This is a genomic window from Streptomyces sp. AC555_RSS877, assembly GCF_019049245.1.
GTDB lineage: Bacteria > Actinomycetota > Actinomycetes > Streptomycetales > Streptomycetaceae > Streptomyces.
This window is the reverse complement of record NZ_JAGMUK010000053.1, coordinates 57,088-113,877: the sequence shown is the minus strand read 5'-3', so window position 1 is coordinate 113,877 and position 56,790 is coordinate 57,088. Positions and strand designations below refer to the sequence as shown.

The 56,790-nt window shown below is 71.8% G+C and carries 52 protein-coding genes and 2 pseudogenes (2 of these 54 cut by a window edge); 27 read left to right on the top strand and 27 right to left on the bottom strand.

Going from position 1 to position 56,790, the window contains the following annotated elements; translation table 11 throughout:
* On the bottom strand, positions 1–42 hold the start of the coding sequence (locus KUM49_RS23335; RefSeq protein WP_217238859.1) for an acyl-CoA dehydrogenase family protein. 1,110 nt of this gene lie to the left of the window's left edge; only the first 42 of its 1,152 coding nucleotides appear in the window; it begins with the start codon at positions 40–42; its stop codon lies beyond the left edge, outside the window.
* A gap of 98 nt (positions 43–140) precedes the next feature.
* On the opposite strand from KUM49_RS23335, the gene KUM49_RS23330 reads away from it, so the two are divergent.
* The 3 genes from KUM49_RS23330 (at position 141) to KUM49_RS23320 (ending at position 2,582) form a co-directional block, all read left to right on the top strand.
* A complete protein-coding gene (locus KUM49_RS23330) occupies positions 141–782 on the top strand; it encodes a TetR/AcrR family transcriptional regulator (RefSeq protein ID WP_217238858.1) in 642 nt (213 codons plus the stop codon).
* Positions 783–816: 34 nt separating this feature from the next.
* A complete protein-coding gene (locus tag KUM49_RS23325) occupies positions 817–1,542 on the top strand; it encodes a helix-turn-helix transcriptional regulator (protein ID WP_217238857.1) in 726 nt (241 codons plus the stop codon).
* Between the two features lie 80 nt (positions 1,543–1,622).
* Positions 1,623–2,582 (top strand): DMT family transporter, encoded by a 960-nt coding sequence (locus tag KUM49_RS23320; RefSeq protein WP_374200194.1) that lies wholly within the window; start codon positions 1,623–1,625, stop codon positions 2,580–2,582.
* On the opposite strand, the pseudogene KUM49_RS23315 reads toward KUM49_RS23320, so the two are convergent.
* The 13 genes and pseudogenes from KUM49_RS23315 to KUM49_RS23260 all read right to left on the bottom strand — a co-directional run.
* Positions 2,574–3,227, bottom strand: a pseudogene (locus tag KUM49_RS23315) (MFS transporter); the annotation flags it as partial. The gene KUM49_RS23320 and the pseudogene KUM49_RS23315 overlap by 9 nt on opposite strands.
* Positions 3,228–3,590: 363 nt before the next feature.
* Positions 3,591–3,725: pseudogene (locus KUM49_RS50760) on the bottom strand (MFS transporter); the annotation flags it as partial.
* Positions 3,726–3,730: 5 nt separating this feature from the next.
* Entirely contained in the window at positions 3,731–4,087 is a 357-nt protein-coding gene (locus KUM49_RS50755) for an MFS transporter (protein WP_374200193.1), read from the bottom strand.
* Entirely contained in the window at positions 4,077–5,159 is a 1,083-nt protein-coding gene (locus KUM49_RS23305) for a Zn-dependent alcohol dehydrogenase (RefSeq protein WP_217238856.1), read from the bottom strand. Before KUM49_RS23305 ends, KUM49_RS50755 begins: the two co-directional genes overlap by 11 nt.
* 11 nt (positions 5,160–5,170) lie before the next feature.
* Positions 5,171–6,559 carry an aldehyde dehydrogenase family protein gene (locus KUM49_RS23300; RefSeq protein WP_217238855.1) on the bottom strand — a complete coding sequence of 463 codons (1,389 nt, stop codon included), beginning with the start codon at positions 6,557–6,559 and terminating at the stop codon, positions 5,171–5,173.
* 296 nt (positions 6,560–6,855) lie between these two features.
* Positions 6,856–8,193, bottom strand: a complete 1,338-nt coding sequence (locus KUM49_RS23295; protein WP_217238854.1) for an ABC transporter ATP-binding protein — start codon at positions 8,191–8,193, stop codon at positions 6,856–6,858.
* A 175-nt stretch (positions 8,194–8,368) separates the two neighbouring features.
* Positions 8,369–8,728 (bottom strand): sortase domain-bontaining protein, encoded by a 360-nt coding sequence (locus tag KUM49_RS23290; RefSeq protein WP_374200192.1) that lies wholly within the window; start codon positions 8,726–8,728, stop codon positions 8,369–8,371.
* A gap of 714 nt (positions 8,729–9,442) precedes the next feature.
* Positions 9,443–9,895: a hypothetical protein gene (locus KUM49_RS23285; RefSeq protein ID WP_254401660.1), complete on the bottom strand. Its 453-nt coding sequence runs from the start codon at positions 9,893–9,895 to the stop codon at positions 9,443–9,445.
* Between the two features lie 209 nt (positions 9,896–10,104).
* The gene (locus KUM49_RS23280; RefSeq protein WP_217238853.1) at positions 10,105–11,343 is read right to left on the bottom strand and encodes an MFS transporter; all 1,239 of its coding nucleotides are present in this window, start codon (positions 11,341–11,343) and stop codon (positions 10,105–10,107) included.
* Positions 11,344–11,380: 37 nt separating this feature from the next.
* Positions 11,381–12,793 carry a CitMHS family transporter gene (locus KUM49_RS23275; RefSeq protein WP_217238852.1) on the bottom strand — a complete coding sequence of 471 codons (1,413 nt, stop codon included), beginning with the start codon at positions 12,791–12,793 and terminating at the stop codon, positions 11,381–11,383.
* A gap of 134 nt (positions 12,794–12,927) precedes the next feature.
* On the bottom strand, positions 12,928–15,180 hold the full coding sequence (locus KUM49_RS23270) for a molybdopterin oxidoreductase family protein (protein ID WP_217238851.1): 2,253 nt from the start codon (positions 15,178–15,180) through the stop codon (positions 12,928–12,930).
* 130 nt (positions 15,181–15,310) lie between these two features.
* Positions 15,311–15,931: a TetR/AcrR family transcriptional regulator gene (locus KUM49_RS23265; RefSeq protein WP_217238850.1), complete on the bottom strand. Its 621-nt coding sequence runs from the start codon at positions 15,929–15,931 to the stop codon at positions 15,311–15,313.
* Positions 15,928–16,569 carry a hypothetical protein gene (locus KUM49_RS23260; RefSeq protein WP_217238849.1) on the bottom strand — a complete coding sequence of 214 codons (642 nt, stop codon included), beginning with the start codon at positions 16,567–16,569 and terminating at the stop codon, positions 15,928–15,930. The genes KUM49_RS23265 and KUM49_RS23260 overlap by 4 nt, the downstream gene beginning before the upstream one ends.
* Before the next feature lie 157 nt (positions 16,570–16,726).
* Here KUM49_RS23260 and hmgA point away from each other — a divergent pair, with 157 nt between their 5' ends.
* From hmgA to KUM49_RS23245, 3 genes are read left to right on the top strand one after another with little or no spacing between them, the layout of a single operon-like run.
* The gene (gene hmgA / locus KUM49_RS23255) at positions 16,727–18,052 is read left to right on the top strand and encodes a homogentisate 1,2-dioxygenase (RefSeq protein ID WP_217238848.1); all 1,326 of its coding nucleotides are present in this window, start codon (positions 16,727–16,729) and stop codon (positions 18,050–18,052) included.
* Between the two features lie 27 nt (positions 18,053–18,079).
* Positions 18,080–18,829 carry a GntR family transcriptional regulator gene (locus KUM49_RS23250; RefSeq protein WP_217238847.1) on the top strand — a complete coding sequence of 250 codons (750 nt, stop codon included), beginning with the start codon at positions 18,080–18,082 and terminating at the stop codon, positions 18,827–18,829.
* A 26-nt stretch (positions 18,830–18,855) separates the two neighbouring features.
* Positions 18,856–20,013: a type ISP restriction/modification enzyme gene (locus KUM49_RS23245; protein WP_217238846.1), complete on the top strand. Its 1,158-nt coding sequence runs from the start codon at positions 18,856–18,858 to the stop codon at positions 20,011–20,013.
* A gap of 38 nt (positions 20,014–20,051) precedes the next feature.
* On the opposite strand, the gene KUM49_RS23240 is transcribed toward KUM49_RS23245, so the two are convergent.
* Entirely contained in the window at positions 20,052–20,774 is a 723-nt protein-coding gene (locus tag KUM49_RS23240; RefSeq protein WP_217238845.1) for a TetR/AcrR family transcriptional regulator, read from the bottom strand.
* 63 nt (positions 20,775–20,837) lie between these two features.
* Between KUM49_RS23240 and KUM49_RS23235 the strand changes: the two genes are divergently transcribed.
* Positions 20,838–21,785 (top strand): ATP-binding cassette domain-containing protein, encoded by a 948-nt coding sequence (locus KUM49_RS23235; RefSeq protein ID WP_217238844.1) that lies wholly within the window; start codon positions 20,838–20,840, stop codon positions 21,783–21,785.
* Positions 21,782–22,564 carry an ABC transporter permease gene (locus tag KUM49_RS23230; protein ID WP_217238843.1) on the top strand — a complete coding sequence of 261 codons (783 nt, stop codon included), beginning with the start codon at positions 21,782–21,784 and terminating at the stop codon, positions 22,562–22,564. The genes KUM49_RS23235 and KUM49_RS23230 overlap by 4 nt, the downstream gene beginning before the upstream one ends.
* A 179-nt stretch (positions 22,565–22,743) precedes the next feature.
* On the opposite strand, the gene KUM49_RS23225 is transcribed toward KUM49_RS23230, so the two are convergent.
* The 3 genes from KUM49_RS23225 to KUM49_RS23215 form a co-directional block, all read right to left on the bottom strand.
* A complete protein-coding gene (locus tag KUM49_RS23225; RefSeq protein WP_217238842.1) occupies positions 22,744–23,013 on the bottom strand; it encodes a hypothetical protein in 270 nt (89 codons plus the stop codon).
* A 126-nt stretch (positions 23,014–23,139) separates the two neighbouring features.
* Positions 23,140–23,946 (bottom strand): anti-sigma factor domain-containing protein, encoded by an 807-nt coding sequence (locus tag KUM49_RS23220; protein ID WP_217238841.1) that lies wholly within the window; start codon positions 23,944–23,946, stop codon positions 23,140–23,142.
* A complete protein-coding gene (locus tag KUM49_RS23215) occupies positions 23,943–24,485 on the bottom strand; it encodes a sigma-70 family RNA polymerase sigma factor (protein ID WP_217238840.1) in 543 nt (180 codons plus the stop codon). The genes KUM49_RS23220 and KUM49_RS23215 overlap by 4 nt, the downstream gene beginning before the upstream one ends.
* Positions 24,486–24,691: 206 nt before the next feature.
* Between KUM49_RS23215 and KUM49_RS23210 the strand changes: the two genes are divergently transcribed.
* The 4 genes from KUM49_RS23210 to KUM49_RS23195 all read left to right on the top strand — a co-directional run bounded on the left by KUM49_RS23210 (position 24,692) and on the right by KUM49_RS23195 (position 31,844).
* Positions 24,692–26,224: a DUF4331 domain-containing protein gene (locus KUM49_RS23210; RefSeq protein ID WP_217238839.1), complete on the top strand. Its 1,533-nt coding sequence runs from the start codon at positions 24,692–24,694 to the stop codon at positions 26,222–26,224.
* A gap of 794 nt (positions 26,225–27,018) precedes the next feature.
* The gene (locus KUM49_RS23205) at positions 27,019–28,434 is read left to right on the top strand and encodes a tetratricopeptide repeat protein (RefSeq protein WP_308406706.1); all 1,416 of its coding nucleotides are present in this window, start codon (positions 27,019–27,021) and stop codon (positions 28,432–28,434) included.
* Positions 28,431–30,155 carry a sulfite exporter TauE/SafE family protein gene (locus KUM49_RS23200; protein ID WP_217238838.1) on the top strand — a complete coding sequence of 575 codons (1,725 nt, stop codon included), beginning with the start codon at positions 28,431–28,433 and terminating at the stop codon, positions 30,153–30,155. The genes KUM49_RS23205 and KUM49_RS23200 overlap by 4 nt, the downstream gene beginning before the upstream one ends.
* A gap of 45 nt (positions 30,156–30,200) precedes the next feature.
* A complete protein-coding gene (locus tag KUM49_RS23195) occupies positions 30,201–31,844 on the top strand; it encodes a serine/threonine-protein kinase (RefSeq protein WP_217238837.1) in 1,644 nt (547 codons plus the stop codon).
* Positions 31,845–31,848: 4 nt separating this feature from the next.
* On the opposite strand, the gene KUM49_RS23190 is transcribed toward KUM49_RS23195, so the two are convergent.
* Positions 31,849–32,655 (bottom strand): SGNH/GDSL hydrolase family protein, encoded by an 807-nt coding sequence (locus KUM49_RS23190; RefSeq protein ID WP_217238836.1) that lies wholly within the window; start codon positions 32,653–32,655, stop codon positions 31,849–31,851.
* Between the two features lie 295 nt (positions 32,656–32,950).
* On the opposite strand from KUM49_RS23190, the gene KUM49_RS23185 reads away from it, so the two are divergent.
* The 7 genes from KUM49_RS23185 to KUM49_RS23155 all read left to right on the top strand — a co-directional run bounded on the left by KUM49_RS23185 (position 32,951) and on the right by KUM49_RS23155 (position 42,614).
* On the top strand, positions 32,951–34,159 hold the full coding sequence (locus KUM49_RS23185; protein ID WP_217238835.1) for a S8 family peptidase: 1,209 nt from the start codon (positions 32,951–32,953) through the stop codon (positions 34,157–34,159).
* Between the two features lie 273 nt (positions 34,160–34,432).
* Positions 34,433–34,732 carry a hypothetical protein gene (locus tag KUM49_RS23180; RefSeq protein WP_254401659.1) on the top strand — a complete coding sequence of 100 codons (300 nt, stop codon included), beginning with the start codon at positions 34,433–34,435 and terminating at the stop codon, positions 34,730–34,732.
* A gap of 1 nt (position 34,733) precedes the next feature.
* Positions 34,734–35,831: a GNAT family N-acetyltransferase gene (locus KUM49_RS23175; protein ID WP_217238834.1), complete on the top strand. Its 1,098-nt coding sequence runs from the start codon at positions 34,734–34,736 to the stop codon at positions 35,829–35,831.
* Between the two features lie 365 nt (positions 35,832–36,196).
* A complete protein-coding gene (locus tag KUM49_RS23170; protein ID WP_217238833.1) occupies positions 36,197–37,018 on the top strand; it encodes a glycosyltransferase family 2 protein in 822 nt (273 codons plus the stop codon).
* Complete coding sequence (locus KUM49_RS23165) at positions 37,015–38,022, top strand: glycosyltransferase family 2 protein (RefSeq protein WP_217238832.1); 1,008 nt, start codon at positions 37,015–37,017, stop codon at positions 38,020–38,022. Before KUM49_RS23170 ends, KUM49_RS23165 begins: the two co-directional genes overlap by 4 nt.
* The gene (locus tag KUM49_RS23160; RefSeq protein WP_217238831.1) at positions 38,015–38,815 is read left to right on the top strand and encodes a polysaccharide deacetylase family protein; all 801 of its coding nucleotides are present in this window, start codon (positions 38,015–38,017) and stop codon (positions 38,813–38,815) included. Before KUM49_RS23165 ends, KUM49_RS23160 begins: the two co-directional genes overlap by 8 nt.
* Positions 38,808–42,614 (top strand): lipopolysaccharide biosynthesis protein, encoded by a 3,807-nt coding sequence (locus KUM49_RS23155; protein WP_217238830.1) that lies wholly within the window; start codon positions 38,808–38,810, stop codon positions 42,612–42,614. The genes KUM49_RS23160 and KUM49_RS23155 overlap by 8 nt, the downstream gene beginning before the upstream one ends.
* A 3-nt stretch (positions 42,615–42,617) precedes the next feature.
* Here the strand turns inward: KUM49_RS23155 and KUM49_RS23150 are convergent, their stop codons facing one another.
* Positions 42,618–44,048, bottom strand: coding sequence for a xylan 1,4-beta-xylosidase (locus KUM49_RS23150; protein ID WP_217238829.1), 1,431 nt, complete (start codon positions 44,046–44,048; stop codon positions 42,618–42,620).
* Positions 44,049–44,251: 203 nt separating this feature from the next.
* Between KUM49_RS23150 and KUM49_RS23145 the strand changes: the two genes are divergently transcribed.
* The gene (locus tag KUM49_RS23145) at positions 44,252–45,346 is read left to right on the top strand and encodes a DUF5925 domain-containing protein (protein WP_217238828.1); all 1,095 of its coding nucleotides are present in this window, start codon (positions 44,252–44,254) and stop codon (positions 45,344–45,346) included.
* A 21-nt stretch (positions 45,347–45,367) separates the two neighbouring features.
* Entirely contained in the window at positions 45,368–46,138 is a 771-nt protein-coding gene (locus KUM49_RS23140; protein ID WP_217238827.1) for a DUF72 domain-containing protein, read from the top strand.
* Between the two features lie 445 nt (positions 46,139–46,583).
* Here the strand turns inward: KUM49_RS23140 and KUM49_RS23135 are convergent, their stop codons facing one another.
* Positions 46,584–46,955 carry a GntR family transcriptional regulator gene (locus KUM49_RS23135; protein ID WP_217238826.1) on the bottom strand — a complete coding sequence of 124 codons (372 nt, stop codon included), beginning with the start codon at positions 46,953–46,955 and terminating at the stop codon, positions 46,584–46,586.
* A 71-nt stretch (positions 46,956–47,026) separates the two neighbouring features.
* Between KUM49_RS23135 and KUM49_RS23130 the strand changes: the two genes are divergently transcribed.
* Both KUM49_RS23130 and KUM49_RS23125 read left to right on the top strand, forming a co-directional pair.
* Entirely contained in the window at positions 47,027–47,956 is a 930-nt protein-coding gene (locus KUM49_RS23130) for a GNAT family N-acetyltransferase (protein ID WP_217238825.1), read from the top strand.
* On the top strand, positions 47,937–48,437 hold the full coding sequence (locus KUM49_RS23125; RefSeq protein WP_217238824.1) for a DUF402 domain-containing protein: 501 nt from the start codon (positions 47,937–47,939) through the stop codon (positions 48,435–48,437). Before KUM49_RS23130 ends, KUM49_RS23125 begins: the two co-directional genes overlap by 20 nt.
* Before the next feature lie 42 nt (positions 48,438–48,479).
* On the opposite strand, the gene KUM49_RS23120 is transcribed toward KUM49_RS23125, so the two are convergent.
* A complete protein-coding gene (locus KUM49_RS23120) occupies positions 48,480–49,097 on the bottom strand; it encodes a class I SAM-dependent methyltransferase (RefSeq protein WP_217238823.1) in 618 nt (205 codons plus the stop codon).
* A 140-nt stretch (positions 49,098–49,237) separates the two neighbouring features.
* Between KUM49_RS23120 and KUM49_RS49860 the strand changes: the two genes are divergently transcribed.
* Positions 49,238–49,372 (top strand): hypothetical protein, encoded by a 135-nt coding sequence (locus tag KUM49_RS49860; protein ID WP_095749573.1) that lies wholly within the window; start codon positions 49,238–49,240, stop codon positions 49,370–49,372.
* 30 nt (positions 49,373–49,402) lie between these two features.
* Here the strand turns inward: KUM49_RS49860 and KUM49_RS23115 are convergent, their stop codons facing one another.
* Positions 49,403–49,852 carry a GNAT family N-acetyltransferase gene (locus tag KUM49_RS23115; protein WP_217238822.1) on the bottom strand — a complete coding sequence of 150 codons (450 nt, stop codon included), beginning with the start codon at positions 49,850–49,852 and terminating at the stop codon, positions 49,403–49,405.
* 138 nt (positions 49,853–49,990) lie between these two features.
* Here KUM49_RS23115 and KUM49_RS23110 point away from each other — a divergent pair, with 138 nt between their 5' ends.
* Both KUM49_RS23110 and KUM49_RS23105 read left to right on the top strand, forming a co-directional pair.
* Complete coding sequence (locus KUM49_RS23110; protein ID WP_217238821.1) at positions 49,991–50,569, top strand: dihydrofolate reductase family protein; 579 nt, start codon at positions 49,991–49,993, stop codon at positions 50,567–50,569.
* 160 nt (positions 50,570–50,729) lie between these two features.
* Positions 50,730–51,770 carry a lytic polysaccharide monooxygenase gene (locus KUM49_RS23105; RefSeq protein WP_217238820.1) on the top strand — a complete coding sequence of 347 codons (1,041 nt, stop codon included), beginning with the start codon at positions 50,730–50,732 and terminating at the stop codon, positions 51,768–51,770.
* A 54-nt stretch (positions 51,771–51,824) separates the two neighbouring features.
* Here KUM49_RS23105 and KUM49_RS23100 read toward each other — a convergent pair whose 3' ends face one another.
* Positions 51,825–52,688 (bottom strand): triacylglycerol lipase, encoded by an 864-nt coding sequence (locus tag KUM49_RS23100; RefSeq protein ID WP_217238819.1) that lies wholly within the window; start codon positions 52,686–52,688, stop codon positions 51,825–51,827.
* A 184-nt stretch (positions 52,689–52,872) separates the two neighbouring features.
* Complete coding sequence (locus KUM49_RS23095; protein WP_217238818.1) at positions 52,873–53,319, bottom strand: MarR family winged helix-turn-helix transcriptional regulator; 447 nt, start codon at positions 53,317–53,319, stop codon at positions 52,873–52,875.
* 93 nt (positions 53,320–53,412) lie between these two features.
* Between KUM49_RS23095 and KUM49_RS23090 the strand changes: the two genes are divergently transcribed.
* Positions 53,413–53,787 carry a cupin domain-containing protein gene (locus tag KUM49_RS23090; RefSeq protein WP_217238817.1) on the top strand — a complete coding sequence of 125 codons (375 nt, stop codon included), beginning with the start codon at positions 53,413–53,415 and terminating at the stop codon, positions 53,785–53,787.
* A gap of 3 nt (positions 53,788–53,790) precedes the next feature.
* On the opposite strand, the gene KUM49_RS23085 is transcribed toward KUM49_RS23090, so the two are convergent.
* Together KUM49_RS23085 and KUM49_RS23080 are read right to left on the bottom strand one after the other, a co-directional pair.
* Complete coding sequence (locus tag KUM49_RS23085; RefSeq protein ID WP_217238816.1) at positions 53,791–54,795, bottom strand: hypothetical protein; 1,005 nt, start codon at positions 54,793–54,795, stop codon at positions 53,791–53,793.
* Positions 54,792–56,790 carry the 3' portion of a DNA polymerase III subunit alpha gene (locus tag KUM49_RS23080; RefSeq protein WP_217238815.1) on the bottom strand. 1,439 nt of this gene lie beyond the right edge of the window, so the window shows 1,999 of its 3,438 coding nt (coding positions 1,440–3,438); its start codon lies beyond the right edge, outside the window; its stop codon occupies positions 54,792–54,794. Before KUM49_RS23080 ends, KUM49_RS23085 begins: the two co-directional genes overlap by 4 nt.

Here is a 56,790-nt window from a genome sequence, read left to right as displayed (position 1 = left end):
CTGCCGTACGGCGGTCTGCTCCTCGCTGAGCTCCAGGTTCATGCCGAGTCACCCCACTGAGGACACAGATGACGGCCTGTGAGGACCGCACCTTTAAATTAGCACTGCTAGTTTCTTCTCGCAGCCCTACTATGTGCGCCATGGCCCGACCGCGCAAGCCCTTGCTGAGCACCGACCGGATCGTCGAGACCGCGCGGGTGCTCGTGGACGCGGAGGGCCTGGCGGCCGTCTCGACGCGCCGGCTCGCCGCCGAGCTGGGGGTCAGCGGGCCCTCGCTCTACAACCACTTCCGCACCAAGGACGAGATCCTGGAGGCGGTCGCCGACTCGGTGAGCGCGCAGGTCGACCTGTCGATGTTCGAGGACGGCCGGGACTGGCGGACCGCGCTGCACGACTGGGCGCTCTCCTACCGGGCGGCCCTGCGCGACCACCCGAACATCGTCCCGGTGCTGGCCCGCGGCCCCGGCCGCCGCCCGGCCGGACTCCGCCTCGCCGACGCCGTCTACGGCGCGATGGTCGCGGCCGATTGGCCGCCTGCGCAGGCCACCTCCATCGGCGCGCTGATGCGGTACTTCGTCATGGGCTCGGCGCTCGGTTCCTTCGCAGGCGGCTTCGTGGACGACGCGAGCGCGTACGACCCCGCCGACTACCCGCACCTGGGGCAGGCCCACCTCCTCGCCGAGCAGCAGGAGAAGATCGACGAGCGGGCCTTCGAGACCGGGCTGACGGCCCTGCTGGACGGGCTGGCCCTGCAGTACGAGCAGGTCAGGCGGGCGTCGTAGGACACTTCGGCGAGCGCCGAACCGTCCGTGTCCCATGCTGGGGCACATGACCTCGAAGGACCCGCGGGCGTCCCGGCTGGCCGCTCTCGCCGCTCTCGTCGCCGACGAGACCCGGGCCACGTGTCTGCTCGCCCTGCTGGACGGGCGGGCGTGGACCGCCGGTGAGCTGGCGCGGCACGCGGGCGTGGCCGCGTCGACACTGAGCGAACACCTGGGCAAGCTCGTCGCGGGCGGGCTGCTCACCGAGGAACGGCAGGGGCGGCACCGGTACGTACGGCTGGCCGACGCGCGGACCGCCCAGCTGGTGGAGGACTTCGCCGCACAGGTGACCCCGGGCGGTGCCGCCGTACGGCCACGGAACCTGCGCGAGGCCGCTGCCGGGTCGGCGATGGCCCGGGGCCGCACCTGCTACGACCATCTCGCCGGGCGGCTCGGCATCGCGGTCACCGACGCCCTCACCGAGCGCGAACTGCTGCGCCAGGACGTGGGATTCGCGCTCACGGACACGGGCCTCGACTGGTTCGAGGCGGCCGGTATCCACCTCGACCGCACGAGCCGCCGCCCCCTCGCCCGCGCCTGCCTCGACTGGACCGAACGCCGCCCCCACCTCGCGGGCGTCGCGGGCGCGGCCCTGTGCCGGCATGCCCTGGACGCGGGCTGGTGCGTGCGCATCGGCTCCGAGCGCGCGGTGAAGGTGACGGCGACGGGTGAGCGGGCGCTGTCGGAACTGCTCGGTATCGAGGCGGGCGCGTTGCGCTGAGTCAAGCCGGGGCGGAGCGCTCAGCGTCATGCCCGAAATCCGCGAGACTCCTGACCCTGTTCCCTCCTAACCTCTGGAGCATGATGAACTCGTCCCCCTCCCGCCCGGGCCGCCGCGCGGAACTGCTCGCCGCCGGCGCCGCCACGGTCACCGTGGTGCTGTGGGCCTCCGCCTTCGTGTCGATCCGCAGTGCGGGGACCGCGTACTCGCCCGGTGCGCTGGCTCTCGGGCGGCTGTTGACGGGAGCCCTGACGCTGGGGGTGATCTGTCTCTGGCGGCGGGAGGGGTTGCCGCCGCGGGCGGCGTGGCGGGGGATCGCGATATCCGGGGTGCTGTGGTTCGGCTTCTACATGGTGGCCCTGAACTGGGGCGAGCAGCAGGTGGACGCCGGTACGGCCGCCCTGGTCGTGAACATCGGGCCGATCCTCGTCGCACTGCTCGGCGCTCGGCTGCTGGGTGACGTCATGCCGCCAAGGCTCCTCGCGGGGATGGCGGTGTCGTTCGCGGGCGCGGTGACGGTCGGGCTGTCGATGGCGGGCGAGGGCGGGTCGTCGGTGCTCGGCGTGGTGCTGTGTCTGCTCGCCGCGGTCGGCTACGCGACCGGTGTCGTGGCGCAGAAGCCCGCCCTCGGCCGGGCGAGCGTGTTGCAGGTGACGACGTTCGGATGTCTGGTCGGGGCCGTGGTGTGTCTGCCGTTCGCCGGTCAGCTCGTCCACGAGGCCGCCGACGCGCCGGTCTCGGCGACCCTCAACATGGTCTACCTGGGCGTGTTCCCGACCGCGCTGGCCTTCACCACCTGGGCCTACGCCCTGGCCCGTACGACCGCCAGCCGGATGGGCGCGACCACGTACGCCGTGCCCGCCCTGGTCGTCCTGATGTCGTGGGTGACGCTCGGCGAGGTGCCCGGGCTGCTCACGCTCGCGGGCGGGCTGCTGTGCCTGGCCGGGGTCGCGGTGTCCCGCTCGCGCACGCGGAAGGCCGCGGCTCCGGGAGCGGTACCGGAGCCGCGGCCCGAGAAGGCGTCCGGGCGGTCAGCGTGACCGGGCCCGGTCCGCGAGGATTTTGATGGAGAGCAGGGAGATCACCGCGAGGCCGATGATGTAGCCGGACACCGCCATCGAGGTGCCCGTGGCCTCCAGCAGCAGCACCATCAGGAAGGGCGCGAGGCCGCCGCCGAACACGGCCGCGATCTGGTAGCCGAGGGAGGCGCCGGTGTAGCGCATCTCCGGGGTGAACAGCTCGGCGAACAGGGCGGCCTGAGGGCCGTACATGATGCTGAGGAAGCAGCTGGCGACGAAGGTGCCGACCGCGCGCCACAGCAGCGAACCGGTGTCGATCAGCAGGAACATCGGTACGGCCCACAGCGCGATGCCGGCGGCGCCGAAGGCGTAGATCCGGATGCGGCCGACGCGGTCGGAGAGCGCGGCGGAGACCGGGATCAGCACGAGCTGGGTGAGGCTGACGCAGAGCGAGACGGTGAGCACCGCGCCGCGCTTCATGTCGAGCACACGGGTCGTGTGGTCGAGGACGCCGGTGATGAGGATGTAGAAGGTCGCGGTGTTCACGGCGAAGGAACCGCCGGCCAGGAGCACCGTGCCGAGGTGGTCGCGGAGGATCGTGCGCAGTGGGGAGCTCTGCTCGGTCTTCTCCTTCTGCGTCAGCGCCTGCTCGGCCTGCCGGAATTCGAGGGTGGTAGCTGCTAGCCAAGGAGTGCGTACGAGGTCGAATTGACTCGATCGTGTGATGGTCGACATCCGGGCTTGCGCTGCATCGGGCCATTCGGGTTAACGTGATCTTGCGATCTGGGACGCCGGGTACGGCGTCAGCGTGCGGGGCCCCTGCTCTACCGGAGTGATGGTTCAGGGCCTCCCCGTCACCCTCTGGCCGTACCCACATGGCCAGGTCGCGAGGGAACCGACCTCCCGGGCACGGACCACGCACAGGATGCGTGTCGCCGCCCCGGGGTCGAGTACGCCGGGGACCAGCTCGCCCAAGACCGTTCGGGGCGCGCGGCTGAACGGGCTCACGCCCGCTCAGTTCACAGGAACGGTCTCCTCGACCTTGGTGTGGATGTACCAGGCGAGGACAAGCACGAACAGGCCGATGAGGAAGGAGACCCGCCAGGCCCATGCGGCGAACTCGCTGTCCGTGGTGAACGCGCCGGCGAGCAGGAAGACCGGGTTGGCCGTCACCACGCCGATGGGAACGGCGAGTTGGACAACGCTGCCGTAGACCCCGCGCTTACCTCGGGCGCGTACTCGGTGGCCAGCAGCATGGCGCCGCCCCTCTGCGCGCCGACCGCGACGCCCTGCACGACCCGCAGGGCGACCGGCAGGATCGGGGCGGCGACGCCGATGGTGTCGTACGTCGGGAGCGGGCCGATTCCGGTGGTGGCCAGGCCCATCAGGGTGAGCGCGAGGACCAGCATCGAGTTGCGGCCGCGCTTGTCGCCGAGGTGGCCGGCGACGAAGCCGCCGAGCGGGCGGGCGAGGAAGCGCCCGGCCCCGCGCGGGGCCGGGGAAGCGGCGCAGGGACTAAAACACAACCAGCGCCCTGCCGCCCTTGCCCGCCAGCATGTTCTCGAACGCCGCCGGGATACCCTCCAGGCCGATGCGTTCCGTCACCAGCGCGCCCAGGTCCAGGCGGCCCGCCCGCACGTGTTGGGCGAGGACCGGCAGGTCCCGCGCCGGATCGCAGTTGCCGTAGACGCAGCCCGCCAGGGTCCGGCCCCAGTGGAAGAGCTCCAGGGCGTTGAAGGTGACCTGCTGGTCCTTGCCGCCGATGCCGACGACCGTCGTACGGCCGCCGCGGCGGGTGGAGTCCCAGGCCGTGCGGATGGCGGCCGCGCGGCCGACGCACTCCACGGCCACGTCGACGCCCTGCTTGCCGGTGAGTGCGCGGATCTCGCGGGCGGTGGTGTCGGAGGCCACCACGTAGTCGGTGGCGCCCGCGCCGCGCGCCAGCTCCTCCTTCGCCGGGGAGACGTCGACCGCGACGATTTTGGACGCGCCCGCGATCCGGGCCGCCTGGAGCGCGGCGAGCCCCACTCCCCCGACGCCGTACACCGCGACCGTCTCCCCCTGGCGGACCCGGGCCGAGTGGTGGACGGCGCCGTAGCCGGTGAGGACCGCGCAGCCGAGGAGGGCCGCGTCGGTGAGGGGGACGCCGTCCGGGGCCGGCAGGACGCAGTTCGCGGAGACGACCGTCTCCTCGGCGAACGCGGCGACGTTCAGGCCGGGGTGGAGGTCGGTGCCGTCGGACGCCCGGCGCGCGTACACGTCGGCGGCGCCGTTCAGGGCGTTGGCGCACAGCCAGACCTCGCCGAGCGAGCAGGCGTGGCAGCCGCCGCAGGACGGGGCCCAGTTGAGGACCACGTCGGTGCCGGGCGCGAGGTGCGTGACTCCTTCGCCGACGGCGACGACCGTGCCGGCGCCCTCGTGGCCGAGGACGGCGGGGACGGGCACGCGCATGGTGCCGTCGGACAGGGACAGGTCGGAGTGACAGACTCCGGCGGCGGCGAGCCGGACGCGGACCTGGCCGGGGCCGGGGTCCGGCAGGTCGATCTCGGCGATCTCCAGCGGAGCGCCCACGGCGGGAAGTACGGCGGCACGAACCACGTGAACGCTCCTCAGAACTGCAGGGACTTGGTCTGGAGGTACTCGGTGAGACCGTGCGCGCCGAGTTCGCGGCCGACACCCGACTGCTTGTAACCCCCGAAGGGGGCAAGGGGGTTGAAGCGCCCGCCGTTGATGTCGACCTGCCCGGTCTCCAGGCGGCGCGCGAAGGCCACCGCCTCCTCCTCGTCGCCGGCCCAGACGGCGCCCGCGAGGCCGTAGACGGTGCCGTTGGCGATGCGCAGGGCGTCCTCCTCGTCCTCGTAGGGGAGGATCGACAGGACCGGGCCGAAGATCTCCTCCTGGGCGATGGTCATGTCGGGGGTGACGTCCGCGAAGACGGTCGGGCTGACGAAGTAGCCCTGTTCGCGCGGGGCTTCGGGACCGCCCGTGACCAGGCGGGCCCCCTCGGCCACACCCTTCTCGATGTAACCGCGCACCCGTGCCTGCTGCTTGGCGTTGACGACCGGGCCAATGCGGTCGCCGTACTTGGCGGCGGCCGCGGCGGCCAGCTCGACGGCCTCGGCGTACTGCTCACGGTGCACGAGCATCCGCGTCCAGGCGCTGCACGTCTGCCCCGAGTTGGACATGACGTTGGCGACGCCGACGTTGACCGCCCTGGCCAGGTCGGCGCTCGGCAGGATGACGTTGGCGGACTTGCCGCCCAGTTCGAGGGCGACCTTCTTGACTGCGGCACCGGCGGTCGCGCCGATCCGCCGGCCGACGGCCGTGGAGCCGGTGAAGGAGACCAGGTCGACGTCCGGATGCTCGGCGAGGGCCTGTCCGGCGACCGGACCGAGGCCGGTGACCAGGTTGAAGACGCCGGCCGGGACGCCTGCCTCGTGGACCGCCTCGGCGAAGAGCTGGGCGACGAGCGGGGTGTCCTCGGCGGGCTTCAGGACCACCGTGCAGCCCGCAGCCAGCGCCGGGGCGACCTTGGCGACGATCTGGTGCAGCGGGTAGTTCCAGGGCGTGATCGCGCCGACCACGCCGACGGGCTCGTGGTGGACGGTCGAGTTGCCGACCTTCTCCTCGAAGACGTACGTCGCCGCCAGCTCGGCGTAGGAGCCGGCGACGGCGATCGGGACGGCCGCGTGGACGTTCTGCGAGAACTTCAGGGGCGAGCCCAGCTCGGAGGTGACCGTCTCGGCGATCTCCTCCTTGCGGGACGCGAGCACGTCCCGGAGGGCGGCCAGGCGCGCGGCCCGCTCGGCGGGGGCGGTCGCGGCCCAGGCCGGGAGGGCGGCACGGGCGGCCCGTACGGCGGCGTCGACGTCCTCCGCGGTACCGGCCGGGACCCGGCCGAGGACCTGCTCGTCGACCGGGTTCACGACTTCGATCGACTCCGGGGCGGCGGCGGGGCGCCACTGGCCGTCGATGTACATGCCGTCGTGTGCCTTCATGGTGCGTCCTCCCGGGCGGGGCTGCGTCGTCCACCTCATAAACTAGCGGCGTTAGTTTTTGTGCGCCAGAGGAACGTGAGCTGAGGGCGATTCTCTCGCCCCCGCCGCCCCTTTCGTCCCGACCCTGGGGGCTGCGCCCCCAGACCCCCGCTTCGGCCTGAACGGCCTCGTCCTCAAACGCCGGACGGGCTGAAAATCAGCCCCTCCGGCGTTTGAGGAGCGGGGTCTGGGGCGGAGCCCCAGAAGGACGGGAACGGGAAGGGGCGGGGGGCGAAATCTCCTGGGAGCCGAGGACGTCACTCGTCCAGGTCCGGCAGCCGTGCCGGCGTCGGGCAGATGCGTTCGCCGTGCTGGTCGAAGACGAACAGGTGGGCGATGTCGACGAGGAGGGGGACGTGCATGCCCCGGCGGAGGTCGATGTCGGGGGTGGTGCGGACGACGAGGTCGCCGGGGAGGCGGGCTTCGGCCGGGGCGGCTTCGGGGGTGGGCTCGGCCGGGTCGTCCAGGACCACCACCGGGCCGGCCCGCAGGGCACCCGCCCGGTCCCGGAAGCGGTCCAGGACCGTGCCCTCGCGGCGGCGGCGCCGGTTCGGACGGGCTGTGGGACGCGGGGCCTCCAGGTCCGGAACGACGGCGGGGCGGGAGCCGGTGTTGAAGTGGACGAGGATCTCGTGGCCCTGGAACTCCACGTGCTCCACCAGCCCGCTGATCGCCACCTCACCGGGCCGGGCGGCGGCCGGTTTGGCGATGCGGACGGCCTCCGAGCGCAGTCCGACGATGACCTCGCGGCCCTGCTGCACGCGGAGCAACTGGTGGTCCAGGGAGAGGGGTTCGGGCAGCCGCAGGTACTGCTTGCCGAGGCTGATGGTCATCGCGCCGTCCAGCGGGGCGCGGACGATGCCCCGCAGCAGGTTGATGCGCGGGGTGCCGATGAAGGCGGCGACGAAGACGTTGCGCGGCAGCGCGTACACCGTGCGCGGGGTGTCCAGTTGCTGGAGCACGCCGCCGCGCAGGACGGCGACCCGGTCGCCGAGCGACATCGCCTCGGTCTGGTCGTGGGTGACGTACACCGTGGTGACACCCAGCTGCCGGGTGAGTGCGGCGATCTCGGCGCGCAGGTGGTTGCGGAGCTTGGCGTCCAGATTGGACAGCGGTTCGTCCATCAGGAAGGCGGAGGGATGCCGGGCGATCGCCCGGCCCATGGCGACGCGCTGGCGTTCACCGCCGGAGAGCTGGCCGGGCAGGCGGTCGAGAAGGTCCTCGATGCCCAGCATGCGGGCGGTGGCGTCCACGCGCGGGGCCGGATCCTCGCCCGGTGCCTCGATGCGCAGCGGGAAGCCGATGTTGCCGCGGCTCGTCATGTTCGGGTAGAGGGCGAAGTTCTGGAACACCATCGCCATGTCCCGCTCGGAGGGGATCAGGTCGTTGGCGTACTCGCCGTCGAGCAGCAACTGCCCTTCGGTGATCTCCTCCAGGCCGGCGATCATCCTGAGCACCGTGGACTTGCCGCAGCCGGAGGGACCGAGCAGCACGAGGAACTCGCCGGGCGCGATGTCCAGCGACAGCCGGTCCACCACGCGGACGTCTCGCGTATAGGCCTTGCTCACGTCGTGCAGAGAGATGGCGCGTGTCATGGCAGGTGCCCCCGAGGGCTCACTGAGCGAACGCTGGTGCTCCGCGGTCGGACGCCACGTGCGGGTCGTACGGGGCGTGTGGGTCACGGAAGCTAACGGATTGTGTGCGCCCAGGGAAGGCACTTGGCGGGATCGAGACGCCCGGTCCATCTGGTGAGAAAGCGGACGGCCGGGTTCAGCGGGTGCGAGCGGGCCCGTCCGGTTCGCGGATCTTGACGAGGTGGGCGAAGACGACGACGTTGCCCGAGTAGCCGGACCTGCGGTCGTAGCTGCCACCGCAGGTGATCAGCCGCAGCTCGGGGCGGCCGCGGGCGCCGTACACCTCCCGGTCGGGAACGGCCTTCTCGTACTTCTTGATGGCGTCGACGGCATAGACGGCGGTCCGCCCGTCGGCACGCCGGGCCTCGATCAGGCGACCGGTCCTCAGTTCGGTGAGGCCCGCGAAGACGGCACGGCCGGTGTCCGTGTCGAGGTGGCCGACGGCCACGGCGGTCCCCTGCTCGCCGGGCGACGGCCCGCCGTCGTACCAGCCCACCAAGGTTCGGGTCGTCGTCCGGGGGCGCGGGCAGCCGCCGCTCACGGTCGAGACGGAGCGCCATGACCGGGGCGTCGACGTCCAGGTAGGGGATGGCCAGTCGGGTCGCGCGGGACCGGGGCAGGGGGCGGCGGAGCCGGGGCGCGGCGGGCGTCGGCCCTGGGCCGCGGTGCCACGCCCGCGCCGGTGCGCGCGCCGGGCGGCTGCCGTCTGCCCGTGTCGGTGCGCGTGCCGGGTTGCTGCGGCCTTCCCGTGTGTGCGCCGGCCCTCGCCTCCGGGCGCGGCTGATGTGCCGCGCCCGCCGGGGCACGGGGCCGGGGCGGCTCGCGCCGGGCAGCGTCCGCGTCGGCGCGGGGGCCGGGTGGCTGACCGGGTCCGCCTGCCCTGGGGCGGGCCCGCGGCCGTGTCGGCTCCGCCTCGCCGGTGTCGGCTCCGGTGCCGGTCCCGCCCCGACCGGGCGGGGGTCCGTGCAGTCCGGTGCCGGTGGGCAGCCGCTCCTGTTGCGCCGCCCGCGCGTCGACCCGGGCCCCCTGAGCCCCCGGGGCGTCCGGCGGGCTCCTCGTCTTGGGCCCACCAGACGCCGCCCGCCACCAGGGAGACGGTCAGTACGGCCGTCCTGGCCAGGCGGTAGGCGCGCGTCCGGTACCAGCGCCTGCGAGGACGCCTACGCCGCGCCATGCGGGCGACGCCGGAGCCGGAACCACACCGTCCCGGTCACCGCGGCAAGGCCGACGACGGCGGCACCGGCGACCGGGGTGAAGGCCTCACCGCGGGCGAGTCCGCCTCCGCCGGCGGGCGGACCTCCGTTGGGGCCGGAGACGCGCTCGGCTGCACCGTGCAGTCGACCCTGAACACCTTCTGCTTGCCCGTGCCGTTGCCGCCCCTGATCGTCCAGACGAGCTTGTACTGGCCGTCGGGCAGCACCATGTCCTCACTGTGGCCGGAGCCGCCGATGAGCGTGATGGCACCACGGCGTTCCGCGCCGCCCGCCACCGGCGGCTGCGTCTGGATGGTCCAGTCGACTGCCTGGATCGTGTCGAACTGGGCGGCGTCGATGTAGGACTTGCAGACCTTCGGCTCGTCCCGCGGGTCACCGAAGGGCGTGCGCTCGACACCGTCGTACGGTACCGAGTGGATCTTGACGGTGCCGTTGCCCCCGGGCGCCATCGGCACGGCACCCGCCGTCGGCGCCCCCGTCAGGGGGCACCGCGGCGGTGAGCGCCGCGAGAGCGGCGGTGCGCGCTCCGGCGCGGCGCAGAAGAGGCGTCGTGGGCATGCAGATTCCTCCGAGTCAGACGATTTTCGTACAAATCGCAATTGATCTGACTCTCTTTCACATCCGCGCCGCGGAGGGTGGGAGCAGCGCCCGCGTCCCGTCAGACATCCCTCTTCCGGTCCAGTGCGACCTGCGACCTGCGGGGCTCGGAGTCCGACGCCCGTTCCCCGGCCGGCCTGGCAGGCGACCGCAGCGCGACCCCCGAGGACAGCAGCAGCAGCGCGCCGAGCATCACGAACGGCGCGGCCACGCCCGCGACGCCCGCGATCAGGCCGGCCGCGGCGGGCGCGGCCACCTGGCCGAGCCGGTTGCCGGTCAGGCGCAGGGCGAGGGCGGTGGAGCGGGCGCCGTCGGGGGCCGCCTGGACGACCGTCGTCATGGACAGCGGCTGCCCGACGCCGAGGCAGAAGCCGAGGGCCGCGAGTATCAGGGCCAGGCCCCACACCGGCACCGGCAGCGCGATGCCGGCGCACAACACGGCCGCCAGCAGACAGGTGACGGTGAGCAGCACGGTCCGGCCCAGCAGCCGCAGCAGCGGCGTCAGCACCAGGCGGCAGGCGATCGTGGCCGCGGCGCGCAGGCTGAGCAGGAGGCCGATCACGGACGGGGCGATGCCCCGGTCTTCGCCGACCACCGGGAGGTAGGCGGTGAGGATGTCGGTGGCGGACAGCACGGCGAGGCTGATGAAGATGCCCGCGGGTACGCCCCGGGCGCGCAGGATGCGCTGGACGGGGACGCGGTCGCCGCGTGCCGTACGGGACGTGAGCGCCGTACGGTCCTCTATGCGCCACAGCGAGCCGAACGCGACCGCGGCTCCCGCACCGGCGACGACCAGGGCGAGCGCGCTGGTGCCCGCCATGTCCCGGCCGCCGATCAGGGCGCCCGCAGCGATCGGCCCGACCAGTTGGCCGAGGGAGGCGCCGATGGTGAAGTGGCTGAAGTTGCGGTCCTGTTCGTGCGGGGCGGACTGGCGGGCCACGAGCGACTGGGCGCCGATCACGAAGCAGAGGTGACCGAGGCCCATCACCCCGCTCCAGACCGCCATGGCCCAGAGGGAGTCGACGATGCCGCTGAGGGCGCAGCCGCCGGATATCAGCACCACACCGGCCGGCAGCAGGGGCGCGCAGCGGCCGTGGTCGGTGCGGCGGCCCAGCGGGACCGCGGCGAAGAGTGGGAGCAGGGCGTACACGCCCGCGATGACGCCGATCGCCCGCTCGTCCGCGCCCAGCGCGAGGGCCCGGTAGGACACGGCGGGCCGGGCCATCGACACCGCCCCCTGCGCGAAGCTGAAGGCGATGACGAGGCGGAGCAGCCAGCCGCGGTTCCCACCGGGCCTCACGGTTGTTCCCTCCAGGGGGAGCTGGTCGAGGAGTCCATCAGATGATTCCGAAGAGGATCCCTGCCCCGAGGATGATCAGAGATGTCATCACGGCCCACTTGACCACGAACCTGGTGTGGTCGCCGAACTCGACCTTGGCCATGCCGACCAGGACGTACACGGCCGGGACGAGCGGGCTCGACATGTGCAGGGGCTGGCCGACCAGTGAGGCGCGGGCCATCTCCAGCGGCGAGACGCCGTGCGCGGCGCCGGCCTCGGCGAGGACCGGGAGGACGCCGAAGTAGAAGCCGTCGTTGGACATGAAGTAGGTGAGGGGGAGGCTCAGGACACCGGTGACGAGGGCCATGTGCGGGCCCATGCCCTCGGGGATGACGTCCACCATCCACTTGGCCATGCTGTCGACCATGCCGGTGCCCTGGAGGACGCCGGTGAAGACGGCAGCGGCGAAGACCATGCCGGAGACGTTGAGCACGTTGTCCGCGTGGGCGGCGAGGCGGGCCTTCTGGTCGGGGATGTGCGGGAAGTTCACGGTGAGCGCGAGCGCGGCGCCGATCAGGAACAGCACCGGAATCGGCAGGTACTCCATGATCATGGCGGTGAGCAGCGCGACCGTGAGCAGGAAGTTGAACCACAGGAGCTTGGGACGCAGGGTGGCCCGGTTCTGGTCGAGGCCCGGGAAGTCGTCCTCGTCCTCCTCGTCGGCGTCGGTGCCGAAGCCCGCGCCGCCGGTACGGGCCGGGGTCGTGCCGTCGCCGGAACCGCCCGCGCCGACGAGGACCGTCTCGGTCTCCTTCTCCTCGACCTTCTCCTCCACCAGGACCTCGCCCAGCGTCAGTACGCCGAGCCGCCTGCGCTCCCGCACGCCGAGGACGTACGACAGGATGAAGACGCCGAGGAGGCCGACCAGCAGGGCCGGGATCATCGGGACGAAGATGTCGCTGGCGTCCAGCTTGAGGGCGGTGGCGGCACGGGCGGTGGGGCCGCCCCACGGCAGGGTGTTCATCACACCGTTGGCCATGGCGGCGACGCCGGTCATCACGACCAGGCTCATCTTGAGGCGCTTGTACAGCGGATACATCGCCGAGACCGTGATCATGAAGGTGGTCGAGCCGTCGCCGTCGAGCGAAACGATCGCGGCGAGTACCGCGGTGCCGACGACGATCCGCATCGGGTCGGCCTTGGCGAACTTCAGGATCCCGCGAACGACCGGGTCGAAGAGGCCGACGTCGATCATCACACCGAAGTAGACGATCGCGAACATGAGCATCGCCGCGGTGGGGGCGAGGCTGGTGACGCCGTCGATGACGTAGTCACCGAGCTTGGCGCCCTTTCCCACGAATACACAGAACAGTGCGGGGATCAGTACGAGCGCCGCGATCGGCGACATCTTCTTCATCATGATCAGGACCAGGAAGGTCGCGATCATGGCGAAGCCGAGGATGGTCAGCATGAGTGGATACCTAACGTTCGCCCTTGAACTCCCACCAGGGCCGGCGGTGGCGACGACGTTAGGACTCGTCAAGTGGCGTTAACAAGACGTTGACACGCGAGCAATAAGCGCAAAACTCCTGGTCACAGCTTTGCTCAGGTCAGAGCGGGGAACTTTTCGGTCACGGCGGCGACTTCGACGGGCACTCCGTTGAGAACGGCGTTGCCCGAGAGCGGGTCGAGCAGGCTGCCGTCGAGGATCTGGTTGACGTTGACCCCGGGGTCGGCGGAGGCGTGGCTGAGCCGGGTTCCGGGCCGGTCGTGACCCCAGCCGTGCGGCAGGCTCACCACCCCCCGGCGCACCCCGTCGGTGACCTCGGCGGGCGCGGTCACCTCTCCCCCGGCGCCCTTGACCCGCACGGGCGCCCCGTCCCGTACGCCCAGGCGTTCGGCGTCCTCGGGGTGGATGTGCAGGGTGCAGCGGTTGGTGCCGCCGGTGAGGGCGGGGACGTTGTGCATCCAGCTGTTGTTGGAGCGCAGATGGCGGCGGCCGACCAGGACGAGCCCGGCGGGCCGCTCGTGCAGGGCCTGCCGGAGGCGGGGCAGGTCGTCGGCGATCGGCCGCGGCAGCAGCTCGACCTTTCCGCTGCGGGTCTTGAGCGGCTGCGGCAGGCGCCGGCTCAGCGGCCCCAGGTCGATGCCGTGCGGATGCGCGAGCAGTTTCTCCAGGCTCAGGCCGTCCGGGCGTACGCCGAAGCCGTCGCCGTAGGGGCCGAGGCGCAGCATCAGGTCGAGCCGCCGCTCGGGGCCACTCTCGCCGGTGAGCTGTGCGGCGAGTTCGCGCGGGTCCCGGCCGTGGACCGGGGAGTGCGGCTCCTTGACCGCCTTGCCGAGGGTCTGGTCGACGACCATCGCGTCGACGGCGGCCGGGTCGGCGCCGTGCATGCCGGTCGCGGCCAGGACCAGTCGGGCCAGGATCTCGGTCTCCGCCATCCGGCCGGGCTCCAGGGGCACGGCGGGGCGGGTGTAGCGGACCTGGTTGCGCACGGCGAGGGTGTTGAAGGCGAAGTCGTGGTGCGGGCTCTGGGAGGGCGGGGGCGGCGGCAGCACGACGTGGGCGTGGCGCGAGGTCTCGTTCAGGTACGGGTCGACGCTGACCATGAAGTCGAGCGAGTCGAGGGCCTTGTCCAGCCGGTCCCCGTCGGGGGCGGACAGCACCGGGTTGGCGGCGACCGCGACGAGCGCCCGGACCGGCGCGCCCTGCTCGGTGGCCGTGTCGATCTCCTCGGCGAGCGCGGAGAGCGGCAGCTCCCCCTTCGCCTCGGGGTGCCCGCTCACCCGGGAGCGCCAGCGCCCGAGCGCGAAGCCGCGGCCGGGCCCGGCGGGGCGCGGCGTCCTGTCGGTCGCCGCCTGTGGGAAGAGGGCGCCGCCCGGGCGGTCGAGGTTGCCGGTGAGGATGTTGAGGATGTCGACGAGCCAGCTGGCGAGGGTGCCGTGGGGGACCGTGCAGCTGCCGATGCGGCCGTACACGGCGGCGGTGGGGGCGGCGGCGAGTTCGCGGGCGAGGGCGCGGATCGTGACGGCGTCCACGTCGCAGGCCTCGGCCACGGCTTCGGGGGTGAAGTCCTGGACGGCTGCGGCGAGTTCGTCGAGCCCTTGCACATGCGGGGCCAGCTCACCGAGGTCCACGAGCCCTTCCTCGAAGAGGAGGTGGGCCATCGCCGCGAGCAGCAGGGCGTCGGTGCCGGGCCGGATCGCGAGGTGCCGGTCGGCGAGCTTGGCGGTGCGGGTGCGGCGCGGGTCGACGACGGTGAGCGTGCCGCCGCGGGCCTTGAGCGCCTTGAGCTTGCCGGGGAAGTCGGCCGCGGTGCACAGACTCCCGTTGGACTCCAGGGGGTTGGCGCCCAGGAGCAGCAGGTGGTCGGTGTGGTCCAGGTCCGGTACGGGGATCGCGTTGGCGTCGCCGTACAGCAGTCCGCTGGAGACGTGCTTGGGCATCTGGTCGACCGTGGACGCGGTGAAGATGCTGCGGGTGCCGAGCCCCGCGAGAAGCACCGGCGGGTAGAGCGCGCCGGCCATGGTGTGCACGTTGGGGTTGCCGAGGACGACGCCGACGGAGTTCGGTCCGTACCGCTCGACGGCGGCCCGGATGCCTGCGGCGACCGCGTCGAAGGCCTCCTCCCAGGTGGCCTCGCGCAGCTCGCCGTCCTTGCGGACGAGCGGGGTGCGCAGCCGGTCGGGGTCTCCGTCGACGGCCCCGAAGGAGGCCCCCTTGGGGCAGATGAACCCGCGACTGAACACGTCGTCGCGGTCACCTCGGGCGCCGGTCACCCGGGTCCCCTCGATGGTGAGGGTCAGGCCGCAGGTGGCCTCACAGAGGGGGCAGATGCGCAGGGCGGTGCGGGACACGGGTCCTCCCCGAGGACGGCGGCGACGGTGACGCTCGGATCGGAACCGAGCATACCGACCGGTATGCCGTGTGGGGAGGGGTGCCGGGGACGGAACTGACGGCGGAAGCCGGCGGCAGGGGGCCGGGGCGTCAGTCCAGGACGCGCGCCAGGTACGCCCGCAGCAGCTCCCGCGTCTCCTCGATGATCTTCCCGTCGCCCTCCGGAGCGACCCGGAATGCCAGGTGGACGAGGGTGTCGGCGGTTTCCACGGCGACGAGGAAGGTGCGCCGCAAGTCCTCGTCCGGGGCCCGGTCGAGATAGCCGGAGAGGAGGTCGGTGAGGCGGTCGGCGACCCGGTGGTTGGGTTCGGCGTAGCGGGAGCCGACCGGGATCTGATTGCCGAAGTCGACGAGGGAGAAGCCGGGGGCGGTGCGCTTCATGGCGAGGTACTCGTCGAGCACGGCGTCCATCGCCGCCCGCCACCCTCCCGTACCGCCGGTCTCCTCGAGACGCTCGGTGACGCGCTCGGTGTAGCGCTCCAGGTTGCGCTGGGCGAGGGCGTCGGCCATCGCGCGCTTGTTGCCGAAGAAGCGGTAGACCGAGCCGATGGGGACGCCGGCGCGCAGGGCGACGGCCCGGGTGCTCAGGGCGTCGTAGCCGACCTCGTCCAGGAGGTCCGCGCACGCGTCGAGGATCCTGGTCAGCCGTTCGGCGCTGCGCCGCTGTACGGGCGCTCGACGGAGCGATGTCGCTGGGGGCACGGGCTTCATGATGCCTTTCCGCCGCGGTCCGGGGAAGCTCGCTCCTCAGTACGGAGCACGAGGTCCGGCGGGCTCAGTGCGCCGTTGGCGGTGCCGGTGGGTTCCGGCCCCGAGTGCGGGGACGACCGCGAGGCCCCCGAAGGTCCCGACGCCGTGATGTCCGCCGTGCTCTCGACCGGTTCGCCGTCGACGGCCCACACCGTGCCGTCGTCGGCGTACAGGCGCGCGGTGACGTGGTGGGTGCCCTGCGGGACGTGGCGGGCGGAGAGGCGGTACTCGGTGGTGCGCAGGCGGGCGACGGGGTGACCGTCCACGAAGAGGCGGGCGATCCCGCGGCCGGCCACCGCCTCGGGCTTCGCGCCGGCGGGCGAGAGGCGGAAGTCCTTGAGGGTCAGCCGGACGCTCCAGCGGTCGTCGGCGGCGGGCTGCACCTCGATGCCGACGTCGGGGGCGTCCTCCTCGTCCACCTCACGGTAGCGGTGGCCCTCCTCGTCCGTTTCCCCGACGACCTCGCCCACCGGTGAGGGTGAGGCCTCGTTCCTCTGCTTCTGTTGCTCGTCCGCACCGTTGGTGCCACAGCCCGCGGATCCTGTCAGCAGCAGGACACAGACCGCGAGCGCAGCAAGAAGTGCCCGCGTCCACGCCATGCCGGGGAGCGTAGAACACCGGTGCGACACCTCGTATCCCCCTGGAGTCTGGTTCCGGGCGCTCGACGTCCTCCGTGAGGAGGTCGCGCGTCCCTCTTGCGCCGGGGAAACCGCAATCCTACGGTGATGCATAGGAATCGACCGCAAGGGAGCGATCATGCACGGGGACGCGCGGAAGACCGCCGAGGGGCTCACCTACCTCTCCGGTTTCGGCAACGAGCACAGCTCGCAGGCCGTCCCGGGCGCACTGCCCGAAGGCCGCAACTCGCCGCAGCGCGCCCCCCTCGGGCTCTACGCGGAGCAGCTCAGCGGTACGGCGTTCACCGAGCCCCGGTCGCACAACCGCCGCTCGTGGCTGTACCGCATCCGTCCCTCGGCCGCGCACCCGGCGTTCACGCGCACGGACAATGGCCGGATCCGTACGGCGCCCTTCACGCAGACCGTGCCGGATCCGAACCGGCTGCGCTGGGACCCCCTGCCCGAACCCGCGCGGGGCACCGACTTCCTCGCCGGCCTGTGGACCCTCGGCGGGAACGGCGACGCGACCCAGCGCACCGGCATGGCCGTGCACCTGTACCACGCGGACACCTCGATGGACCGCGTCTTCAGTGACGCCGACGGCGAGCTGCTGATCGTGCCGGAGCACGGCGGACTGCTGCTGTGCACGGAGTTCGGGCTGCTGCATGTGGAGCCGGGACACGTGGCGCTGATTCCCCGTGGGGTCCGCTTCCGTGTGGAGCTGCTGGATGCCTCCGCCCGCGGTTATGTGTGCGAGAACTACGGCGCACCCTTCCACCTCCCCGACCTCGGCCCCATCGGCGCCAACGGCCTCGCCAACCCCCGGGACTTCCGCGCGCCGGTCGCCGCCTACGAGGACGTCGAGGGTTCGGTGGAGGTGGTCAACAAGTTCTGCGGCAACCTCTGGACGGCCACGTACGACCACTCGCCCCTCGACGTGGTCGCCTGGCACGGCAATCATGTGCCGTACGTCTACGACCTGCGCCGTTTCAATGTGCTGGGCAGCATCTCGTACGACCACCCCGACCCGTCGATCTTCACGGTGCTGACGTCGCCGTCCGACACCCCCGGCCTGGCCGGCGTCGACTTCGTCGTCTTCGCGCCGCGCTGGCTGGTGGGCGAGGACACCTTCCGGCCGCCGTACTTCCACCGGAACGTGATGAGCGAGTACATGGGGCTCATCGAGGGCGCCTACGACGCGAAGACCTCCGGTCCGGGGGGCTTCGTGGCCGGCGGCGGCTCGCTGCACAACATGATGTCGGCGCACGGCCCGGACCGGGACACCTTCGACCGGGCGAGCGCGGCCGAACTCCGGCCGCAGAAGGTCGACGACGGGCTGGCGTTCATGTTCGAGACGCGCTGGCCGGTCACCCTGACACCTCACGCGGCTCAGGCGGAACATCTGCAACAGGGCTACGACGACGTGTGGCAGGGCCTGGAGCGGCACTTCCGCCCCTTGCACTGAGGATTCCCGACCGGTACGGATGGCCCCGTGACCTCCTTCGCCCCGGACTCGATCGTCCTGAACCGCAAGCTGCCGCTCTGGTACCAGGTGTCGCAGTCGCTGCGGGCCTCGATACTGGGCCGCTCACCGCAGGACCCGCTGCGGCTGCCCACCGAGGAGCAGCTGGCGGGGCACTACGGGGTGAGCGTGCTGACCATGCGGCAGGCACTGAAGGAGCTGGAGGACGAGGGCCTGATCACGCGCCATCGCAGGCGCGGCACGTTCATCGAGCCGGACGCCCTCAGGGGCGCCCCGGTGCGGCTCCTCGGTTCGGTGGACGCCATCGTGGCCCAGCAGTCCGGCATGGCGACCCGGCTGCTCGACCACGGGAAGGCGGCCGTGCCGGCCGAAGTCGCCGAGTACTTCCCGGATCTCGCCGAGGTGGCGACGTACCACCGGCTGCGCGGCGACGAGAAGACCGGCGAGCCGACCAACCACGCCCGCAACTATGTGCGCCCCGAACTCGCGGCGCACATCGACCCGGACGACCTGGCCCGCTGGCCGATGACGAAGGTGCTCCGGGACGTCGTCGGGGCGGACATCAGCCGCATCACGGACACCGTGCAGGCCCGCCTGGCGGACCCGGAGACGGCACGCCTGCTCCACGTCCCGCTGCTCAGCCCGATCCTGCACTACACGGGCGTCACCTACGACACCCACGGGCGGGTCCTCGACGCCGCCGTCATCCACTACCGGGGCGACCGCTTCTCCTTCACGGTGACGCTGGACGCCACCTGAGCCGCCTGTCCGTGCCAGGTCGTACGATGCCGTGCGTGACGCACGACGACGCTCCGCCGCTGGCGGACCTCATGCCGTGGTCCGTCGCACCGCCGCGGCTCGGCCGGGGGTGGCCGACGGGACCCGACGCGGCATCACTCAGAGCCCGCTGGGACGCCCTGATGAAGGCCGAGGGCCCGGACCGCGAGGCCCTGTTCGAGCCGACCCGCTCGCGCACCCTGCGTTCGGCGGTCGGCCGGCTGCCGGGCCGGTCCGGCGGCACGGAGAGGCTGATCCGCGCCTCGGGCCCCTGCCCCGAGCCCGTACGCGTACTGCACGCGCCTTTCGACGAACAGTGGCTCATCCCCGACCACCGGCTGATCGACGCGGCCCGGCCCGAGCTGTGGCGGGTGGCGGACGAGCACCAGATCTTCGTCACGGAGACGCCCGACGCCCCGGGCCCCCTCCTGCACGCCACCTCTCTGCTCCCGCTCCTGCGCCCCGGCCGCATCCGCCCCCTCTACCGCCGCCCCGGGGGCGAGGAACCCAATCTCTCCCCCGGCCTGTTGGACCACCTCGCCACCCGTCTCGGCCTCTCCCCCACCCCGGCGGACCTCCTGGCCTGGACCGTGACGGCGGTACGCCCCGGCCTCACCGTCCCCCTCACCGCGGACCCCGGGCTCTGGGCGCACGGCGTCGAACTCGGCCACCGCGTCCTGTGGCTGATGCGCCGCGACGGCGACCGTCCCAAACTGCCCGGCGGCCGCCGCCCGTACGTCCGCGCACCCCTGCCCTCCCGGCCCCTGACCCTGCGCTACGACCGTGACGAGGAAGCCCTGTACCTCGACGAGGGCCGCATCTCCCCGGTGCCGCCCGAGTCCTGGGACTTCGAGGTGAGCGGGACGCGCGTACTGGAACAGTGGCTCGCGGTCCGCACCGCCCACCCCGAGCCGGGCACGCTGGAGGCGATCCGCCCGGCGACCTGGCCCCAGGCGTGGACGTCGGAGCTGCTGGAGCTGATCACGGTGCTGGCGCTGCTGGCGGAGCTGAGGCCGCGCCAGGAGGAGCTGACGGTGACGGCACCGATCACCGCGGGGGAGCTGCGCAAGGCGGGAGTCCTGCCGGTGCCGGAGGCGGCACGCAGGCCGGCGTCGGTGCTGGACCACCACGAGGAAGGCCCGGAAGGCCAGTTCACCCTGATCTGACCCCTGGCCTCTGACCCCTGACCGCAGCCTCTCGCCCCCTAGCTCCCTTGACCCCTGGGCTCGAAGGCGTCCAGGACCCGCTGGAGCGCGCGGTCGAACACCGCCTCCAGGTCGATCGGCCCGGCGTCCTCCATGAAGGCCGCCGCCAGCCGCGGATAGGCACCGGTGGCCACCTGGCTTCCGAGGTAGGCGATACGGACCGCGTTCTCCTCCTCCTCGGACCAGGGCATGGAGCGGGTGCGCTCGGCGGTGGCGAGCTCGTTCGCGGTGTACGTCGTCACGACGCCGTTGAGCAGCGCGACCAGCTCCATCTTGATGCTGTACGGCTGCTCGAGCGGTTCGAGGCAGGCCAGGCAGTGCTCCAGATAGCGCAGGGTGTTGGGGCTGAAGCCGTAGACCCCCGACATCAGGCGCGGCACCCACGCGTGGCGGCGCATGATGGCGCGGGTCTCATGGGCGTTGCGCAGCATGTCGGCGCGCCAGTCGCCGGACGGCTCGCTCATCTCGTGCTCGGCGCCGATGGCGTCGAGCATCAGCTCGTACAGGTCCTCCTTGCGCGGCACGTAGTTGTAGAGCGACATCGTTCCGCAGCCCAGTTCGGCCGCGACGTGCCGCATGGAGACGCCGTCCAGCCCCTGCGCGTCAGCGATCCGCACGGCCGCAGCCGCGACGTCCGCACGCGTGAACGCCGGTTTCGGCCCCCGGCCCGTCCGCTCGGGACGGGCCCAGATCACTTCGGGTACGGCCGCTCGGCCCGCCATCGATCATCACCTCGACCTCCATCCTAGTTACGTACAGCGTACGTAGTGCGCTATGGTCGGGACATGACTTCTACGTACGCTGTACTTAGTGAAGGTCTGGAGAAGCGGTTCGGTGCCGTCCACGCCCTGCGCGGCCTGGATCTCGCGGTGGCGACCGGCACGGTCTGCGGAATCCTCGGCCCGAACGGGGCCGGCAAGACCACGGCCGTGCGACTGCTCACCACGCTGCTGCGCCCCGACGCGGGCTCCGCGCGGATCGCCGGGCACGACCTCGTGCGTGAGGCGGCGGCGGTACGGCGCAGGATCGGCGTCACCGGGCAGTACGCGTCGGTCGACGGGGACCTGACCGGGCGCGAGAACCTGCGCCTGTTCGCCCGGCTGCACCGAGTGCGGGGGCCGGCCGAGCGGACCAGCGAGCTCCTGGACCGCTTCGGACTGGCCGGGGCCGCCGACCGGCCCGCGTCCACCTACTCGGGCGGAATGCGGCGCCGCCTCGACCTGGCGGCGAGCCTGATCCGCCGCCCCGAGGTGCTGTTCCTGGACGAGCCGACCACCGGGCTCGACCCGGCCAGCCGGAACCTGATCTGGGCCGCCGTGCGCGACCTCACGGCCCACGGCACGACCGTGCTGCTGACCACGCAGTATCTGGAGGAGGCCGACCAACTCGCCGACGGCATCGCCCTGGTGGACCAGGGGCGGGTCGCGCACACGGGCTCGCCTGCCCAGCTCAAGTCGCTCATCGGGACCCAGGTCGAGGTCGTCGTCGCGAACGCGGACGTGCTGGCCGAGGCGGCGGCCGTGCTGGATCGACTCACCGGCGCGCAGCCGTCGTTCGACCACGAGCGGAACGCGGTCGGCGCGGTCAGCCGCGACTCGACGCTCACGCTCCCCCGTCTCGTGCGCGAACTGGACGCGGCGGGTGTGCCGTTGCTGGACGCGAGCCTGCGTCCGCCGACCCTCGACGACGTGTTCCTCCGGCTCACCGACGACCACAAGGAGCGTGCGGCATGACCACACTGGCCTACGACGGGACCGCGATGCTGGGCCGCCAGCTGCGGCGGATGCGGAACAACCCGGGGCTGCTGATCCTGACCCAGACCATGCCGATCAGCATGCTGCTGTTCTTCGGCTACGTCTTCGGCAGCGCGCTCGCGATGCCGGGCGAGGAGTACCGCGCGTTCCTGCTCCCGGGCCTGCTGGTGGCGACGGCCGCGAACGGGATCATGACGGGGATGTTCCAGGCGGCGGGGGACACCCACCGGGGTGTGATGGACCGCTTCCGTACCCTGCCGATGAGCCGGGCGGCCGTACCGCTCGGTCAGGCGGTCGCGGATCTGGTCGTGACGGCGGCCGGTACGGTTCCGCTGCTGCTGGTCGGCCTCGCGGTGGGCTGGCGCGTTGAGGGGAGCGCTCTGGAGGCGGTGGGGGCCTTCGGTCTGCTGCTGCTGTTCCGGTTCGCCACCACCTGGATCGGCATCTTCCTGGGCCTGCTGACCCGGAACGAGGAGGCCGCGGGCCAGCTGGGCGGCGCGACCTTCCTGCTGCCGCTGCTGTCCAACGCGTACATCCCTGCCGAGGGCCTGCCGGGGTGGCTGCGGACGGTCGCCGAGTGGAATCCGATCAGCGCGGTGACGACGGCCCTGCGGGACCTCTTCGGCAACGCCCCCGTCCCGGAGGGGGCGGCCTGGCCGGTGGCTCATCCCGTCGCCGGGTCGCTGGCCTGGTGCGCGGTCCTCCTGGCGGCGTTCATGCCGCTCGCCGTGCACCGGTACGCGCACGGCGAGCGCTGAACTCACGGGCCCGCGGGGTGGGCGCGAAGGCGACGGGAGGGAGGGGAAGGAAACGTATCCGCGCTCGGCGGACACACCTGGGCGCCGCTGCATGCCGTGGGGATGACGGACGACGGGATCGCAGCACCGGCCGGAGCTGCGGCCGCCTGAGCGCGGATCAGAGACGTCTGAGCACGGACTCAGCGCCCGCCGAACAGCGAACGGCGCAGTCGGCGCAGTGGCGCGAAGAGCAGAACCCGGCTCACTCGCGCACCCCTGGGGCTGCGCTCCTGCGGGGTGTCACGCGCGGTCAGCTCACGCATCAGCGAGGTCGCCTCGACGGTCTCCCGCTGCGGGACGGCAGGACCGCCCAGTACCGAGAGATGGCGGTCGAGGCGCGAACTGGTCGCGCTGCTCCCGCAGGTGATCGCAGGGACACGTGCCCTGCTGCGCACTGTTATCTGTTCCATGTCACTCCCCACCCGTACGAGTCCACCCGGCCCGGGCAGGGTAACCCTATCGCCCCCTCGGGGCACTCGTGTATCGCGGTCACAGGATTCACCTTCCCCGTAAGCAGGTTGACGACTCCTTTCTGATCACTCTCCGAATCCAACTGATTTCAGGGCGAGTTGGACAACCGGCTGAGTAGTGGGCTGCGGTGAGCCACCGTCGGGCTCGACGGTCACAGCGAGTGACGTGGCGGAGGTGTCGAGACCGGACACCACCAAGGGCGTGTCGTCGTCGAAGAGCCCGAGGGAGCGCGGTTGCGCGTCGGGGCGCATGAGCCACAGTTGGCGCACGCGGTCGCTCGGCAGGTCGCCGTATCCGCTCAGGGTGACGACCGCGCTGCCCTCGGTTGCGGAGGCGATCACTCCGATCCTGCGGCCCACGGTGTCCTGACCCGTCGTCGCCCGCGCGTCGGGAGCCGCGAGAACGTGGGCGATCTCACGCGCCTGGGCCCGCTCGGCGTTCAGCTGTTCCTCCGTCTGTCCCGCCTGGACGGCGAACAGGGACGCGACCACGAGGGCGGCGGCGGCGGTGACCGTCGCGAAGGGCACGAACAGGGGGATCCGCCGCCGCTCACGTACGCGCGGCGGCGGCTGTACGCCCCACACGTGCGGCGGCAGCTGGGGCGTACGCGCGCGTGCCGTCTCCTGCCGGGTGGTCTCCTGCGCGGTCGCGCGCACGGCGGCCAGGACCCGCTCGCGCATCGCGGGCGGCGGCGGTGCGGCCGTCGACCAGGCGAGCCGGACGGCGTCCTCGGCCAGGGCGCGCACCTCGGCGGTGCAGCCGTCGCACTTCTTCAGGTGCTTCTCGAAACGGCGGCGCTCGTCGGGGTCGAGGGCGTCCAGGGCGTAGGGAGCGGCCAGGGAGTGCAGGTCCTCTCGGCGCAGAAGGCTCACGCCACACCTCCCAGGCACTCGCGCAGACGGGTCAGTCCGTCACGCATCCGCGTCTTCACCGTGCCGAGCGGCAAGGAGAGCTGCTCGGCCACTTCACGGTACGTATAGCCCTCGTAATAAGCGAGGGTGACCGACTGGCGCTGCAGGACCGTGAGCCGGTCCAGGCAGCGGCGCACCCACTCGCGTTCGAGGCCGGCCTCGACCTCCTCGGTGACGTGGTCGAAGGCGGGGTGATGGGCCCGCCGGGCCTCCCGCTGCTCGCGCTCGCCGGCCGCGCGGGCGCTGCGCACCCGGTCGACGGCCCGGCGGTGGGCGAGGGTGAGCACCCAGGACAGGGCGCTGCCCCGCCCCGGGTCGAACCGCCCCGCGGACCGCCAGAGTTCCAGCAGCACCTCCTGCGACACCTCCTCCGACTGCGCCGGATCCCGTACGACCCGCCTCACGAGCCCGAACACGGGCCCGGACACCAGCCCGTACAGCTCCTCGAACGCCCTCTGGTCACCGCCCGCCACGAGGACCAGAAGCTCGTCAGCCTCCACCCCGGCTCCCCCCCTCCGCACACCGCACCCTGCCCGCCCCGTCCCACGCGGTATTCGCAACGAACACACCTCCGGATGGGGTACGGATCAGCGGGCCGAAAACGCGGGTCCAGCAGCCAGAAAAAGTCTTTTCAGATTCGACCAATCCGGCCCCGCCCCCGCTCCGAATCCCCGGCGTCAGGCAAGTTGGACTGAGGACGGACGGCATGACACCAATCTCCAGGAGCGGTGCGGGACACAAGCACCTCGCGACTCTCGTATGTGGTGCGCTGGCCGCCGGCGGGCTCGCAGCCGCCGGTGTGACCGCGCTGGAACCGGGGGCGGCCGCCGCCTCCAGCCACCGGGAGGCCCCCCTGATCTCGGGGCAGCCCCAGTACGACAACACGGATGTGTACGCGTTCGTCAGCCCGGACAAGCCGGACACCACGACGATCGTGGCGAACTGGACCCCCTTCGAGGAGCCCGCCGGCGGTCCGAACTTCTTCCCGTTCGCCGAAGACGCGCAGTACGACCTCCACATCGACAACAACGGTGACGCGCAGGGCGAGCTGCTGTACCGCTTCACCTTCAAGACGCACGTCAAGAACGAGAAGACGTTCCTCTACAACACCGGGCCGGTCGAGAGTCTGGACGACCCGGACCTCAACGTCACGCAGACGTACGACATCGAACTGATCAAGCTGAAGCACGAGCGGCTGGTGTCGAAGACGAAGGTCGCCGACGACGTGCCGGTGGCACCGTCGAACGTCGGCAAGGCGTCCATGCCGGACTACGCCAAGCTGCGCGACCAGGCGGTGCACGAACTGCCCGGCGGCTCGACGACGTTCGCCGGCCAGGCCGACGACCCGTTCTTCCTGGACCTGCGCGTCTTCGACCTGCTGTACGGCGGGAACCTCACCGAGGTCGGCAACGACACGCTCAAGGGCTACAACGTCAACTCCATCGCCCTCCAGGTGCCGACCCACATGATCACCGAGTCGGCCGAGCAGCCGATCGTCGGGATCTGGTCGACGACCCAGCGCAAGAACGCCCAGGGCTACTACTCCCAGGTCTCGCGGCTCGGCATGCCGCTGGTCAACGAGGTCGTCAACCCCATCAAGGACAAGGACAAGTTCAACGCGTCCGCGCCCCGGGACGACGCCCAGTTCCTCAAGAACGTGACCAACCCGGAGCTGCCGAAGCTCATCGAGGCGATCTACAAGATCGACGCGCCCGACGAGCCGCGCAACGACCTCGTCGACGTCTTCCTCAAGGGCGTGAAGGGCCTCAACCAGCCGCCGCACGTGGTCCCGGCGGAGGAACTGCGCCTGAACACCTCGATCAAGCCGGTCTCCGACCCCAAGCGCCTCGGTGTCCTCGACGGCGACAACGCCGGCTTCCCGAACGGACGCCGCCTCACCGACGACGTGATCGACGCCTCGCTGCAGGTCGTCGAGGGTGAACTGCTCGGCGCGAAGAACGACCTGGGCGACGCCGTCGACAAGAACGACAAGGACTTCGAGAAGGCCTTCCCGTACGTCGCCCTCCCGACCGAGGGTTCACGCGGCCCGCTCGCCAAGGGCACGACCGACGGCAACGACGTCCGCAGCCAGATCGGCGACGCCCTCCAGCCGGCCGGTGCGGGTGGATCCGACGACACCACCCTGATCGCCGCCTCCGCGGGCGCCGGCGCGGCCGGCATCCTCCTGGTCGGCTCGGCCCTCGTGTGGTGGCGCCGGATGAGGAATCGGGCGTACTGATCCGTACTCTTCACCGACTGGCGCGGCCCGCACCCAACCTTCCCCCACGGCGCGGGCCGCGCCGCGACTTCCCTGCACAGCGAGCCGACCGAGGAGAGGGCATGGCCCGGCGTACGAACGACAGCGCACCGGAGAACGACCAGGGCGCAGAGCCGACGGCACTGCCGGAGCGCGGGCGCGGGTCGGGTGCGGATACGGAGCCGGGACGCACGGGCGGCGCGGGTACGGGCGCGGGGCCGGAACGCGAAGACGGTGCGGGGGCGACTGCTGTGCCGGTGGCGGTGCCGGTGGACGGAGCGAGTGCAGCCACCATGCCGGGGGCGGGGGCCGGCCCGGGTTCCGTGGCCGCGCCAACCGCCCTCGCCCCGGAGCAGGCCGAGCCGGAGACGAGGGACACCTCCGAGACAGCGGAGCCGGACGCGAAAGGCACCCCCAGGACCGCCCCGCCGCAAGCTGCGGCCGGCCCCGAGTCGGCCCTGCCGAAGCCCGGGGCGGACTCGAGTACAGCCCCGCCGAGGACCGGGGCCGACGCGGAGGCAGCCCAGGCTCAGGGCGCGACCCGGCCGGAGGCGGAAGGCTCGTCGGCCGATTCCCGGTTTGCCGACCAGGCTGCGCCGCAGGCCGCCGCGTCGAAGGTCGAGCCTCGGGCCGCAACCCGCGACACGCCGGAAGCCCGGTCCACGCCGGAGACACCCGCGAAGGCCGGGGCCGACGCCGAGGCAGTCCGGGCGCGGGGCGCGACCCGGCCGGAGGCGGAGGCCGTGTCAGCGGGCCCTCGGCCTGGCGCCCGAGGTGTGCCGGAGGCGGCCCGTCCCGCCCGGGGGGACGAGATCGCCGTGGCCGACCAGCGCGTTGCCGCCGTGCGGCGGGTGGGGGCTGCCGGGCGGCGCTGGCGGGGCGCTCAGCTCGCCGGCTGTGCGGTGCTGTTGGCCGTCGCGTTCACCGCCGGTTCCGTGGCGGTCGGTGCCGTGCGGGACGGCGGGACGGCGACGGTCGCCTCCGCACCCGCCGCCGTGTCGCCCGAACTGCTCACCGGCGGTGATCTCGACGCGAGTATCACCGCTCTGCAGGCTCATCTGCGGTCCCAGCCAAGGGACTTCGGCGGCTGGGCCACCCTCGGTATCGCCTATGTCGAGCAGGCCAGGACGAAGGGGGACCCCTCCCGCTACCCGCAGGCCGAGCGGGCTCTGCGGCGCTCCCTCGGCCTGGAGCCGGACAACGTCCAGGCTCTCGCCGGCCGCGCCGCCCTCGCCGCGGCCCGGCACGACTTCGAGGACGCGCTGAATTACGCGGACCAGGCGCTGAAGCAGAACCCCTACAGCGAGCGCGCCCTGTCCTCCCGGATCGACGCACTCGTCGAACTCGGCCGTTACGACGACGCGGCGAAGGCCGCCGACCTCGCGGACGAACGCCGGCCGGGCATTCCGGTCTTCACGCGGTACGCGTACGTGCACGAGCTGCGCGGCGACGTGGCCACCGCGCGGCGGGTGCTGGAGCAGGCGCTCGCGTCGGCCACCGCCCCCGGGGACGTGGCGTACGTGGCCACCGCGCTCGGCCAACTCGCCTGGAACCAGGGCGAGTACGCGACGGCCCTGACCCACTACGCCCGCGCCCTCGCCGCCGACGACGCCTACCTGCCCGCCCTGGAGGGCCGCGCCCGCGCTCAGGCCGCGAGCGGCGACCGGGCCGCCGCGATCAGGGGCATGGAGGCCGTCGTCGCCCGCTACCCGTTGCCCGGCCCGCTCGTCGAACTCGGCGAGCTGTACGAGGCCCGCGACGCCGAGGGCGACCGGGCGAAGGCCGGCGACCAGTACGCCCTCGTGGACGCCTGGACGGCACTCGCCCGCGCGGGCGGTGTCAACGCCGACCTCGACACCGCGCTCGCCGCCGCCGACCACGGCGACAAGGCCGAGGCCCTGCGCGCGGCCCGCGCCGAATGGGCCCGCCGCCACACCGTGCACACCGCGGACGCCCTCGCCTGGGCCCTGCACGTCAACGGCCGCGACGAGGAGGCCCTGCCGTACGCCCGCCGGGCCACGGCCCCCGGCTACCGCAACGCCGCCTTCCTCTACCACCGCGGTGTGATCGAACACGCCGTGGGCAACGAGCAGCAGGCCCGCACCCAGCTGAAGGCGGCCCTGGACCTCAGCCCCGGCTTCTCACCCCTGGGCGCCCGTGAGGCCCGTAAGACCCTGGAGGCGGCCAAGTGAAGCCCCAGCCCCGCCGGTGCCGACGCGCCCTCGCCTCCGCCGCGGCCGTGCTCACGGCAGCGTGCGCGCTCGTGCTCGTCCCCTCGGGTACGGCCGGCGCCCATCCCCTCGGCAACTTCACCGTCAACCACTACGACGGCCTCGTCACCACGCCCGGCGAACTGCGCGTCGACCACGTCGAGGACCTCGCCGAGATCCCGGCGACCCAGGCCGGGCCGGACATCGAGCGGCTGGGTATGACCGAGTGGGCCCGGCAGCGGTGTGTGCAGGCCGCCGACGCGAGCCGGGTCACCGTCGACGGCCGTGCGGTGGCCCTCACCGCGAAGAACAGCGACGCGCGCCTGCGCCCCGGTCAGGCCGGCCTGGACACCCTCCGCCTGGAGTGCCGCCTCACGGCACCGCTGCCCGAGGACGACACCGTCACCCTCGGCTTCCGCAGCGCGGCCACGGACTCCGGCCCCGGCTGGCGGGAGATCACCGCGCGCGGCGACCGCACGACGCTCACGGAGTCGGACGTACCGACGAAGTCGCTGTCCGGTGAACTGACCGAGTACCCCGAGGAGTTGCTCTCCTCCCCCGCCGACACCGCGACCGCCGCCCTGCGCGTACGGCCCGGCGGCCCGGCCCTCGTCGAGGGGCAGGAGGACGCGCCCGCCGCCTCCGTCCTGCCGCGCGGCGCCGACCGCTGGACCCGGGCCCTGGACTCCCTGGTCGCCCGCAACGACCTCACCGTCGGTTTCGCGGCCCTCGCCCTCCTCATCGCCGTCGCCCTCGGCGCCATGCACGCCCTGGCACCGGGCCACGGCAAGACCCTGATGGCCGCCGTGGCCGCCGCCCGGGGCGGCAAAGCCCGGATGAAGGACGTCCTGCCCCTCGCCGCCTCGGTGACGGTCACCCACACCCTCGGCGTGGTCGCCCTCGGCCTCCTGGTCACGGCCGGTTCGGCGGCGGCGCCCTCGGTGATCGCATGGCTGGGCATCGCGAGCGGCGCCCTGGTGACCGCGGCCGGCGCGACCCTCGTACGACGAGCCTGGCGAAACCGACAGCAGGCCCATGGGCACCCGCACCCGCACGACCACCCGCACTCCCACGACCACGACCACGGACACCCCCACCCGCACCCGCACCCGCACCCGCACCCGCACGACGGCGAGCACGCCCACGAGCGCACGCCGGTCCTGGTCGGCGCTCACGGCCAGGCCACCCCCACCGGCCACCCACACGAACACCCGCATCCCCATGCCCATCCCCACCCCGAACACGAGCACAGTCACGACCACGACCACGATCACAGCCCCGAAAGCGACCACCCCCACAGCCACCCCCACACCGTCGAGCACACCCACGGCGGTTTCACCCACACCCACGCCACCGCCCCCACCCTCCGCGGCACGATCCTCCTCGGCTTCGCCGGCGGCCTCGTGCCCAGCCCCTCCGCCGTCGTCGTACTCGTCGGCGCGGCGGCGCTCGGGCAGGCCTGGTTCGGTCTGCTGCTCGTCGTGGCGTACGGCGTCGGGCTCGCCCTCACCCTCACCGCGGCCGGCTTCGCCGTCGTCAAGCTGGGTACCGGAGTGACCCGGGTGCTGGACAAACGCCCGCGTTGGACGAACAGCCCGCTGACGGCCCTGGTCCGCCGGACCGCACCGGTGGGGTCGGCGCTCGTCGTCGTGGCCCTAGGGGTCGGACTGGTGCTCAAGGGGGCGGCATCCACACTCGGCTGAGCTACTTTTGTGGAGATATCTCGCGGATGCGAAGAGGGGGCGCCCGTGTCCGAAGAACCGGGCAGTGAACGTCTGATCGCGGGCCGCTACCGTCTCCTTGCCCCGCTCGGCGAGGGCGGCATGGGAACGGTGTGGCGGGCCCGTGACGAGTTGCTCAACCGCGAGGTCGCCGTCAAGGAGGTACGCGCGCCCTCCGGACTGCCCGGCACCGACATCGAGCGGATGTACGCGCGGCTGGAGCGGGAGGCGTGGGCGGCGGCCCGGATCTCCAGCCCCAACGTGGTGACGGTCTACGACGTGGCCACCCAGGACCACCGCCCGTGGATCGTGATGGAGCTGGTCCGCGGCATCTCCCTGGCCGAGCTCCTGGAGGCCGAGGGGCCGCTCAGCCCGCAGCGTGCCGCGCACATCGGCGCGGACGTGCTGGCCGCGCTGCGGGCCGCGCACGAGGCCGGGGTGCTGCACCGGGACGTGAAGCCGGCCAACGTCCTGCTGTCGAACGACGGACGCGTGGTGCTCACCGACTTCGGCATCGCCATGGTCGAGGGCAGTTCCGCGCTGACGATGACCGGCGAGGTCATCGGCTCGCCCGAGTTCCTGGCACCGGAGCGGGCGCTGGGCCGCACGCCCGGCCCGGAGTCCGACCTGTGGTCGCTCGGCGTACTGCTGTACGCGGCGGTCGAGGGCAGTTCACCGTTCCGCCAGAACACGCCGCTCAGCACGCTGCGCGCGATCGTCGACGAGGAGCTGCCGCCGCCGCACCGGGCGGGTCCCCTCGCCCCCGTGATCGAGGGGCTGCTGCGCAAGGAGCCGGGGGAACGGCTGCCCGCCGACCGGGCCGAGCAGGATCTGCGGGTGATCGGCGCTGGGGGTACCCCCTCCTTGGGAGGCACGCTCGGCGCGGACGCCGTACCGGCAGCCCCCTACGCGCCGACGACCGTCGCGCACCAGCAGCCGTACCGGCCGGCCCACCCGCCGAGCCGCGACCAGTCGCCGCCGACGGCACCGGTCCCGCCCGCCTGGACGCAGTCCGGGGGCACGGCCACCACGGCGGAGCGGCCGCACCGCAACCGCCGTGCCGCCGTCGTCCTGATCGCGGGCATCGCCGCGCTCGCGCTGGCGGTCGCCGGACTCATGTACGCCCTGCTCGACAATGACGACGGCAAGGAGGCCGGGGGGCCCTCGAAGGAACCGTCCAGTCTGAGTTCGCCGTCGGTGAGCGATCCCGACCGGAGTGACACGGCCGAGCCGACCCGCTCCCCGAGTCCGAGCCCGAGCGGCAGCCCCACGACCGCCGCTCCGCCCCCGTCGGTGAAGGTCACGGTGGCCGGTTCGCACACGGAGTACACCGGCACCTGCCCGCCGCCGCAGAGCGAGGCGCCCGCCTTCACGGCGACGCTCACGGTGGGCAGTCTGCCGTCGGAGGTGACGTACCGCTGGGTGTCCAAGGACGGCGAGATCATGGACCAGGAGTGGAAGACCCTCTCCTTCCCGGAGGGCGGCGGGCTGACCCGTCAGGACACGGCGTTCGTGACGACGAACGACGAGAACGGCAGCCTTGAGAACGAGATCGGTGTCGAGGTCCGCTCTCCGGTGGAGACGACGTCCAACTCGGTGCCGTTCTCGGTGACCTGTGTGACGGAGACCCCGTCGGACGGGGCCTCCGCTTCCACGTCGCCGTCCCCCTGAGGGGTCAGGCCAGGCCGTTGAACACCGGCAGGTAGCCGCCGGACTGGCCGGCCGCCGTGGGGTGGTACGACTCGCCGATGTTCAGCAGGTTGAGGCTGCGCAGCCAGGAGCTGCCGGAGCAGATCTCGTGGCCGGTGAAGGTGGTGCGGACGTCACCGAAGGCGTACCCGAAGTTCGCGGCACGCTTGGCGATGGCGGTGTCGAGGTAGTCGGCCGCGTCGTTGATCGCCTTCCGCTTGGTCTCGGAGAGGCCGAGGCAGGTGGTGTTGAGCTTGTAGAAGCGGGGGTAGCCGAGCACGACCACGCGGGCGGCCGGTGCCTTGGAGCGGATCGCCGAGTAGACGCTGTCGAGCTTGCCGGGCAGCGTCGAGTCGACGTACGCCTTCGCGGTGTTGATCCGGGACAGGCAGGAACTGTCGGACTGGAGCACACAGGTCGTCATGACGTCGGCGAAGCCTGCGTCGTTGCCTCCGACGCTGATCGAGACGAGGGCGGTGGCGGCGCTGAGCGGGGTGAGTTGATTTGCCAGAACATCACCCGTTCGGGCGCCCGAGCAGGCGGTGAAGTCGAACGACGAGGGTGAATGGGCGGCGGCCCAGAGGTACGGATAGGCCTTGGTGCTGCGCTTGCAGTTGCCGCTCGCGGACAGGTAGCTGCCCGCTCCCACTCCGGAGGAGTAGGAGTCGCCGAGCGCTACATACCCGCCTGGTGCGGCGAGTTGGGCTGCGTGTGCGGTCGTGGCCCCGGTGAGGGCGGTGGCGACGGCCAGGAGGAGCGAGCCGACGTATGCGGCAAATCGGGAACGTCTCATGGAACCTCCCTTAGCAGGATCTCTGCCACAACCGTCGTAGCAACTACGCGTGTTGACGGGAAGTGTTCATGCCAAGACTTTCCGGGCCAACTGACGACCCGTTTGATTACGCGTCCATGACAAACGTGTGACAGGCCCTCAAGCCCCTTGATCTACACCCGTAGACCACTGACTCTTTACTCAGCCGCGGGACGGAACGCGACGCTCCACGGCCGTGCGTGCGACGACGCGCGCACCCCCCACAGACGCGCGCCCCACCCGGGCACGCGTCGCCTATGAGGAGGACTCCCTCGTAATGGCACAACTGCGTAGCAAGAAGGTCCGGCTCGCCGCGATAACCAGCCTGGCGACCGCCGCCCTCGTGGGCGGGCTCACCGCCCTCCCCGCCCAGGCCGCCCCGGCCGAAGGCAAGGTCCTGGCCGCCGGCTCCCCCACCGCGATCAAGGACAGTTACATCGTCACCCTCAAGAAGGACGCCGGCTTCAAGGCCTCCTCGAGCGAGGGCAAGAGCCTGATCAAGGAGTACGGCGGCTCGGTGAAGAAGACGTTCGGCGCCGCGCTGAACGGCTACACCGCCACCCTCTCCGCCGCCGAGGCCAAGAGACTCGCCGCAGACCCGTCGGTGGCCGTCGTCGAGCAGAACCAGCGCGTCCAGCTCACCGACACCACCCAGTCCAGCGCGCCCTGGGGCCTGGACCGCAGCGACCAGACCTCGCTCCCGCTGTCCGGCACCTACACGTACCCGGACACCGCGGGCACCGGTGTGACGGCGTACGTCATCGACACCGGCGTGCGGATCACCCACTCCCAGATCAGCGGCCGTGCCTCGTACGGCTACGACGCCATCGACGGCGACACCGTCGCCTCCGACGGCAACGGCCACGGCACCCATGTGGCCACCACCATCGCGGGCTCCACCTACGGCATCGCCAAGAAGGCGAAGATCGTGGCGGTCCGCGTGCTCGACAACGCCGGCTCCGGCACCACCGCCGGTGTGATCGCGGGCATCAACTGGGTGACCAACAACCACTCGGGCCCCTCGGTCGCCAACATGTCGCTCGGCGGCGGCGCCTCCACCACCCTGGACACGGCGGTCGCCAACTCCATCGCGAGCGGCGTGACCTACGCCGTCGCGGCCGGCAACAGCAGCGCCAACGCCTCCTCGTACTCCCCGGCCCGCGTCGCCTCGGCGATCACGGTCGGCGCCACCACCAGCACCGACGCCAGGGCCAGTTACTCAAACTACGGTTCGGTCCTGGACATCTTCGCCCCCGGCTCCTCCATCACCGCGGGCTGGTACACCAGCGACACCGCGACGAACACCATCTCCGGCACGTCGATGGCGACCCCGCACGTCGCGGGCGCCGCCGCGGTCTACCTGGCGGGCCACACCTCGGCCACCCCGGCCCAGGTCGCCACGGCTCTCGTCAACGGCTCGACCACCGGCAAGGTCACCAGCGCGGGCACCGGTTCCCCCAACCGCCTGCTGAAGATCGTGCCGTAAGCAACCAGGAAGCGGTTCCCCGCACCCGGTACCGGGTGCGGGGAACCGCTGTTGTCCGGCTTCGCCGTCTTGACGGCTCCCGCGCGACTGAGCGACATTGAAGCCCGGCATCCGGCGCTTCGGGGGGCAAAGTCGCCAATGCAGTCCATACGTGGCACAACATCTTCAACAGCGTCGACGGACGGCACCGAGGGAGCGTCGCCAGGACCGGGGAGGGACCTGGCACCGCTGCTCGCGGGCGCCGCCACTGCCGTCGGGGGATTCGGCGCGGCCTTGGCACTCGCCGGCTCCGACTCACCCCTGCGCGGCCCGCTCACCCTGTTCTTCCTGCTCACGGCGCCCGCCGCGGTCATCGGCGCCGCACTGCGCGGCCTCGAACCGATCGGCCGGACCATCGCCGCGCTCGCGGGTTCGGTCGTCGTCAACATGCTGGTGGCCCAGAGCATGCTGGCCCTGCACAGCTGGTCGGTGCGCGGCGGGATCGTCGCCGTGACCGCGATCAGCTGTGTTCTCCTCCTGCTGGTTCTGGTACGACGACCGCCTGGCCGTACGACGACAAGGCAGGGCATCTGACGTGGACATCAGCGTGTACCGTCCCGGCGAGCTGAGCGAGGCCGACCGGACGGCGTGGACGGCGATGCAGTCCAAGGCCCACCTGCTCGGCTCCCCGGAGCTGGCGAACCCGTTCCTGTCCCCCGAGTTCGCGCTCGCGGTGGGCCGCTACCGGCGCGGGGTACGGATCGCGGTGGTGCGGGAGGACGGCGAGGTCGCCGCGTTCCTCCCGTACCAGCGGACCGCCACCGGCATCGGCCGGGCCATCGGGCTCGGCATCTCCGACGCCCAGGGCGTGGTGCACCGGCCTGGGTTCACCTGGGACGCCCGGGAGCTGCTGCGGGCCTGCGGGCTCGCCCTGTGGGAGTTCGACCACCTGGTGGAGGGCCAGCGGGCCTTCGAGGCCGGGGCCACCGGCACCTTCCCGTCGCCGGTGATGGACGTGGACCAGGGCTACGAGGCCTATCTGGCCCAACTCCGCGCACAGTCACCGAAGTTCACGCGCACGACGCTGGCCAAGGAGCGCAAGCTGGGCCGGGACGCGGGCGAGGTGACGTACGTGCACGACGAACGCGACCCGGCGGCCCTGCGCACCCTGATGGACTGGAAGTCCGCGCAGTACCGCAGGACGGGGCGCAGCGACCGCTTCGCGCACGATTGGATCACCCGGCTCGTGCAGCACCTGTTCCACACGCGTTCCGAGTCGTTCGCGGGGATCCTGTCCGTGCTCTACGCGGGCGGCAAGCCGGTCGCCGCGCACTTCGGACTGCGCACCGAGCGGGTGCTCGCGTGCTGGTTCCCGGCGTACGACCCGGCGTTCTCGAAGTACTCTCCCGGCCTGGTGCTGCACCTGCGGATGGCCGAGGCGGCCGCCGCGGACGGCATCGCCTACCTGGACCTAGGCCGGGGTCAGAAGGAATACAAGGACTCCCTGAAGACACGTGAGCTGCAGGTGTCGGAGGGGTGGGTGACCAGGCGTCACCCGGTGGCGGTCGGACATCGCGTCCGCCGCGCCCCGGTGCGGGCGCTGCGCAACGCGGTGGTGTCGCGGCCGGAGTTGTTCGAGCCGGCCGACAAACTGCTCAAGCGGGCGGGAAAGATCCGCTCGTCCCGTCGGTAACGGTCAAACCAACAAAAACGTGAGGCCTCGTTATAGGTCTTGCCATACGGGTTCAATCGTCAATACCGTCGTACATCTCACCCGCATCGGTCCATCATTGCGCGGCTCTAGGGGAGGGCTCAAGGACCGCGATGGCCCGGCGCGGGGCGCGGTAGGGGGGTGCCGTGCTCGGTGACCGTACTGGTGACCGAGTCGTGCCGCGCGGTCGGCAGCCGTTGTCGGAGGCCGGCCAGCTTTGCCAGCTCACCCGGTGGGTGCGGAGTTCCATTCCGTGGTGCCGTGCGTGAGAAACCCCCCTTTCGAACCGGACACACAGCCGGGCTGCCCAGGGGCGGGCGGTCCACCGGACGAGAGGGACCAGACTCATGAGCTTCGATCTGCGGCCGGCCACATCGGGCCAGGACGCCTTCGCGACCAGCCATTACCGACCGATCTCCTCTCACCTGGCCATCGCGCCGCCGGTGAGCGTGGTGATTCCCGCCATGAACGAGGCGGAGAATCTCCCCTACGTCTTCAAGACCCTTCCGGACTGGATCCACGAAGTGGTCCTGGTGGACGGCAACTCCACCGACAACACCGTCGAAGTGGCCCGCGAACTGTGGCCTGACGTCAAGGTCGTCGAGCAGCGCGGCAAGGGCAAGGGCGACGCCCTGATCACCGGGTTCAACGCCTGCACCGGCGACATCATCGTGATGGTCGACGCGGACGGCTCGGCCGACGGCAACGAGATCGTGTCGTACGTCTCCGCCCTCGTCTCGGGCGCGGACTTCGCCAAGGGGTCCCGCTTCGCCAACGGCGGCGGCACCGACGACATGACCTTCATCCGCAAGCTCGGCAACTGGGCGCTGTGCACCACCGTCAACCGCAAGTTCGGCGCCCGCTACACGGATCTCTGCTACGGCTACAACGCCTTCTGGCGGCACTGCCTCGACAAGATCGACCTCGACTGCACCGGTTTCGAGGTCGAGACCCTGATGAACATCCGGGTCGTGAAGGCAGGGCTCAAGGTGCAGGAGATACCGAGCCACGAGTACCTCCGCATCCACGGCACCAGCAACCTGCGGGCCGTGCGGGACGGCATCAGGGTGCTCAAGGTGATCCTGCGGGAGAGCTCCAACCGGCGTGCGCTGCGCAGCCGCAGGCACCCCTCCCCGATGCTCGACTCGGTCCGGGGAGAGGTGTCTTGAGCGGTCCCGACATCTCCGTCGTGATCTGCGCCTACACCGAGGACCGCTGGGAGGACATCCTCGCGGCGGTCTCCTCGGTGCGTGCGCAGTCCCGGCCTGCCCTGGAAACCCTGCTGGTCGTCGACCACAACGCGGCACTCCTGGACCGGCTCACCAAGGAGTACAAGGAGTCCGGGGAAGGCACGGCGGTGCGGGTGCTCGCCAACGCGGGCCCCCGCGGCCTGTCCGCCGGCCGCAACACCGGCATCGCCGCCTCGCGCGGTGAGGTCGTCGCCTTCCTGGACGACGACGCCGTCGCCGAGCGGGACTGGCTCGCGCACTTCGCCAAGGCGTACGCGGATCCGCGGGTGATGGCCGTCGGTGGCCGTACGGAGCCCATCTGGGCCTCGGGCCGCCGGCCGGCCTGGTTTCCCGCGGAGTTCGACTGGGTGGTGGGCTGCACCTACAAGGGGCTGCCGCCCGGCCTGGTGCGGGTGCGCAACGTGCTCGGCGGCAACGCGTCCTTCCGGCGCAGCGCCTTCGACGCGGCGGGCGGCTTCGCCACCGGCATCGGACGCGACGGCGACAAAAGGCCGCTGGGCTGCGAGGAGACGGAGCTGTGCATCCGCCTCACCCGTGCCCGGCCGGACGCGGTCCTCCTGATCGACGACCGGGCGGTGATCCACCACCGGGTGCCCGAGGCACGCGAGCACTTCGGGTACTTCCGCACCCGCGCGTACGCCGAGGGCCTGTCCAAGGCCCTGGTGGCGCGCAGTGTCGGCGCCGGCAAGGGGCTGGAGTCGGAGCGCCGGTACGCCACCCGGGTCCTTCCGGCCGGGGTGGCGCGCGGGCTGCGGGACGCCCTGCTGGCCCGGCCGGGCGGTGCGGGCCGGGCGGGCGCGATCGTGGCCGGGGTGCTCACGGCGGCGGGCGGATACGTGGTGGGAAGTGTCCGGGCACGCCGGGGCGGGGCAACCTTCTCGGTGGCGCAGCTGTCGGACAGCGAGGGGGGCAGACATGACTGAGGCACCCGTGCCGATCCTCATGTACCACGAGATCGGCACCGATCCGAACGAAGCGACCCGCGAACTGTCGGTCACGCCCGGGGACTTCGCCGCCCAGATGGCGCTGATCGGCGACCTGGGCCTGACCCCGGTCACCGCCGCCGATCTCGCCGCCTGTTGGCGAGGTGGCCGCCCGCTGCCCGCGCGGCCCGTGCTGATCACCTTCGACGACGGCTACGAGGGCGTGCACCGGCACGCCCTGCCCGTCCTCGCCCAGCACGGCTTCACCGCCACCGTGTTCGTCTCCACGGGCTGGATCCGCGGTCCGCACGACACCGGCGACAGCCCCGACACCATGCTCGACTGGGCCCAGGTCAGCGAACTGGCCGCGGCGGGCGTCGAGATCGGTGGGCACAGCCACACCCACCCGCAGCTGGACCAGCTCGACGACGCCGCACTGCGCCACGAGCTGATCCACTGCAGGGAGATCGTCACCGACGAACTCGGCACCGCCCCGGCCTCCTTCGCCTACCCGTACGGCTACTCCAGCCGCCGGGTGCGGCAGGCTGTGCGGGAGACGGGGTACGGCCAGGCGCTCGCCGTCGGCAACAGCCTCGCGCGGCGCCGCCAGGGACCGTACGCCCTGCGACGCGTCACCGTGCGCCGCAGCACGGGTGTCGAGGAGTTCGAGCGGCTCGTCAAGGGCCGTGGGATCGCCCGGAACTTCGCCGGGGACCGTGCCCTCACCAAGGGGTACGCCCTGGTCCGCAGAGCACGCCAGGTCCGCCGGAAGGCCATCCGTTCCCGTGTCTGACACGACCACGACCACGACCGAGGACACCTCGCCCGCGACCGGGGCGCCCGAGCAGTCGGGGCGCAGGCTCCGGCTGCCCGGGCTCGGCCGGTCGCCAGGGGGCAGCCAGCTGTTCCGCAACGCCTACGCCCTGATGCTCAACACCGGCATCTCCGCGGTGCTCGGCCTCGGGTTCTGGCTGGCCGCAGCCCGCTACTACTCGGAGGCGGCGGTCGGCCAGGGCTCCGCCGCGATCGCCGCGATGAAGCTGCTCGCGGGTCTGACCGCGGTGACCCTGACCGGGGCGCTGGCCCGCTTCATCCCGGTCGCGGGCCGGGCCACCGGGCGGCTGATCTTCCGTACGTACGTCGGCAGTTCGGTGGTCGTGGCGCTGGCCGCGGGTGCCTTCCTGCTGACGCTGGACGTGTGGGGGCCGTCGTACGGCTTCCTGAACGCGCCTGTCAGCGGGCTCGGCTTCGTCGTGGCCGTCGTCGCCTGGAACCTGCTCACGCTCCAGGACGGGGTGCTGACCGGGCTGCGCAGCGCACTGTGGGTACCGGTCGGCAACACCGTGTTCTCCGTGGTGAAGCTGGGGCTGCTGGTCGCGTTCGCGGTGGCCGTCCCCATGACCGGTGTGTTCGTGTCGTGGGTCGCGGCGATCGCCTTCTCCGTGCTGCCGCTGGGCTGGCTGGTGTTCCGGCGTCTGGTGCCCCGGCAGGTGCGGGCGACCGAGGAGCACGCGCATCCGCCGACGTGGCGGGAGGTCGGGCGGTTCCTGGCCGGTGACTACACCGGCTCGCTGTTCTCGCTCGCCGTGGTCTACCTGATCCCCGTGATCATCGCCTCGCAGGTCAGCTCCGAGGACAACGCGTACTTCTACATCACCGCCACCATCGGCGGCACGGTCAACCTGCTCGCCATCAACATGGGCGCCTCGCTGACCGTCGAGGGCTCGCACGACCCGCGGCGGCTGGCCTCCAACGCCCGGGCCGCGCTGAAGCGGATGGCGCGGATCATGCTGCCGGTGGCCGGGGTGCTGTTCTTCGGGGCGCCGTGGATCCTCGGCGTCTTCGGCGCGGGGTACGCGGACGCCGCCACCCCGCTGCTGCGCTGGTTCGCGGTCGGCGGGCTCCTGCGGGTCGTCATGGAGACGTACTTCGCGGTGCTGCGCGCGCAGAGCCGCACCGCCGGACTGGCCTGGCTGCAGGGCCTGTTGTGCGCCCTGGTGCTCGGTCTGACGCTGCTGCTGCTGCCCCGCATGGGCCTGACCGGCGCGGGCGTCGCGGAGATCTCCGCCCTCGCGGTGATCGTCGCGCTCGCCGCACCCAGGCTGTACAGGATCGTCCGTGCGTCGGGCGCCGAGCTGCCCGAGGGCGCGGCGCCCGACGGGGACCTCGCCGACCTGGGGGCGCGCGAGGCGCCCGCCTCGGCACACAAGCGCGGGCCGGGCTGGGCACTGGACCAGGACACCCTCGGCCTGGGCATCCACGTCGACTTCGACCACCTGGAACGCCGGCCCGATGTGCGCCCGGGCCCCGGCACCCCGCCCACGGGCGCGCCCGCGGTGCCCGAGGACCAGCGGCCCGCCTGGGCGCGCAAGCCGGAGCTGGGGCTGCCGGTCGAGGCCCGGGAGCCTGGGTCGGAGGCGTCGTTGGGTCCGGCCGAGGCGGAGGTCGACGCGCCGTTCGAGGCAGACGAAGAGGCAGAGGCAGAGGAGGCCCTCGTACGCGAAGAGGCACGGGAGAGGCCCGTACACGAAGAGGTGCCGGAGCCCGAGGTGCGGCCCGCCTCGGGGCCGAGGGCCCTGCTGCCCACCCGTCTCGGTGTGGTCCTCGGTTGCCTGCTGACCGCCGCGCTGCTGCTGTACTGGGTGCCCGCGCTGCGGCTGGGCGAGGCCGACCTGGACCGGATGGGCGGGCTCGGGCTGGTCTCCGTGCTGCCGAAGGCCACGCTCGTCGGCGCCGGGCTGCTGGTCCTGGTCTTCGCCTCGCTGCTGTGGCTGGGCCGCGAACACCGGGCGCTGCTGCTGGTCACGCTGCTCGCGACGGTGGTCTCGCTGCACGCCCTGCCCGCCGTGATCGAGGCCGAACCCCGGTTCGCGACGGCCTGGCAGCACCTCGGCTTCCTCGACTACATCGACCGGACCGGGTCCGCGGTGCCGGACCTGGACGCGCGCTGGAGCTGGCCGGGGTTCTTCGCGGCGGCCGCGTTCGTGCTGAAGGCCTGCGGGGTCGACGACTTCACCGAGGTCATCCGCTGGTGGCCGCTCGCCGTCCAACTGCTCTACCTGGCGCCGATGTTCCTCCTCGTGCGGTCGATGCGGGCGAGCTGGCGGGCCAAGTGGACCGGCATCTGGATCTTCGTGCTCAGCGGCTGGGTCGGCCAGGACTACTTCTCCCCGCAGGGCTTCACCTATCTCCTGTATCTGGTCTTCGTGGCGATCCTGCTCGTCTGGTTCCGGGCACCGGGCGTGATCTGGACCGGCCGGCGCCCCGGCGAGATCGAGGTCGAGCCGACGAACCGGCGGCAGCGGGCCGTGCTGCTGACGGTGGTGATCGGCCTGTTCGCGGCGAGCGTCCCGGCCCACCAGCTCACCCCGTTCGTGATGCTGGGCGTGCTGACGGTGCTCGTCCTGGTCGGCCGCAGCGAACTGCGGGGGCTGCCCGTGCTGTTCGGCGTCGTGGTGGCCGCCTGGGTGGGCTTCATGGCCGAGCCGTACTGGTCCGGGCACTTCGACGAGATGTTCGGCGGGGTCGGCGGGGTCGGCGGCAACGTGTCCTCGTCCGTGTCCGGCCGTATCGAGGGCGGCAGTTCGACCCACAAACTCGTCCTGTACGCGCGCGTGCTCCTCGCCGGCGGCGTGATGGCCTTCGCCTGCTACGGCTGGTGGCGCAGGCGCGAGCACAAGTACCGCGAGCGGTCGCTGCTGGTCCTCACGTTCGTGCCGTTCCTGGGCTTCGGCATGCAGTCGTACGGCGGCGAAATGGCCCTGCGGGTCTTCATGTTCGCCCTGCCGGGCGCGGCCCTGCTCGCCGGGCTCGCGCTGTTCCCGCGCACCGGCGTCACGATCGAGGAACGCGACAAGGACCGGGTGAGCCTCGCCCCGCTGGCCGCGCTGATGGCGGGGCTGGTGCTGATCGGCGGCTTCCTGGTGGCCCGGTGGGGCAACGAGCCCTTCGAGCGGACCCGGACCGGCGAGATCGCCGCCATGGAGTACGTGTACGCCCACGACGACCCGACGGCACGTCTGCTGTGGCTGAGCAACGACCCGGTGAACGTCGTGACGCCGTCGCTGCCGTGGGGCGCGAAGGACATGGAGAAGGTCGAGTACCTGCCCACGCTGGCGCCGACCGACCCGGTGCTGGTGTCCGGCCTGGTCAAGGCGCTCAAGGACGCGGGCCCGAACTCGTATCTGATGGTCAACCGCAGTCAGGTCGTCTACCTGCAGCTGGACGTGGGCTACGCGGCCGGCTGGGAACCGCGGCTGATCAAGAACCTGGACGACCGGAAGGAACTGAAGAAGGTCTTCGTCAACGAGGACGTGACGATGTACGCGCTGCGCAAGCAGCCCGAGGGCAAGGTCCCGGCCGCGGATCCGGGTCCCATCGGACCGCAGGTGACCTGGACGCCGTGGTCGGTGGTGGGGGCCCTCGCGGCGCTCGCGCTGATCGTGCTGCTGTCGGCGCGGGAGGTCGTCCGGGTCGCGGTGCGGCCGAGCGTGCGGCAACTGCAGTGGCTGCAGAGCACCTTCTGGTTCTCGCTGCCGCTGCTGGCGGTGCTGCTGGCCGCGTTGGTACAGCGGTTGACGACGATCAAGTGAGGGTCAGGTGGCCCGGCGTTCGAGCCACCTGACCTCGTACGCCTGCATCGTGACGTCCTTGCCGTCGATCTTCGCGCTGATCGACCGGTCGAGGGTGTTGACGACCAGGATCACCTCGTCGGTCGCCAGGACCCGGACCTCGGACCCGTCGGCGGCGGCGACCGGCACCTCCTCCGCGGCGGTTCCCGGCGGGAACTCCTGGCTGAAGCGCGCGACCAGGTCGTACATGGGCAGCTTCTCGCCCCCGCCCCGGCTGTCGGTCGGTGTCCACAGGCAGCCCGGGCAGTCGGAGCCCTTCTCCTTCTCCGGGTTCCAGTAGAAACCGGAGGAGGCACCGCCCTTGACCATGGCGATCATCCCGGCCGCCTGGACGGCGACCCGGCGGGTCTCGGACCAGCCCTTGCGCTCGTCGTTGCCGTCGGCGGGCTCGACGTAGTACTCGGCCCACCACAGCGGCAGGTCGCCGGTCCGCGCGCGCACCCAGTCGCCCACCGCGGTGAACTTGTCGGTGGCCGCGAACTCGTCGGGCAGCAGCTCGTCGTCCTGGGTGTAACTGGACCCGTCCACGACCACGAACTCGGCGCCCGCCTTGTGCTTGTTCCAGTACTCGAAGGCGTCGAGGACACGCTGGTCCATGGCGCCCCAGGGGCCTTTGAAGGTCGCGGAGGCGTCTTCCGACCTCGGGTCGAGACTGTCCATGACCAGGTAGGGCCCGCCGACCATGATGTCCCTGTCGACCTTCTTGAGGGCCTTGTAGACGAGGTTGTACAGCTCGGTGTACCCCTCGTGGTCCCAGCGGGCCTCGGCGTCGTTCCAGAAGCCCTTGAACTCGTTCCAGACGATGAAGTGGCGTACGTCCGGATAGCGCTTGGCGACGGTCGCGGCCAGGTCTGCGAAGTCCTGGTAGTGCTCACGCTCGGGGGCGGTCTCCAGGGAGGCCTGGCTCCAGTCGGTGTTGTCGACGCCGGCCTCGCCGCCCTTCATCCAGTCGGGGGCGCAGCACAGCGTGATGACGGGCGTGCCGCCGGACGCGCGCATGAAGTCGACGCGGAGGTCCATCGCCTCGAAGTCGTAACGCCCCTCGACCGGTTCGGGGTTGTCGGCGCCCCAGCCCATCAGGTGCTGGATCTGCGGCAGGCCCCCGGCCTCCGACAGCAGTTCCTCGACGCGCTCGACGGCGGCGGCACTGCCCTCGTCGGCGCTGAACTGGGTGTGGGTGAAGCCCCAGCCCACGTCCGGCTGTGTCGCGGCCGGAGTGGCGGTGGGCGTGCCGTGCACCTTGTCCCCGTCGCGCGAGGTGCCCTCGGTGCCCGAGCCGCCCCCGGGAAGCGTGTTGAGGAGGGTCACCACCAAAGCCAGTGCGGCCACGCCGACCCCGAGCAGCGCGGTGAGCCGCCACCGCCCCACCCCCGAATTCCACCCATGACGTCCCATCAAGGGCAACCGTATCCGGCAGGACGCCCCCTGGGGCAGATGTCGTGGGCGCACAGCTGTGTAACAGGCCGAAGGGGATACGCCGGGAGCGCGGGACGCTCGTGACGCGCCGCGGTTCTCGCGCCGCCCGTGCCGAAGGTGCGGGGGGCGGTGCACCGCGGAAAGCGGGTGCACACGGCGTCCGCGTGCCGGATCATGGCGGCATGTCTGCGAACCCACACGACGCTCTGCCGATCCGGCTCAACGTCGACGACAGCGACTCACCGTCCGACGTCGTCGACGCGCTGTTCCTCGGCCGCTTCGCGACGGGCGAGCAGCCGTACTCGCACGCGGCCAACATCGACCGCGTGCGGTCCGGGGCGACGCTGCTGCCGGCGGGCGCCCGGGTGCTGCGCGTCGCCCGCGACGACGACCGGAGCGCGACCCTCGCCGAGGGCGACGGCTGGACCCTGCTGATCTCCCGCTGGAACCGCGGCGCCGACGTCACGGTGACGGCGACCAGTCCCGAGCTCGCCGAAAAGGTCCTCGACCAGGCCACCGACGGCGCGGCGGACGAGCCCGAACCGCAGCCGGAGAACGTGACCATGGGCTTTTGGTACGTCTCCCCGAGGCGCGGCCCGCACCGCACCACCCGGCAGATCTCCGCGGGCACCTGGGACGAGGTGCGGGACAACTACACCGCGCCGGTCGCGGACGCGATGGACCGCCTGATGAAGACGACCCCCGATGGCATCGCGGGCCGTCTGCTGCTCCTGCACGGCCCGCCGGGCACCGGCAAGACCTCGGCGCTGCGGACGCTGGCGCGTTCCTGGCGGGACTGGTGCCAGGTGGACTGCGTCCTGGACCCCGAGCGCCTCTTCTCCGACGTCGGCTATCTGATGGACATCGCGATCGGCGAGGACGACTCCACGGGCAAGGGCCGCTGGCGGCTGCTCCTCCTGGAGGACTGCGACGAGCTGATCCGCGGGGAGGCCAAGCACACGGCGGGCCAGGCCCTGTCGCGGCTGCTCAACCTGACCGACGGCCTGCTCGGCCAGGGCCGCAACGTCCTGGTGGGCGTCACCACCAACGAGGACCTGGAGCGCCTCCACCCGGCCGTGGTCCGCCCCGGCCGCTGCCTGGCCCGCATCGAGGTGGGCCGGCTGACGCACCGGGAGGCGGTGAGCTGGCTGGGCAGCAAGGAGGGTGTGGGCCGCGAGGGCGCGACGCTGGCGGAGCTGTACGCGTTGCGCCGGGGCACCTCGCCGACCTCGGTACCGGAGCCGCGGCCGGGGACGGACGCGGGGCTGTACCTGTAGGGCGCGTGCTTTGATGGGGATATGACCCTGTTCCTCGGCACCTCGGGCTGGCAGTACAAGGACTGGCGGGGCGTCCTCTACCCGGCCGGGTGCCCGACGCGGCTGTGGCTGGAGGAGTACGCGGCGCGTTTCGCGACGGTCGAGATCAACAACGCCTTCTACCGGCTGCCGTCCCGGGAGACCTTCGAGGCCTGGCGGGAGCGCACCCCGCCGGACTTCGTCGTCGCGGTGAAGGCCAGCCGCTATCTGACCCACATCAAACGGCTGCGGGACCCCGAGGAGCCGGTGCACCGCCTGATGAGCCACGCGGCGGGCCTCGGCGACCGCCTGGGACCGGTCCTGCTCCAACTGCCACCGACACTGCGCGCGGACGCGGGGCTGCTGGACACCTGCCTGTCCTGCTTCCCGGCCGGGACGAGGGTCGCGGTCGAACCGCGCCACGACTCGTGGTGGACGAACGAGGTGCGCGAGGTGCTGGAATCACGCGGCGCCGCCCTGTGCTGGGCCGACGTCCGCTCCCGCCCGGCCACCCCGCTGTGGCGCACCGCCGACTGGGGCTACGTCCGCTTCCACGTCGGCCGCGCCCGCGCCTGGCCGCACTACGGCCGACGGGCCCTGAAGACGTGGGCCGAGCGGATCACGCAGACGTGGTCCGGGGGCAAGGACGTGTTCGCGTACTTCAACAACGACCCGACGGGGGCGGCGGTGGAGGACGCGATGACCTTCGCCAGGGCGGCGCGGGCGGAGGGCTGGGACGTCACCCGAGCGCCGGAGCACCTGGAGCGGGCTTGACGCTCCCGGCCCCGGCCCCGGCCCCTTTCGGGGAAGGTCCCGCGCTTCCGGATTTCCGGTGCCCACAAAAGGCCCGCGCTCCCCGAGTCCGGTGTCCCACGGAAGGGCCCGCACTCCCCGAGTCCGGTGCCCCACGGAAGGGCCCGCACTCCCCGAGTCCGGTGCCCCACGGAAGGGCCCGCACTCCCCGAGTCCGGTGCCCCACAAAAGAGCCCACGCCCCCCGAGTCCGGTGCCCCACAAAAGAGCCCACGCCCCCCCGAGTCCGGTGCCCCACAAAAGAGCCCGGGCGTTCTCGGTTCCGGTGGCCCAGGGAAGAGCCCGGGCGTTCTCGGTTCCGGTGGCCCGGGGGGAAGGGCCCCGGACGCTCGCGGCTCCGGCCCTCCAACGGGAAAGGCCCCGGACGCTCGCGGCTCCGGCCCCCAGGGGAAGGCCCCGGACGTAGCTCAGCCCGCCCCGTAAGCCGCCCGCAGGGCATCCCGCACCGCGACGAGTGCCGCGTCCTCGTCCAACCCGAGCCGTCGGACCCGCTCGGCGTACGCCTGTGCGGCCAGCGCGGCTTCCCGTTCCGCCGCCGAGCCCGCGGCGGCGACATACGTTCCGTTGCGCCCCCGGGTCTCGATCACCCCGTCCGCCTCCAGCGCCCGGTACGCCTTGGCGACGGTGTTCGCGGCGAGTCCGAGCGACTCGGCCAGCCCTCGCACCGTCGGCAGCCGGTATCCCACCGGCAGCACCCCCGACCGGGCCTGCTCGGAGATCTGGGCCCGCACCTGCTCGTACGGCGGGGCGCTCTCATCGATGTGGATCTTCAAGGTCACGGGGTGATTGTCCCGCACCCGCCAGAAAATGAGAGGCACCGCGGTCCATCGCCCCCGTAGCGTGCGCGTACATGACTGTGATCGTGCGCGACCTCGCGCCCGAGGTCCGAGCCGACATCGAGGGCTTCGCCCGCGTCCGCCACCTCGCGCTTCCGTTCTTCCTCGTCACCCCGGACTCCCTCGCCCACGACCTCGCCCACATCCGGCCCGAGGCCCACTACCGGCCGCTGGTCGCGGAGGAGGACGGCGAGGTGATCGGCACCGCCCAGGTCGGGCTCGTCCATGACAGCCCGGAGGCCGGTCTGGGCTACGTCAACGTCTACGTGCACCCGGAGCGGACGCGCCGCGGCGCCGGCGCGCTGCTGGTTCGCGCCGCCGAGGAGCACCTGACCGCCCACGGTGCGACCAAGCTCTTCGCCTGGGTCCTGGACGAGCCGGGCAACCGCGTCTTCGCCGAGCGGCACGGCTACCACGGCAGCCGCTCCGCGCACTTCCTCCGCCTGGACCTGGCGAACGGCGACCTGCCACCGCTCGGGGCGCTGCCGCCGGGTGTCGAACTGCGCACGGGTGCCGACTTCGCGGACGATCCGCGCCCGCTGTTCGAGCTGGACTCGGAGACGATGTCGGACGAACCGAGCGACATCGCCTACGAGTTCACCGACTACGAGGCCTGGCTGGCGGAGACCTGGTACCACCCGCTGTTCAGTCCAGAGCTGACCTCGGTCGCCGTGGCCGACGGCCGCCCCGCGGCCTTCAGCATGGCCCGCACCGACGGCGGCACCCGCTACGGCACCGTCATGACCGGCACCGCCCGCGCCTTCCGCGGCCGGGGCCTGGCCAAGCTCGCCAAGAACGACTCCCTGCACCGCGCGCGTGCCGCCGGATTCACGCAGGCGTTCACGGGCAACGACACCGGCAACGACCCGATGATCGCGATCAACAAGTGGTTCGGGTACGAGATCTGCGCTACGGAGGTGCGGTATGTCCGCGAACTCGGCTGACCCCTCGGTGCTCCTGGAGATCGTCCTGGTCAAGGGGGGCCGCACGAAGATCCGTTACGAGGCCGGGCTCCTCGGCGACGACGGCACCCGGCTCGTGGTCCGCGCCGCCTGGGCCGGCGAGGGCGTCCGCGACTTCGGCTTCGTCCGCTTCGAGCCCGGCGACGTCTTCACCGAGTACTACTGGCGGGACCGCTGGTATGCGGTGAAGGAGGTCCGCGCGGCGTCCGGTGATCTGAAGGGCTGGTACTGCGACGTCACCCGCCCGGCCACGCGGTCCGGTGGCGAAGTCGTCGTGGAGGATCTCGACCTGGATTTGTGGCTTTCGGCCGACGGCACGGACGTGCTCCGCCTGGACGAGGACGAGTTCGCCGAGAGCGGTCTCGCGGAGCGGGACCCGGAGGCGGCGGCCGCCGCCGTGGCCGCCCTTGACGAGTTGGAGGCGCTGGCGCGCGCGGGCGGCTTCGACGCGCTGCTCTTGTAGCCGTCCTCAGCCGACCACCTACGCCGCCACTCGTGACCGTCCTCAACGGACCACCGCCACCACCGCATACCGCTCGTCCTCCACCTCCCTCCCCCACAGCAGCCTGTCGTCCGACAGCCGGTCGACGCGCACCTGCGCGGCGAGCGGGGCGAGGAGGGCGGTGAGCCGGTCGGCGGGGATGCCCACCGGGCTCGCCGTCCCCCACACGCCCTCGACCAGCACCAGCCGCCCTCCCGGTCGCAGCAGCTCCCGCCAGTGCCGCACGGCGCGGCCGGGGTCGGGCAGCGCCCACAGCAGGTGCCGTACGAGCACGACGTCGAAGCGCTCCTCCCTCACGGGCGGTGCCGTCGCGTCACCGACGAGGAACACGGCGTCACGGCCGGCCGACTTGGCCCGCGCGAGGCCGACCATGGCCGGAGACAGGTCCACGCCGGTGAGGTGGTGGCCCTGTTCGGCGGCGAGGAGCGACAGGCTGCCGGTGCCGCAGCCGAGGTCGAGGACGTCGGACGGGCGCTCGGGGATCCAGTCGCGCAGCCGTCCTGCCCAGGCGTGGCGCACCCGCGGGTCGCGCAGACCGTGGTCCGGCTCGTCGTCGAAGGAGGCGGCCCGCGCGTCCCAGTCGACACTCACCGAAGTCGTTTCGTCACTCTCGTGCGTCATGCGCCCAAGGGTGACACCTGCCACTGACAGTCGAATCGTGACACTGGCCACTGACAGAACAGCAACCGATGAGGAAGTCTCCCTTAACGGGTCTACCTCCGTGAGAACGCGGAACTCGGTAGACCCTGAAGGAGGCAGCCATGCGCCGTGTGACCGTGCAGAAGCCCCTGAAGAAGACGGACTCCCGCCAGGTCCGCGAGGAGGCCGACGAGCGCCCTGCGGGACGCCCGGAGGTCCGAAAGGACATCGCGCGCACGTGGTGGCCGGACGGGTGAGGGGCACGAGTTGCTCGGCCCGAGTTCACGTCAGTGCAGCCGCTTGCGGTAGTGAACGCGGTCGTACGGCCCGTCGGTGCGCCGCTCCACGACCTCGTATCCGTACTTCGGGTAGATCTTCTGGTTCTCCCACATCAAGGCGTGCGTGTGGAGCCTGAGTTCGGGCAGACGCAGCGCACGCGCGCGTGCCTCCACGAAACGCAGCAGCCGTCCCCCCACGCCCCTGCCGTGCGCGTCGGGGTGGACGGCGATGTTGTCCAGGTACAGGTGGTCCTCGTACGCCTCGATGACCACCAGCCCGATCACGGGCTCCCCCGTCACGAACACCTTCCCCTCGGCCACGTTCGCCGCGTGGTCCGCCCGCATGGGTTGCGGCACCGTCCCGATGCGCTCGATGTAGTGGTGGTACGCGGCGTCGGTGACGGCTTTCACGGCGGGTACGTCGGCTGTCGTCGCGGGCCGGATCTCCTCATGCGTCATGGCGCGCACGCTACCGGGACCGATGCGCCGTGCGACGGGCTCGGCCAGTGGTGAGGCGCAGGTGATCCCGCGCGTCGCGATGAGTTCCGCGGCTTGCGGCGGTCGTACCGTCGAGCCCGTGACCGAGGAGGACTTCTCATGCGCAGCGTGACCTATTCGATGAGCGTCTCACTTGACGGCTACATCGTCGGGCCGGACGGCCGCTTCGACTGGACGGTGCCCGACGAGGAGGCCTTTCGCTTCTGGATCGACGAGATTCGAGAGGTCGGCGTCCACCTGCTGGGACGACGGCTGTACGAGACGATGCTGTACTGGGAGACCGCCGACCAGGATCCGTCGCTCGACGACGCCAATCTCGAGTGGACCGCGCTGTGGAAGGCGCTGCCGAGGGTGGTGTTCTCCACCACGCTGTCGTCGGTGCAGGGCAATGCCCGCCTGGCCTCCGGCGGCGTGGCGGAGGAGATCGAGCGGCTGCGAGCCGAGCCGGGAGAGGGCGACATCGCGATCGGCGGCGCGACTCTCGCCGCCGAGGCGGCCGCGGCGGATCTGATCGACGAGTACCGGGCCATGGTCTACCCGGTGCTGGTCGGCGGTGGCACTCCGTTCTTTCCCCAGCGCGAGCGCCGGGTGGATCTCGAACTCGTCGAGACCCGCACCTTCCCCTCGGGAGTCGTCTACCTCCGCCACCGCGTGGCGCGCCAGGCGGCCGTGTCCTAGATCGCTGCCGCCACCGTGACGCAGGCCGGCCACCTACCTGATCTCCGTCTCAGCCCTCCCTTAAGGCGGCCATAAAGATCGCCTCCAGCAGCCCCCAGCAGGCTTTTTCACGGTTTCTTTGATCCGGCACGCACCAAGTTCCGGTTCGAGGAGATCCCCCATGCCCGCACGCCGCAAGGCCGTCACCGTCGCCGTTCTCGGCCTGGCCCCGCTGGCCCTGACCACCCTGTCCGCCGCCCCCGCGGCCGCGCACGGATCGATGGGCGACCCGGTCAGCCGGATCTCGCAGTGTTACGCGGAGGGCCCCGAGAACCCGGCGTCGGACGCGTGCCGGGCGGCGGTCGCGGCCGGCGGCACGCAGGCGCTCTACGACTGGAACGGCATCCGCATCGGCAACGCGGACGGACGGCACCAGGCGCTGATCCCGGACGGCAGGCTGTGCAGCGCGAACAACGACGAGTTCAAGGGGCTCGACCTGGTCCGCGCCGACTGGCCCGCGACCAGCGTGAGCAGTGGGTCGTACACCTTCAAGTACCGCGTGACCGCCCCGCACAAGGGGACCTTCACGGTGTACATCACCAAGGCCGGTTACGACCCGGCGCAGCCACTCGCCTGGGACGACCTGGACCTGGCCAACCCGGTGGCGACGGCCACCGACCCGGTGACGTCCGGCGGCTTCTCCACCTTCTCCGGCAGCCTCCCCCAGCGCTCCGGCAAGCAGTTGCTGTACGCGATCTGGCAGCGCTCGGACAGCCCGGAGGCGTTCTACTCCTGCTCGGACGTGGCGTTCGGCGGCGGGAGCGGTGGCAGCGACAGTGACGGCGGTACGACGAGCGGCGCGTCCCCGGTCCCGACCGCCTCCGCTCCCTCCGAGGAGCAGATCGAGGACGGCACCGACAAGTCGACGGTCGAGCACAACGGCCATGATGACCAGGACGCCAGGACATCGGCCGAGACGGAGACGGATTCGCAGGCGAGTCCGGAGACGAGTCCCGCGGCCGAGCCGGTCACCCAGGGCGAGAGTTCCCCGCTCGACGAGGCGAAGGCGGCGGGCAACACCGGGGACCTCGCCGAGACCGGTGGCGACGGCAGCACGCCGTACCTCGCCGTGGGCGGCGCGGCGACGCTGGCGCTCGGCTCGGCGGTCCTGTTCGCCTCGGTGCGCCGGCGGGCTGTGGGCGGCGGCCGGCCCGGTCGCTGACCTGGGGTTCCGGGGTCTGACCGGCGGCTCAGGCCGGTCAGACCCCGGCGGCACTCAGCCGAGCACCGACGCGCAGGTGGTCGGGATGGCGTGCGCCGGGTCAAGGGCGTTGGCCACCTCGTGGAAGGCGATCCGGTCGAGCAGCCCGATGACGGCGTGTTCGGACAGGTCGGCCGGGCACAGGTCCTGGAGCAGGATGTTGCGCACGTCAGGTCCGCTGAGGAACTGGCTCCGGTACGGCGTGACCACCTCGTCGTACTTGGTGGCGAGGACCGTGTACCGAACCCCCGGCACGGTGTCGCCGCCCTCGTTGAGCTTGGTGAGGAAGGCGGAGCCGGCGACCTGGTCGGCGAGGGCGGGGGTGTTGGTGGTGAGCAGGTCCTCGATGCCCGGGAAGTACGGCAGGAGGCGGGTGAAGCCCGAGAGCGTGGTGCCGTGGTTGCTGGGCGCGATGCCGACGAGGGCGTTCACCTTGGCGGCTCCGCCGAGGAACTTGAGGTAGTAGCGGGGCATCATGCCGCCCTGCGAGTGGCCGACGAGGTCGGTCTCGGCGGCGCCGGTCGCGGCGAGCACCTTGTCGACGTAGGCCTTCAGTTGCTCGGCCGACTTGTCGATGGGGCCGAGGGCGTGGACGAGCGGGACGCCGGGCAGTTGGCCGTAGTCGAGAGAGAAGACGCAGTAACCGCGGTTCTTCAGGTAGGGCGCGAGGCCCAGCCAGTTGTCGACGGAGTTCGCGAAGGTTCCGTGCACGAGGACGACGGGGCGGGGATGGGCGGCGGACGGCTTGCAGGAGTAGTTGTTCCAGCCTCCCCCGCCGGAGGAGTCGGCAGCCTGGGCTGTGGTGGCGGGGACGACGGCGACCGCGGCGGTCAGCAGCAGTGCGGCCAGGGGTCTGAGCACTCGTTTCCAGGGCAGCATCGGGTGATCTCCTTGCGGCTCAAGGGAGTTGCGACGGCTTTACGCCCTGTGATCCGGATCACGAGGATGCTGTTCACTTGTCAAGTTACGGACGAGTAGTGCACTTGTGAAGTTACGCGTCAGTAAAAACTTCCAGTGGTAACCATCGACGGCTGGAGCCCCCTGATAAGGCACTGACGAATCGTCACCAGGTCGGCCTGATGGGGCCATAGGGTGCGATGCGCCCCAGTTGGTCGCGCAGCTCGCGCACTTGACCCTCACCGAGCAGCGCCACCCAGGCCCCCACGGCTTCCGCGGCCGCCTCCTCCGCCGCCCGGGTGCAGGCCCACCCCCGCCCGGTCAGCACGACCAGCCGGGCCCGGGCGTCGCCGGGATGCGGCCGCCGCTCGGCGTACCCCTTGCGCACGATCTCGTCGACCAGCTGACTGGCGGCCTGCTTGGTCACGCCGAGGTGCGCGGCGAGCTCGGTGACCGTCGCCCCGTCGGGGGCGAGCCGGGCGAACGCGAAGCCGTGCGCGGGCCTGATCCCCTCGAAGCCACGGGCGACGACACCCTCGTTGATGCGCTGCGTGAGCTCACCGGCGACGGCGAGCAGGGCGGCGGACAGGGCCATGGCTTCGGAATTCTGCACGGCAGCATTGAAACACCGTTGACAACTTGGTCAGGCTGCTTGACCATAAAGCCAACTAGTCAAGCAGCTTGACCATCTGCCATCGGAGAGCCCATGCCCGTCATCCGTCCGTCCGAAGCCGTCACCCACGAGATCCACGGCGCCCGCTTCGTCTCGTACGCCTCCCCCCGCACCGGCAGCACGGAGCTGTGCGCCTGGCGCGGCGAGATCCCGGCAGGGACCAGGGCGCCCGCGCACACCGTCAACCGGGAGGAGATCTTCCATGTGCTCGGCGGCGAACTGCTGATGACCCTCGACGGTCACACCCACCGCGTCACCGCGGGCGACACGGTGATCATCAACGCCGGGTCGACCCTCGCCGTCGAGAACCCGACGAGCGAGCTCGCCACCTCCTGGGTCACCACCTCCATCGGCCTGGAGGCGGAACTCGCCGACGGCACCCGCATCACACCCCCGTGGGCCGGCTGACCTCTACGCGGCCAGCGTCCCCGGCATCACCGCCCGCGGCCCGAACTTCGCCCGCACGCGGTCCGCGACCTCCTCGATGCGGCGCAGTTTCTCGTCCAGGGGGTCGAAGGCGAGCTGGTAGGAGGCCAGTTCGGCGGTACCGAGGGCCTCGGCGCGCAGGGCGACCGAGCGGACCCGGGCACGCTGCAGACCAAGAGCCTCGTACAGGCCGTAGGCCGCCTTCGTGAGCGCGGCCGAGTGCGCGGTCGGCTCATCGAGGGTGCGGGTGCGGGTCGTGGAGGTGGGGGTCCCCCCGCTCGAGCTTGTTCGAGAGTGGGGGAGGTCGGCGTAGCGGACGGTGAGGGTCAGGGTGCCGCAGACCTTGTCGAGGGCGCGCAGCCTGGCGCCCAGCTCCTCGGCCGCCGAGAGCAGGGCGCGGCGGTGCCGGTCGGCGTCCAACTCGTCGCGATCGAAAGGACGTTCGGTGGCCAGCGAACGGGACACGGCGTTCGGTACGACCCGGCCGCGGTCGATGCCACCCGCCTTCTCCCGCAGTTCGCGACCTGCCCTCGCGCCGACCAGACGCTGGAGGGTGGACAGGGGGGCGGCGGCGACCAGGCCGAGGGTGTCGAGGCCGTACTCGCCCAGGGTGCGGGCGGTGGCGGCGCCGACGCCGGGGAGCGCGGCGACGGGCTTGTCGGCGAGGAACTCCACCGCGGCCTCCTCGGACACCGCACGGGTCACCCCCGGTTCGGCGTCGCGCAGCGCGATGCGGGCCAGCATGGGTCCCGGCCCGGCGCCGATCACGCAGTCGACGCCGTACAGGGCGAGCGCCCGGACCCGGATCACCGACGCCAGCTCCACCGCACCGCGCCCGAAGTACCGTTCGGCGCCCCGCAGATCGGCGAGCGCCCCGTCCGGCGGCAGCGCCTCCACGACGGGCGTGAACTCCTCGAGCAATCCGAGCAGCCCCGGCAGGGCCGCCTCCTCCGTCGGCGGCAGCTGGAAACGTACGCAGAGGATGGTCATCCCGCACTCCCCGGACTCTGGTGCCACAACTTCCTTACCTTCGCGGGCTCTTCGCCCGCCGGGCGCAGATCGGCCCACGGATGCAGTTCGTATCCGGTGGGCATCTGGATTCGCCTGCCGCCCGTCGAATCCCCGCGCCCTTCCGGCATGGGCTCCGCCAGTCGTGCCGCCACCTCGTCGAGCCCACCCTCGGCGCGCAGTTCGGCCAGTTCGGCGAGGTTCCAGGCGGCGGCGCCCACCACGCTGAGGCTGCGCGGGCCGCGGCGCTGCACCACCCCGCGCACCAGCAGCAGCCAGGAGTGGAAGACGGTGTGCGCGCAGGCGTCGTGGGAGTCGTCGAAGAAGGCGAGGTCGACCAGGCCCGTGCCGTCGTCCAGGGTGGAGAAGATGACCCGCTTGCCGGACCTGATGGGCGGCGTCTGGGTGGCCGCCTTGGCACCCGCGACCAGCACGGTCTCCCCGTGCCGCGCCTCCCGCAGCCGCCGTGCCGGCACCACGCCCAGCTCGTCGAGGAACGCCCGGTGGTCGTCCATCAGATTGCGCGAGGCGTCCATGGACAGCACACCCAGCTCGGCACTCAGTTTCTCCGCCGAGGAGAGGTCGGGCAGCCCGGCCGGGGCCGTCTTTCTGCCGCCCGCCAGCGGGAGTTGACCCCCGCCGCTGCCACTGCCCCGGGCTCCCCGGTGCAACTCGGTCAAGTGCAGCTGCAGATCACGGCGGTTGGCACCGAAGGCGTCCAACGCACCCACCTGCGCGAGCCGCTGGGCGAGCGGCCTGCTCGGGCGGGCCCGTTCCCAGAAGTCGAGCAGCGAGGCGTACGGCTGCCCGTCCGCGATCCGCGCCGCCTCGGCCTCGCTGATGCCGTGGACGTCGGAGAGGCCCAACCGCAGCCCCCACACCTTCGATTCAGATACCAGTTCGATACGATGGGCGACCGCCGACCTGTTCACGTCCAAGGGCAGGATCGGCACCCCACGCCGCCGCGCGTCCGCCAGCAGCAGCCGCTTCGGGTACATCCCGGGATCGTGCGTGAGCAGCCCGGCGTAGAAGGCGGCCGGGTGGTGCGCCTTCAGCCACGCCGACTGGTACGTCGGTACGGCGAAGGCGACCGCGTGCGCCTTGCAGAAGCCGTACGACCCGAAGGCCTCGACGATCTCCCAGGTTCGCTGAATCGTTTCTGCGTCGTAGCCGTGGGCCGCCGCGTGCTGCGCGAACCAGATCCTGATCCGCCCCTGCGACTCCGGGTCGGACAGCCCGCGCCGCACCCGGTCCGCCTCGCCGCGCCCGCAGCCGGTCATGATGGCGACGATGTCGATGATCTGCTCGTGGAAGACGACGACTCCGTACGTCCCCTTCAGCGGCTCTTCCAGGTCCCGGTGCGGGTAACGGACCGGTGCCCGCCCGTGCCGCGCCTCGATGAACGGCCGCACCATGTCGGCGGCGACCGGACCCGGCCGGAAGAGCGAGATGTCGACGACGAGGTCGTGGAACGTGTCCGGCTGCAGCCGTCCGACCAGGTCCCGCTGCCCCGGTGACTCGATCTGGAAACAGCCCAACGTCTCGGTGGAACGGATGAGCCGGTACGTCTCCGGATCACCGTCCGGCACCGCGTCCAGGTCGATCCGGTCCCCCGTCGCCCGCTCCACCTCCGCGACCGCGTGTGCCATCGCCGACTGCATCCGCACGCCCAGCACGTCGAGCTTGAGCAGCCCGAGGTCCTCGACGTCGTCCTTGTCGAACTGCGCCATGGGCAGCCTCTCTCCGCTGGTCGGCATGACCGGCGTACGGGAGAGCAGGGAGGCGTCGGAGAGGAGCACTCCGCAGGGGTGCATGGCGACGCCGCGCGGGAGGGCGTCGAGGGACTCGACCAGTTCCCAGAGCTTCCCGTAGCGCTCCCCCTCCCGCTGAAGTTCCCCCGCCAGCTTTCTGAGTTCGGGCAGTTCCTCCAGTGCCGCGCGGGCGTCGCGGGCGCGGATGTGCGGGAAGGACTTGGCG

Coding starts and splice junctions, on each gene's coding strand:
- KUM49_RS23295 (WP_217238854.1), bottom strand. CDS start 8,193: ATGACACGCGCCATCTCTCTGCACGACGTGAGCAAGGCCTATACGCGA.
- KUM49_RS23140 (WP_217238827.1), top strand. CDS start 45,368: ATGACCCTGTTCCTCGGCACCTCGGGCTGGCAGTACAAGGACTGGCGG.
- KUM49_RS23110 (WP_217238821.1), top strand. CDS start 49,991: ATGCGCAGCGTGACCTATTCGATGAGCGTCTCACTTGACGGCTACATC.
- KUM49_RS23115 (WP_217238822.1), bottom strand. CDS start 49,852: ATGACGCATGAGGAGATCCGGCCCGCGACGACAGCCGACGTACCCGCC.
- hmgA (WP_217238848.1), top strand. CDS start 16,727: ATGCACGGGGACGCGCGGAAGACCGCCGAGGGGCTCACCTACCTCTCC.
- KUM49_RS23275 (WP_217238852.1), bottom strand. CDS start 12,793: ATGCTGACCATCCTCGGCTTCGCCATGATCGCGACCTTCCTGGTCCTG.
- KUM49_RS23260 (WP_217238849.1), bottom strand. CDS start 16,569: ATGGCGTGGACGCGGGCACTTCTTGCTGCGCTCGCGGTCTGTGTCCTG.
- KUM49_RS23265 (WP_217238850.1), bottom strand. CDS start 15,931: ATGAAGCCCGTGCCCCCAGCGACATCGCTCCGTCGAGCGCCCGTACAG.
- KUM49_RS49860 (WP_095749573.1), top strand. CDS start 49,238: ATGCGCCGTGTGACCGTGCAGAAGCCCCTGAAGAAGACGGACTCCCGC.
- KUM49_RS23105 (WP_217238820.1), top strand. CDS start 50,730: ATGCCCGCACGCCGCAAGGCCGTCACCGTCGCCGTTCTCGGCCTGGCC.
- KUM49_RS23160 (WP_217238831.1), top strand. CDS start 38,015: ATGACTGAGGCACCCGTGCCGATCCTCATGTACCACGAGATCGGCACC.
- KUM49_RS23170 (WP_217238833.1), top strand. CDS start 36,197: ATGAGCTTCGATCTGCGGCCGGCCACATCGGGCCAGGACGCCTTCGCG.
- KUM49_RS23285 (WP_254401660.1), bottom strand. CDS start 9,895: ATGGCGCCCGGGGGCAACGGCACCGTCAAGATCCACTCGGTACCGTAC.
- KUM49_RS23150 (WP_217238829.1), bottom strand. CDS start 44,048: ATGGGACGTCATGGGTGGAATTCGGGGGTGGGGCGGTGGCGGCTCACC.
- KUM49_RS23300 (WP_217238855.1), bottom strand. CDS start 6,559: ATGAAGGCACACGACGGCATGTACATCGACGGCCAGTGGCGCCCCGCC.
- KUM49_RS23325 (WP_217238857.1), top strand. CDS start 817: ATGCTGGGGCACATGACCTCGAAGGACCCGCGGGCGTCCCGGCTGGCC.
- KUM49_RS23225 (WP_217238842.1), bottom strand. CDS start 23,013: ATGGAACAGATAACAGTGCGCAGCAGGGCACGTGTCCCTGCGATCACC.
- KUM49_RS23330 (WP_217238858.1), top strand. CDS start 141: ATGGCCCGACCGCGCAAGCCCTTGCTGAGCACCGACCGGATCGTCGAG.
- KUM49_RS23245 (WP_217238846.1), top strand. CDS start 18,856: ATGCCGTGCGTGACGCACGACGACGCTCCGCCGCTGGCGGACCTCATG.
- KUM49_RS23130 (WP_217238825.1), top strand. CDS start 47,027: ATGACTGTGATCGTGCGCGACCTCGCGCCCGAGGTCCGAGCCGACATC.
- KUM49_RS23190 (WP_217238836.1), bottom strand. CDS start 32,655: ATGAGACGTTCCCGATTTGCCGCATACGTCGGCTCGCTCCTCCTGGCC.
- KUM49_RS23320 (WP_374200194.1), top strand. CDS start 1,623: ATGATGAACTCGTCCCCCTCCCGCCCGGGCCGCCGCGCGGAACTGCTC.
- KUM49_RS23145 (WP_217238828.1), top strand. CDS start 44,252: ATGTCTGCGAACCCACACGACGCTCTGCCGATCCGGCTCAACGTCGAC.
- KUM49_RS23230 (WP_217238843.1), top strand. CDS start 21,782: ATGACCACACTGGCCTACGACGGGACCGCGATGCTGGGCCGCCAGCTG.
- KUM49_RS23125 (WP_217238824.1), top strand. CDS start 47,937: ATGTCCGCGAACTCGGCTGACCCCTCGGTGCTCCTGGAGATCGTCCTG.
- KUM49_RS23090 (WP_217238817.1), top strand. CDS start 53,413: ATGCCCGTCATCCGTCCGTCCGAAGCCGTCACCCACGAGATCCACGGC.
- KUM49_RS23085 (WP_217238816.1), bottom strand. CDS start 54,795: ATGACCATCCTCTGCGTACGTTTCCAGCTGCCGCCGACGGAGGAGGCG.
- KUM49_RS23240 (WP_217238845.1), bottom strand. CDS start 20,774: ATGGCGGGCCGAGCGGCCGTACCCGAAGTGATCTGGGCCCGTCCCGAG.
- KUM49_RS23210 (WP_217238839.1), top strand. CDS start 24,692: ATGACACCAATCTCCAGGAGCGGTGCGGGACACAAGCACCTCGCGACT.
- KUM49_RS23120 (WP_217238823.1), bottom strand. CDS start 49,097: ATGACGCACGAGAGTGACGAAACGACTTCGGTGAGTGTCGACTGGGAC.
- KUM49_RS23185 (WP_217238835.1), top strand. CDS start 32,951: ATGGCACAACTGCGTAGCAAGAAGGTCCGGCTCGCCGCGATAACCAGC.
- KUM49_RS23100 (WP_217238819.1), bottom strand. CDS start 52,688: ATGCTGCCCTGGAAACGAGTGCTCAGACCCCTGGCCGCACTGCTGCTG.
- KUM49_RS23235 (WP_217238844.1), top strand. CDS start 20,838: ATGACTTCTACGTACGCTGTACTTAGTGAAGGTCTGGAGAAGCGGTTC.